The following is a 57142-nucleotide window of genomic DNA, read 5'->3' on the forward strand; positions in this document are numbered from 1 at the left end:
GGCCGGACGAACTCCCACTCAGCATCGGACAGTTCATGGCGACGTATCACCCGACCATGATCCACCACCCGAGATCATTTGAAGACACTCCCTAGCGGCGCCGGTCGCGGCCGTACGCGGAGAGCTGCCCCAGCAGCCCGGCCAGCACCAGCCCGCTCGCGAGGAGCAGGCCGTGGGCCAGCACGACACCGGCGGCCAGTATGCCCGCCGCTGCGGCCGGGGCCAGCCAGGCGAAGCGGTGGTGCGGACGGGGTCGGGCCGGCCCGCGTAAGACCGGGCGGGGGCGGTGGGCGGCATCGTGCCGGAAGGATTCGGTGAGCTCGGCGAAAGCGCGGTCGTGATGCGGGGACAGGGGCGTCCCTCCTCTCCCGGTCGTACGGACGGCCGAGCCGTGGAGGCAGGGCGAAGGGCCTGGGGCATCGCTCCGGTGAGCGCGTCAGGGCTGCCTGAGCAAGGCGTCAAGGGCGCGGTGCCGCCTGCGTTGTTGTGCCCTCTCGCGCTCTGCCCGTAACGCCGTTGAGTGGAGAGGTCGGTGACGGCGATCGGACCGCGGACGAACGGGCGGCGCAGTGCGCAGTCCGGTCGCTTCGGTGCCGTCGAGGCCGCGCCGGTGGCAAGGCGGCAGCAGGGCGCCCGCGGGTGGTTCCCGGTGGGCGCCCGCACGCATGCGACAACCCGGCACATTGGGTTAAATCGGTGGCATGGGTCTTCCGACTGTGGCCCGCCGCCCCGGAGAGGTAGCGCCCCGTGACCGCTGTACCCGTGGATGACCACGAAGACTTCGCCGACGCCGACCGTGGCTTCATCGCCGCGCTCGACCCGCCCCAGGTCACCGCGGACGACGGCCGGGTGATCTGGGACGCCGAGGGCTATGCCTTCCTGGCCGGAAACTGCCCCGACACCGCGCACGAGGGCCTGTGGCGGCAGGGCCGGCTGGTGAGCCGGCAGGGCCTGTACGAGGTCACCGACGGGATCTACCAGGCACGTGGTCTGGACCTCTCCCATATGACGCTGGTCGAAGGTGACCACGGCGTCATCGTCATCGACCCGCTGCTCTCCACCGAGACCGCCGCCGCGGCCCTGGAGCTCTACCGCAAATACCGCGGCGACCGGCCCGTCACCGGCCTGATCTACACCCACTCGCACCGCGCGCACTTCGGCGGCGGCCGCGGTGTGCTGCCGCCGAACCATCACCCCGTGCCGGTGCTCGCCCCGGCCGGCTTCCTGGAGCACGCGGTCAGCGAGGGCGTCTACGCCCGCACGGCGATGACCCGGCGCGCCGTCTACATGTACGGCGCGGAGCTCCCCAAGGGGCCGGACGGCCAGATCGGCTGCGGCCTGGGCGCCGCCCGCTCCACCGGCACCACCAGCCTCATTCCGCCGACCGTCGACATCACCCGCACCGGACAGGAGGAGATCGTCGACGGCATCCGCCTCGTCTTCCAGCTCACCCCGGGCACCGAGGCCCCCGCGGAGATGAACTTCTGCTTCCCGGTGCACAAAGCGCTCTGCCTGGCCGAGAACGTCACCCACACCATGCACAGCATCCTGACCCTGCGCGGCGGTGCCGTCCGCGACGCCCGGGCCTGGTCCCACCACCTGGGCGAGGCGCTCGCGCTCTTCGGCGACGAGGCCGAGGTCGCCTTCGCCTCCCACCACTGGCCGACCTGGGGCAAGGACCGCGTCAAGACCCTGCTGGCCGACCAGCGTGACCTGTACGCCTATCTGCACGACCAGACGGTCCGGATGCTCAACGAGGGGCTCTCCGGCGCCGAGATCGCCGAGGAGCTGCGGCTGCCGCCGGGCCTGGAGCAGGGCTGGGCCCACCACGGCTACTACGGCTCGCTCAGCGACAACGTCAAAGCGGTCTACCAGCGTTACCTGGGCTGGTTCGACGGCAACCCCGCCCATCTGTGGGAGCATCCGCCGGCCGAACAGGCCCGGCGCTACGTGGACACCATGGGCGGCGTCGAGGCGACGGTGGACGCGGGCAAGCGCTACGCCGCCGACGGCGATCTGCGGTTCGCCGCCACCCTCCTCAACCATGCCGTCTTCGCCGCCCCCAAGAACCTCCGTGCCCGCCGCGAACTGGCCCTCGTCTACGAACGGCTGGGCTACGGCTGCGAGAACGGCACCTGGCGCAACTTCTACCTCACCGGCGCCATGGAACTGCGCGGCAGCCTCGCCGAGGCCGCGCCGGACACCGTCCACCCCGACCTCGCGACGGCCCTGCCCGTAGACCACCTCATCGACTCGCTCGCCATCCGTATCGACGGCCCCCGCGCCTGGTCCACCGCCCTCGCCCTCGACCTCTACCTCCCCGACGAGGACCGCACCTGGCAGCTGACGCTCTCCCACGGGGCCCTCACCTACGTCAGTACGCCCGGTGCCCCCACCCCGTCCGAGGAACGCACCCCGGATCTCACCCTCACCCTCACCAAACCCCAGCTGCTCGGCCTGCTCACCGGAGAGGGGCCGGGAGAGGCCGCACAACACGGTGAGACGGGGGCACTGCACGAGTTCCTGGGCCTGCTCAGCACGCCGCATCCCACCTTTCCCGTCGTCACGCCCTGACGGAGCAGCCGCCGTCCGGCCGGCCGCCGTCAACCTCGCGCCCCGGCCCGCTGCCACCACCGGACCGCAGGAGGCCGCGGCTGGGGCAAACTGGGCCGGTGGCGAGCAACATTCCCGAGGAATCGACCAGCTTCGTCGGCCGGCAGGCCGAACTGCGGCGGATCGATGACGAGTTGACGGAGCACCGGCTGATCACGCTGACCGGGCCCGGTGGTGTGGGCAAGACCCGGATCGCGATGCGGGCCGCGCGTGCGGCGGCGGCCCGGTTTCCCGACGGGGTCTGCTGGGCCGATCTGTGGCCCTTGCAGGGGGACGGGCTGCTGGTGGCCAGCGTCTGCGATGCCGTCGGCCTGGCCGACCACACGGCGCGGACCCCGGTGGCCGCGCTGTGCGAATGGCTCGCCGACAAGCGGCTGCTGCTGGTGCTGGACTCCTGCGAACACCTCGTCGACGCCTGCCGCGACCTCCTCGGCGATCTGCTGACCGCCGCCCCCGGCGTGACCGTGCTGGTCACCAGCAGACAGCCGCTGGACATCGTCGGTGAGTGGACCACCGAGATCGGCCCGCTGCCGTACACCGGTGACAACGACGCGCTGGCCCTGTTCACCCAACGGGCCGGTACCGCGGCCCCCGGACTGCGGCTCACCACTCCGCTGCATGCCCAGGCCGCCGCCGTCATCTGCCGCCGCCTCGAAGGCATCCCGCTGGCCCTGGAGCTGGCCGGTGCCCAGCTGGCGCACAGCTCCGTCGAGAGCATCGCCGAGCGGCTCACCTCCCGCTTCGACACCCTCGACCCCGCCGACGGCCCGGTGCGGCTGCCGCGGCACCGGACCCTGCGCTGCGCCATCGGCTGGAGCCACGAGCTGTGCGCACCGCTGGAACGGCTGCTGTGGGCCCGGCTGTCCGTCTTCCGCGGGACCTTCGACGAGGAGTCCGCCAGTGCCGTGTGCGCCGGGGGGCCGCTCACCGGACCGGAAGTACGCAGCACACTGGCCGCCCTGGCCGCCAAGTCGGTGCTCACCCGCGAGGGCACCCGCTTCCGCATGCTCGACACCCTGCGCGAGTACGGCCGGATGTGGCTGGCCGAACTGGACGAGGTGACCGCCCTCGCCGACCGGCACGCCGCGCACTTCGCCGACTTCGGCCGCCGCGCCGAACTGGGCTGGCTGGGCCCCGAACAGGTCAGCTGGTACCGCCGGGTCGCCGACGCCCATGTCGACCTGTGCACCGCACTGGACCACCTCCTGGTCACCGACCCGGAACGCGCCCAGCAGCTCAGCGCCTCGATCGGCCTCTTCTGGAGCTGCTGCGGCCATCTGCACGAGGCCCGCGAATACGTGGCCCGGTCCCTCGCCGCCCAGCCGGAGCCGAGCCCGGCCCGCACCCGGGCGCTGTGGGCGCTCGGCGTCGCCGTACTGCTCCAGGGCGATCTGGCGCTGGCCGACGCCCTGGGTCTGGAGTGCGCCCGTGCGGCGCGGGCGTCCGACGACGGGGAGGCGGTACTGGCGGCCGGCTACCTCATCGGCCTCACCCATCTGATCGCCGGCCGCCCGATGTCCGCGCACACCGTCGCGCAACAGGTGCTGGGCCCGCCGCCCTACGACCCGTTCGACTCTCCCGGGCGGCTGCGCTGCCAGCTCGTACAGATCTTCGCGCTCACCGGACTGGGAGAGCTCTCCCGGGCCCGTGCCGAGGCGACCGCACTGCGCCGCGGCTGTGTGGAGCGCGGCGAATACTGGACCCGCTCCTACACCGACTACCAGCTCTCGCTGATCTCGCTGCTCCAGGGCCGCCCCGAGGAATCGGCGGAGCACGCCCGCGCGATGCTCTCGGCCAAGCAGGGCATCGGCGACAAATTCGGGATCGCGCTCGGTCTGGATCTGCTCGCGGCCGCAGTCGCCGCCCAGGGCGACGGTGCCGCGGCCGCCCGCGTCTACGGAAGCGGCCAGGCCATCTGGCGCACCGTCGGGCATCCGCAGCGCGGCACCCCGGAACTGCGGGCGGTCCGCGAGGAGTGCGAGCAGCGGGCCCGTGCGGCGATCGGCGACGCGGCGTACGCGGAGCTCTTCCACCGGGCCAGCGAGGAGCGCCCGGGGACCTCGCTCGCCCGGATTCTGGCGGGCGACCTCTGACCGGCGGCGTTCCCCGCTTCAGGGCGCGGGGGCGGCGGCCAGCGCGTACAGCAGCTCGTAGCCGGTGCTGATCATGTGGCAGGTGCGGCCGCGGCGGGTGGCCAGCGCGACCAGGCCGGTCCGCGTGGCCGGGTGGTAGCCGAGGAACGCCTGCTGGCCGAAGGTCGCCCCGACATGGAAGAGCAGCGGGCCGCGGGCGGCCGGATGCTGGTACCACGTCAGGGTATGGGTGTCGCGCTTCCGCAGGCCGCGGCGCAGCAGCGGCACCTGCACGTCGCGCAGCGGCCCGGCCAGCGGGGTGTCCTCGGGGGAGAGGTGCGCTTCGAGGTAGCTGAGCAGATCGCCGGGGGTGGCACGGACCGATCCTGCGGCGATGAAGGCTCCCATGTCGGCGCTGCGCACCGGCGTCACCCCGTTCGTCCGGTGGCCGATGGCGTCGGTTCCGGTGGTGCCGGGGCCCAGGGTCGTGTCCTTGAGACCGAGCGGTTTCAGCACCCGGTCGGTGAGCAGGGTGGCGTAGCCGGCGCCCGCGGCATGGGACATGGCCGGGCCGAGCAGTGCCAGCCCGAAGTTGGAGTAGCGCCAGCGGGTGCCCGGCCGGTGCCGCGGCCGGGTCCGGGCGAAGGTGTGCAGCAGCCGCTCCGTGTCGTAGCGGGCATAGCCATTGGCGTACGGGTGCACCAGCGCCCCGGCGATCAGATCGGCGGGGATCCGCGGCAGTCCCGAGGTGTGGGTGGCCAGATGCCGCAGGGTGATCCGGCGGGAGTTCGGATGCGGCAGCGGCAGCTCCGGCAGATGCGCGGCGAGCGGATCGTCCAGCGACAGCACACCGGACCGGGCCAGATCGGCCAGCAGCAGCACGGTGAAGGTCTTGGACAGCGACCCCAGCTCGTAGCGCAGGGCATGCCGGGGGGTGGGCGGTGCCATGGCCGAACCGCCGGTCATCACGGTCCGCCGGCCGCGCCGGGTCACGGCCACCACGATGTCCGGGGCGTCGATCAGGGAGACCGCGTCCGCGAGACGGTCGGCGAGCCCGGCTCCGGGGCGCTCGGGGCTCATCCGACGGCGGACAGGGCCCGGGACGTGGCCATCGCGGAGGCGAACGCGGCGACCAGGGTGGGGTGGTGGACCAGGTCGAAGACCCGCGCCGCGTCGCCCTGCGGCATCCGGCGCTGGATGGGCATCGCGCCGGTGGCGGACTGCGCGGCGGCGTAGCGCTCCCACAGCTCCGCGTCCAGGGTCGGCCGCGGCAGACAGGCGTCGACGACCAGGAGTTCGCCGAGCAGATCCCAGTGTTCGAGGTCCGCCCAGTCCTCCATCCAGGCCGGCAGATACCGCATCAGATAGTCGGCGATGGCCGGCGGGATCTGCTCGGGGGACTCGCCCCAGTTGGTGAGGTGGAAGACGGTGTGGGTGAGGTCGTAGGCGATGTGCAGCTGCACCGTCCACGGCTCCGGCAGCTGTCCCAGCCAGGTGCGCGCCACCGCCTGGTCGAAGTCGCTGCTGGGCGGCAGGCCGAGCTTGCGTTCCGCATTGAGCACGCCGAGCCGCCGGTTGGGCATCATCTCCAGCGCCGTCCAGGTGGTGGTGCGCCGGCACACCTCCAGCGCGGATTCCAGCCCCGGATGACGGTGGCCCAGTTCGTGGAAGGTCGCATAGACCTCCAGGGGCACCGGGGAGAGCGGCTCGTCGTGCTGGAGCCGGGCCAGTACGTTGCCGCCGTCCAGCAGCTCCCGCCAGGTGAAGTCCAGCAGCTTCCCGGCCCGCTCCTTCTGCCGGGAGCCGGCCACGCCCTCGCGGAACAGCACATGCATATTGAGTGCCAGCTCCCCGATGGGCTTGAGCCGCTCGACGACCGCACCGTTGTTGGCGAAGTCCTCAGGGGTCAGCCGGAAGTGCTCACGATGGTCGTCGAGCCAGGTCAGGGCCCGGTCGCCGACGCGGTGCAGCAGGGCGGGGGATGCGGCCGTCACGGTCACGGGGCAGTCTCGCTTTCGCAGGGGGTCCGCCCGCCCGCCGTCGCCGCGTTCCCGGCCGGGGGACCGGCCTCGGCCTCGTCGGAGGCGATACGCGCGAGGGTGGCGGCGAACGCGGTCACCAGGGTGGAGTGGTAGCAGGCCGTGAACGCCTCGGCCCGGTCGCCCGAGGACGGGGCGGCACCCAGCTCGGGCACGCTCCCGTCGGCCGCCTGTGCGCCGGCCAGCCGCTGCCAGGCAGCCGCATCGTAGGGGGCCGCGGGCAGACAGGCCGTCACGGCCAGCAACTCACCGACCAGATCCCACAGTTGCTCCGCCAGCCAGTTCTCCAGCCAGGAGGGGACCCACAGCCGCAGGTAGTCGGCGAGTTCGGGGGACAGCCGCTGCCGGTTGCGCCCCCAGTCGGTGAGGTGGAAGACGTCATGGGTGATGCCGTACGCCGCCTTGCGGTCCAGCGCCCAGGGCTCCGGGAGCCGGCCGAGGCCGGTCAGGGCGAGCACGGCGCCGAAGTCGGCGTGCTGGCGCAGCCCGATCCGCCGCTCCGCGTTGAGCACGCCGAGCGTGCGGGTGTGGTCCTCGCGGGCCACCCGCCAGCCGCGCAGCCGCGTCGTGGTCTCGGTCAGCGCATCGGCCTCGGCATGGCGCAGCCCGGCCTGGGCGAAGACGCCGTAGAGCTCCACCGGATAGGTCGCGAACGGCTCACCGCGGATCAGCTCGGCGAACAGCTCACCGTCGCGGGTCTCGTTCCAGGCGAACGCGAAGAGCCCGCGGGCCGTCTGCCGGATGTCGTCCCGCGGGTGCAGCACCCCGATCAGCTGAGTGAGTTCGGCCAGCTCACCCAGGGGTTTGAGGGTCAGATTGGGATCGGCGTCCGTGGTCACGTTCGAGGGCAGGCGGAAGAACGGGCGTGCCTCGTCCAGCCACCCCAGGCTGTCGCGGACCATCCGGTCCAACAGCCCGGGGTCGCCGCCCCGGTCCCCGGTCACCAACCCCGTCCGTAGAAACGCTGGGCGGCCGCGACATGCAGCGCCACCCGGGGGTCACCGCCACCCATCTGGCGGACGAACGCCAGCCCGCTGTCGAGCCCCAGGCTCTGTGGTGCCGCGGGCAGCCGTGCCAGCCAGCGGCCCAGGCCGGCCGCCTGCAGCCAGTCCCGGCGGCGGACCGCCCGGACGAAGCCGCGGGCCAGATCGTCGGTACGGGTGGCCAGCTGCTCGGTGAGACCGGGCGCCAGCCCGGGCAGTGCGAGCGCCGCGACCTGGGACACCCGGTGCGAAAGCTTGGGCCAAGGATCGTGGTCGACCCAGCCGGCGGCGGCCTCGGGCGGCGACGGCCACTGCTGTGCGCCTCCGGGGAGAAACGCATGCGAGGCCTCGACCAGGCCCCGGTAGCTCCACACCGAGACCTCCGAGGCATCCGCTCCCGGCGGATAGGCCGCCAGCGCCTGCCGGACCACCGCTTCGTCGTCCGCGCCGACGGCCGCGCCGATCTGGTCCATGGCGTACGGCGCGAGCGCGTCGGCACCGAGTACCCGGATGGCGGCCGGAGTCAGCACATCGCTCTGCCGAAGAATGCCGGACAACGCATAAGGGTCGCCCTCACCCCGCAGGGCGAGGGCGACCCCGGTTGCGGCATCGGCAATCACAGCGCTCAGCGGGACTGCTCCCTGCGTCTGTTCAGCCAACGCTTTCCCCTCAGCCTTAGCGAACGTCAGTCTTCGGCCGGGGGGTGGGGGGCGAGATCAGGAGCAGCGCGGCCAGCAGCAGCGCACCTCCACACTCGCGGGTATCGCGGAAAACACCGTCGGCCTCGGCGGGTTCAAGCAGTCCCTCGACCTCGGCGGCCAGGGCGGCCGTCTCGACCGGCGCTGTGCGATCCGTAACCATGCGATCAACTCCTTCGACGAATGGGATACCAGATTCACATCGGCATAATTCGGGCGCAAGAGGAGAAATGGTGCAAATCGTAATCTTTCGGGTTGGTGTGATGGGTGTTCAGTGAGTCCCGCGCTCACCAACTTCCTTGATCCGCACCGCAGATGGCGACTTATCGGGCTCGGCAGCCGGGGGTATGGCGCGCTGGCGCCCAGAGTGCGGAAGACCCGCTGATGGCGGATCGGACTGCTCTGTTCGGATGTCCTCACGCGACACGGATGGCCCCCGGGGGCGGCCCCGGGGGCGGGCCCGGACGGGCGGGCCCGTCGCTCCGGTTGCCGGACGGCGCCGCCTCCCCCTCGCGCCCCCTGCGTCTGATGCAGACCGCCTTCCTCCGCACGGGTGACCCGGCCCCGTCCTGCGAGGGATGCCCCGGGCCAGGGGCGGCAGCGACCTTGGGAGAGCACCGGCACCGACCGCTCCCGGATCGGCGGAAGCACAGCCACCGCCGGCCCGCACGAGAACGAGGAGATTCCCCATGCCCGCTCGCACCATGCTCACCAAGCTGCACGGCCGGACGATGCCGGGCGTGCCCCGCTGGGCGGAGCGGACCGCCTACGCCATCACCCTGCTCGCACTGCCCTCCTGCGTCTGGCGCATCGCGGCAATCAACCTCAACGCACCACTGCTGGACCACGACGCGACGGCCCCGGCCGGCCCGGAGCCGTTCGACGGCGAGTGGTGGTACCTCATCGGGCTCAGCGTGTTCAGCGAGGCGCTGGCGTTCCTGGCGGTCGGGCTGGTCGCCCGGTGGGGCGAGGTGTGGCCGCGCTGGATCCCCGTCCTGCGCGGGCGCCCCGTGCCGGTCCTGGCAGCCGTCCTCCCCGCGGGTCTCGGCTCGGTGGCGCTGCTGGTCTTCCCCTACGCCATGGTCATGTCCGCCCTCGGCCTGAAGATCACCGGCGAACCCGAGGGGATGGCCGCCCACGGCTGGCAGGTCGTCGCCTTCTGGATCGCCTATGCGCCGCTCACCGCCTGGGGCCCGCTGCTCGGCATCCTGACGGTGCACTATTACCGGCGCCGCCGCTCCGCCCCCGGCGGGCAGGTGGATGCCGCGACAAGGACGCCCCTGCGCCCGGTCAGCCGTCGCGCGGGCACTGCGGGGCCGGCCCGGCCGCTGCCCTAGAGTGCGGGGGTGCCCACGTACAGCATTGGTCAGGCAGCGGGGCTGCTGGGTGTGAGTTCGGAGACGGTCCGGCGCTGGGCCGATGGCGGTCAGCTGCGGATGGAACGGGACGGTGCCGGAAACCGTGTGCTCGACGGGGTGAGCCTGGCGGCGTTCGCCAAGGAGCGAGCCGCGGGCCTGCATGCGGTGCCCGGCGAGGTGCTGACCTCCGTGCGGAACGCGTTCGCGGGGATCGTCACCCGGGTGACCCTCGACGATGTGATCGCCCAGGTCGAGATCCAGTCCGGACCGCACCGGGTGGTGTCCGTGGTCAGCCGGGAGGCGGTCGAGGATCTGGGGATCGAGGTCGGGGTGACGGCCACCGCCCGGGTGAAGTCCACCCATGTGCATATCGACCTGACGGACCACCGGCGCTGAGCCGTCCATCCGTGCGTCGACCGGCCCGCCTGGCCCACCGCGCGGCGCTCAGCGGCAGAGCAGCGCCGCCTGTAGATCCAGCTTGTGCTCCAGCCGGGACAGGTCGCGGCCCGTGAGCGACTCGATGCGCTGAATGCGGTAGTGCACCGAGTTCACATGCAGCTGGAGCGCCGTGGCCGTCCGCGCCCAGGACCCGTGATGCGCGAGGAAGATCTCCAGCGTCTCCAGCAGCATCCGGTGCGAGCCGTCGCGCGCCAGCGGCCCCAGCACCCGGCTCCTGAAGGCCGTACGGACCTCCTCCGGAACTCCCGCGAGCAGGGCGCCCAGGGTGCTGAGGTCCTCGACAGCGGTCACCCGGGCCTCCTCCGGGGCCTGCGCGCGCGCCGCCGCCAGCGCGTAACGCGCCTGTCCCAGCGCGGAGTTGAGGCCCTCCGGGGTGCGCACCGGGCCGCTGACCCCGGCGTGCAGCGGTATCTGCGGCCGACGGGCAAACAGCGCCGGCCAAAGCTCGGCGAGCGACCGCCGCGGCTCGGTGTCGGGCTCCACCGGGACGATGGCCACCGCCTCACCGTTCGGGAGCCGCCCGGTCGCACCCGGCTCACCGGGGGAGTGCCGTAGCGCCTCCGCCAGCGCCTTCACCGCCCGGTCGCGCTCCTCGTCGACCGTCGTGGCCACCACGACCCGGTACGGGCCGGAGGCGGGCAGCCCGCAGGCGCGCAGCGCGGCATCGAGCGCCGCGCCATCGGCCGGGTCTGCCGCGGCGAGCGCCCCGAACGAGTCGAGCTGGAGGAGGTCGTGGACGTGCATGTGCGGGCTCCTTGGGCGGCTGCCGGGCACGGTCCCGGCACCTCACATTCACCAGGCGAAGGCGAGTTCCCACATGGTAAATGCCAGACGATCAAGGTCATAGTCCTGCTTGGTGATCACCCGGAGTGGGGTGGGGGGTGAGGTGCTTCCGGCAGGGGCGGCGGCCGGCCCCGACGGCGGCGTGGGCCCGGCTCGGCCCGGTCCTGCTCGCCCTGCGCCGTCCCGACGGCTGTCCCGTCCCGATGGTCCGCCGTCCTGCCCCGTTAGATGCCTCCCTCTCCCCCCATCGCGCCTCGCGCCAGCGAGGAAAAGTGTGCAACAGCCTCGCATCCGTGGTTCAGAGATGCGCCGGTCGCCGTCCTGGGCGGAGCTCGACGCGGACTTCGGCGATGCGCCGGTCCTGCTGGCTCAGGAGGCAGCGAGTGCGATCTCGGTCGACTTGATCAGTGCGATGACCTCGGAGCCGGCGGCGAGGCCGAGGTCCTCGGCGGCGTCCCTGGTGATGGCCGCGGTCAGCTCGCCGCCCGCGACGGCCACCTTGACGCCGGCCATCGCGCCGCCGGTGGCCACCTCGGTGACGGTGCCGGGGATCTGGTTGCGGATGCTGAGGCCCTCGACCGGCCCGGTGGCGAGCGCGACCTCGGTGGACTTGATCAGCGTGCGCACCGCGGAACCCGCCTCGATGCCCAGCTCTCGCACCGCCTCCCGGGTGATGGCGGCGGTGATCTCCTGGCCGCCGGCCAGCCGGACCCTGACGGTCGCCATGACCTCGCCGGGGGTGACGGCGGCGACGGTGCCGGGAATCTGGTTACGGATGCTCAGGCTCATGGCCATGCCTCACCGGGAGTGGGGAAGGTGAACGTAGTGGGGGGAGACGTGGGCGTAACTCCCGCTCCGGTCCGCACTGTAGTCACGGTTCGCCCGGCCGCCGGGATGCCTTGCGGTGCCGGACGGGTGTCCGTGGGTGGCGGCCGGAACGGAGCAAGGTCGCGCCCCCAACCGGGGGCCGGGCCCGGCTGCCGGGCCTCGTCCTTTCCTCTAAGGTGACTGGCATTTGCTACAGAGCTACGCACTATTGGTTGCAGATGCGAGCCGATGTTGCCTACCTTGTCGCACATGCAGTCCTATACGATCGGCCAGGCGGCGCGGCTGCTGGGCGTCAGCCCCGACACCGCGCGCCGCTGGGCGGACGCCGGCAAGGTCGCGACCCATCGCGACGACGGCGGCCGCCGCCTCATCGACGGCCGTGATCTGGCCGCCTTCTCCATCGAGGTGGCGCAGAGCGGCACGGGTGAGGACGACGCCTCGTACACCTCCGCGCGCAATGCCTTCCCGGGCATCGTCACCGCCGTCACCCTCGGCGATGTCGCCGCCCAGGTCGAGATCCAGGCCGGTCCGCACCGGCTGGTCTCCCTGCTGACCCGGGAAGCGGTGGAGGAACTGGGCCTGGAGGTCGGCATGCAGGCCACCGCCCGCGTGAAGTCCACCAGCGTGCACATCGACCGCACCTGACACACCGCGGTAGCACCACAGCCGATCCGCGACCACCGTCCCCCACCGGCCGGCTGCCTCATCTCAGCGGCGCCGCCCGTCCACGGCGCGGCTTTTCCCATCCGCTAGGACGACCCCCGTCGTCCTGGGTTCCAAGGAGTCCCGCCTCATGTCCCAGCTCTTCACCGCGCGCCGCGCCACCGCCGGGCTCGTCACCGCCGCCCTGCTCTTTCCCCTCACCGCCTGCGGTGGCGACGACGACGGCACGAAGGACAAGGACGCCGAGAAGTCCGGCAGCGCCGTCCCCAAGGCGGAGCTCACCGTGCTCGCCGCGTCCTCGCTGACCGATGTCTTCAAGAAGGCCGGTGCGGTGTACGAGAAGGAACACGCCGGCACCAAGGTGAACTTCTCGTTCGCCGGTTCCCAGGAGTTGGCCGCCCAGGTCCGGGAGGGGGCCCCCGCCGACGCGGTGGTCACCGCCGACACCAAGACCATGGACGGGATCAAGGTGGATGTCGGCAAGCCCACCGTCATCGCCAAGAACCGCCTGGTCATCGTCACCGGTGAGGGCAACCCCAAGAAGATCGCAAACCTCAGGGACCTCACCAACAGCAAGCTGAAGGTCGTACTCGCCGCCTCTCAGGTGCCGGTCGGCCGCTACAGCCAGCAGGTCCTGGACGCGCAGAAGCTGCACGTGAAGCCGGTCTCCCAGGAGCCCAACGTACGGGCGGTGCTCAGCAAGGTCGAACTCGGCGAGGCCGACGCCGGGCTCGTCTACAAGACGGACGCCGCCATCGCACCGAAGAAGGTCGATGCCGTCGACCTCCCCGACGCGCAGAACGCCGTCGCCTCCTACCCGGCCGCGCCCCTGAAGGCGTCCCAGCACGCCGCTGCCGCCGCCGCGTTCGTGAAGTGGCTGAGCACGCCCGAGGCGCAGCAGATCCTTCAGCGGGCGGGCTTCCAGAAGCCGTAATCCGGCCGGGCGCGCACGGGACTGTCCAGCTCGGGGGAGTGGACAGCCCCGGGCGCGAGCCGCCGGGCCCGCCCCGAGCGAGGAACCCCGATGAGACGCACCCTCACCCCGCCCCCGGCAGGCAGGTTTCGCGCGCCCGGTGCCCGCACCCCCGTCGTGCTGGCCGTGCCCGCGCTGGTCGCCGTCGCCTTTCTGCTGCTGCCGCTCCTCGGCATCCTCGCCCGCGCCAACTGGAGCGACCTCGGCACCCACCTCACCAGCCCGGGTGTCCTCGAAGCGCTCCGGCTGTCGCTGCTGGTGTCCTTCTGGGCGCTCGGGCTCGCGCTGCTGCTGGGAGTTCCGCTGGCCTGGCTGCTGGCGCGGGTCAGCTTCCGCGGCAAGGCGCTGGTCCGCTCGCTGGTGCTGCTGCCGATGGTGCTGCCGCCGACCGTCGGCGGTGTCGCGCTGCTGCTCGGCTTCGGCCGCCGTGGCCTGCTCGGCCCGTGGCTGGAGGGCACCTTCGGCATCGTGCTGCCGTTCCACACCTCCGGCGCGGTAATCGCGGCCACCTTCGTCGCGATGCCGTTCCTCGTCATCAGCCTGGAGGGCACGCTCGCCGGACTCCGCCCGAGTTACGAGGAGACCGCGGCCTCCCTCGGCGCCTCCCCCGTACGGGTCTTCTGCACCGTCACCCTCCCCATGGTCGCCCCCGGCCTCGCCGCCGGCGCCGCGCTGACCTGGGCCCGTGCGCTCGGCGAATTCGGCGCGACGATCACCTTCGCCGGGAATCTGCCCGGCACCACCCAGACCCTGCCGCTCCAGGTCTATCTGCTGCTCCAGGACTCCCCGGAAGCCGCCACCTCGGTCTCGTTGCTGCTGCTGGTCATCGCGATGGCCGTGCTGGTCTGTCTGCGCGGCCGCTGGACCGGCGCCACCCGCACCGACCGCACGGCCCGCCGGGTACCCGCCGCCGACGACACCGGCGCCCCGGCCCCGCCCGCCGCAGACGCCGAGGAGTCCGCCGCACCGTCCGCGGCGCACCGGGAGCGCTGGCCGCTGCACGCCGAGGTCACCGGCTTCAACCGGCTGACCCTCGACGCCGACCCGGGCACCACCATCGCCGTCGTCGGCCCCAACGGCGCCGGCAAGACCACCCTGCTGCGCGCCCTGCTCGGCCTCACCCCGCGCGCCCGCGCCGCGCTCCGCCTCGGCGACACGGACGTCACCGCGCTGCCCCCGCACCGCCGCGGCGTCGCCTGGGTGCCCCAGGACGGTGCGCTCTTTCCGCATCTGAACGCCCTGCACAACACCGCTTACGGGCTGCGCGCCCACGGCACCCCGCGCGGTGACGCCCGCCGCACGGCACAGCAGTGGCTCGACCGGCTCGGCGTCGGCCACCTCGCGCACCGCAAGCCCGCCCAGCTCTCCGGAGGACAGGCCCAACGCGTCGCCCTGGCACGGGCGTTGGCCGCCCGCCCCCGTCTGCTGCTGCTCGACGAGCCGCTCGCGGCGCTCGACCAGACGACCCGTGCCCGGGTCAGGCACACCCTGCGCAGCCATCTCGCGGAGTTCGGCGGCGTCTGTCTGATCGTCACCCATGACCCCGTCGAAGCGGTCTCCCTCGCCGACCGGGTCCTGGTCCTCGACGACGGGCGCGCCCTCCAGGACGCCCCGCCCGCCGAGGTCACCCGGCACCCGCGCTCGCCCTGGGTCGCCCGGATGCTCGGCCGTAACGCCTGGCCGGGCACCGTCACCGGCGACGCCCTCGCCCTGACCGACGGCGGTCGGCTGGTCATCGCCGACCCGCTCCCCGACGGCGCCCGAGCGCTGGCGATCATCGCCCCCGAGGCCGTGTCCGTACACCTCGACCGGCCCACGGGCAGCCCCCGCAACGTCTGGCCGGGCACCGTCCGCGAACTGACCTCAGCGGGCAGCCGGCTGCGGGTCCTGATCACCTCGACCGAGGCGCCCGACCTGGTGGCCGAGATCACCCCCTCGGCGGCACTGGAACTCGGCCTGGCCGACGGTGTGTCCGTATGGGCCAGCGTCAAGGCCACCGAGGTCTCCCTGGTGACCCTCTGAGCGTGCGGGCGGCAGGTCAGTGTGCCGTAGCCGCCGGTTCCAGCACGAAGACCGGGATCTCCCGCTCCGTCTTCTTCTGGTAGTCGTCGTAATCGGGGAAGGCCTCGACGGCCCGCCCCCACCACAGCGCCTTCTCCGCGCCGGTGACCTCACGGGCCGTCATGTCCTGGCGCACCGGGCCGTCCTGGAGCTCCACCCGCGGATCGGCCACGAGGTTGTGGTACCAGACGGGGTGCCGGGGCGCACCGCCCATGGAGGCCACCGCCGCATACGCCCCGTCATGCTCCACCCGCATCAGCGGGCTCTTGCGGATCTTGCCGCTTTTGGCGCCCCGGGTGGTGAGGACGACGACCGGCATCCCGCGCAGCGTCGTGCCTTCCCGGCCTCCGGAGGTCTCGTACTGCTCGACCTGATCGCGTACCCACTGCGCCGGGCTCGGCTCGTACTCACCCTGAAGAGGCATGCGGTCCGTCCCATCTCCGTAGACAACGTGACATCGCCGGCGTCCGGGGGCGTCGGCGCCACCCGGCACGGTCCTGACAATCACTCAACAACCGGGGCGGGTGCAATATTCCGGGCTCCGCCGTCGTGTCCGTGCGAGCCCCTGGTGTGCCTCTCGCGCGGTCTTCCGTACGAGCCGGCGCCACGCCTACGTTCTCGCGCATGAGCACCCGGTCGGCCGCTGCCGACGCCCCCGCACCAGACACCGCACACACCCTCGGACGGAACGTCGTCGGCGCCGGTGACCTGGTCTTCTTCGTGGTGGCCGCGGCCGCCCCGCTGACCGTGACGGCCGGCGCGGCGCCGGTGGCGATCGGGATGGCCGGCCAGGCGGCACCGCTCGGCTATCTCCTCTCCGGGCTGCTGATGATCGTCTTCGCCGCGGGCTTCACCGCGATGAGCCGTCACGTCCGCAACGCCGGTGCGTTCGCTGCCTACATCGGGCGCGGGCTCGGCCGGGCGACGGGGGCCGGCTCGGCGTATGTGGCCGTGCTCTCGTACAACGCCATCGAAGTCGGGCTGCTGGCGGTCTTCGGCTGGTTCACCGAGTCCGGCTTCCGGAACCTCACCGGGGTCCATGTGCCCTGGGGGGCCTGGGCGACGGCAGGGCTCGTCGCCATCGGTGTCCTCGGATGTCTCAAAGTAGCCCTCAGCGCCAAGGTGCTCGCCCTCGCGCTCGCCTCGAAGTGCTGATCCTGCTGGTGTTCGAGGCCGCGGTGTACGCGCACGGGGGCGGGCCGGAGGGACCGCAGTTCGGCGCGCTCTCCCCGGCGCACCTCGGCACCGCGGGCGCCGGCGGTATGTTCGTGCTCGCGGTCGGCGCGTTCATCGGCTTCGAGGCCACCGCGGTCTACGCGGAGGAGGTGCGGCGGCCGGAGCACTCGGTGCCGCGCGCGACCTGCACCGCCGTCGGCTTTCTCGCGCTCTTCTACACCTTCACGGTCTGGACGGTGCTCAATGCCTACGGGGCGGACCGCGCGCAGACGGTCGCGCAGGGCCCCGTCGGCAACGGAATGGTCTTCGCCGCCACCGCACGGTTCGCCGGGGCCTGGGCCGCCGACGCCATGCACCTCCTCATCACCACCAGCGCCTTCGCCGCCACCCTCGCCTTTCACAACGGCGCCACCCGCTACTTCTACGCCCTCGGCCGGGAACGCCTGCTGCCGCACCGCCTCGGCACCGTCACCGCCCGGCACCGCTCCCCGGTCGCCGCCGTCGCCCTCCAGTCGGGCATCGCCCTCGCCGTCGTGCTCGCCACGAGCCTCTCCGGCCGGGACCCGTACGCCGTCACCTTCCTGTGGAGCAACGGCACCGGCATCGTCGGCATCATGCTGCTCCAGGCGCTCGCCGCCCTCGCCGTCCACAGGTTCTTCCGGCGCGACCGCCGGGGGCTGCCCGCCTGGCGGGTGGTGGCCGCACCGCTGACGGCCTGCGCCGGCCTGGCCGTCCTCCTTGTGCTGGTCTGCCGCGACTTCGGCCTGCTGACCGGGGCACCGACGGGTATCAACCTCGCACTGCTGGCACCCCTGCCGCTCGCCTTCGCCCTCGGGGTCGCCGTGGCACTGCGCCTGCGCCACCGCGCACCGCGGACATACGCACGGCTGCCCACGGTGGACGCGGAACGCGACTGAGCCCCGGCCGCTCGGGGACAGCACGGCGCCGGCCACCGGCGGCTGCCCCGGGACGCCTCATCGGCGGGTACGGGGACAGCCGGACCGGCGGCCGGCGTAGGGGGCCAAGGCTGCCCGACCGCCGGACGGCGGTCGGGCAGACCGGTGGTCAGGACACCAGTTCCACCTCACGGGCGCTCCGGCGGTGCTGCTCGGCCCAGTTCGTGAGCGCGGCGCCACAGGCGTGGTCGAGATGGCGCAGCCCGCTCAGATCGAGCTCCACGTCCCGGTCCGCGGGCAGCGCGTCGAGCTGGTCGAGGATCTTCGGCAGCCGCAGGAAGGTGGCGTTACCGACGGCCCGCACCTGCACCGGCTCCGCCGTGTCCTCCGGCGTCTGGACCTCCAGGTGGACATGGGAGGTCTCCCAGGCCGTCTTCGCGACGGCCAGCAGCAGACCGATGAGCACGCCCTCGAACATATTGACCGTCACGATCGCGACCGCGGTGACCAGGAGGACCACGGCCTCGCCGCGGTGCTCACGCCACAGCGGCCCCAGCGCACGCACCGGGATGAGCTTGCAGCCCGCATGCACCAGGACACCCGCCAGCGCGGCCACCGGAACGACACCCAGCGCGGCCGGGAACGCCGCGGCGAACACCAGCAGCCAGACACCGTGCAGCACCCGCGAGGCCTTGGTCTTCGCGCCCGCCTGCACATTGGCGGCGCTACGGACGATGACGGCGGTCATCGGCAGGGCACCCAGGACACCGCAGACGGCGTTGCCCGCACCCTGAGCCATCAGCTCCTTGTCGTAGTCGGTCTTCGGCCCGTCGTGCAGCCGGTCGACCGCGGCGGCGCTGAACAGGGACTCGGCGGAGGCGATCAACGCGAAGGCGAGGACCGTACCGAGCACACCGAAGCTGCCGAGCCGGCCGAGGTCGTCGAGGCCGGGGGGCTGAATCGCGTCCAGCAGCCCGCTGACCTGGACCCGGGCGACGGGCATGTCCAGTGCCCACACCGCGGTGGTGGCGAGTGCCACCGCGGCCAGCGGCGCGGGGAGGACCCGTGCGGCCGGCCGCCAGCGCGGCCACAGCACCAGGACGGCGATGGTGCCGGCACCGATGGCGAGCGCGGCCAGCGCGTCCGGCGACCCCGCGGTGGAGGTGACCAGGCCGGGGAACCCGCCGATGTTGGCGAGCCCGCTGCCCGGTGCCTTGGCGTCCGTGAGGGCGTAGAGCTGCCCGGCGATCAGGACCAGGCCGATGCCGGCCAGCATGCCCTGGACCACGGCGACCGAGATCGCCCGGAACCAGCGCCCCAACTTCAGTGCACCCATGACCAGTTGGAGGAGACCGGCGGCCAGTACCAGCGCACCGAGCGTGCCGAGGCCGTACTCCTTGACGGCTTCGAAGACCAGCACCGTCAGACCGGCGGCGGGCCCGCTGACCTGGAGGCTGCTGCCCGGGAGCAGACCGGTGAGCAGGCCGCCGACGACACCGGTGACCAGACCCAGCTCAGCCGGGACACCCGAGGCGACCGCCACCCCCACACACAACGGGACGGCTACGAGAAAGACGACGAGAGAGGCGGTGAAGTCCGCCCGGAAGGAGGTGAAACGCTTCATGAGATCCGACCCCGCCATCAGAGGGGGAGGAACAGGTCGGTGGCCGGGTGATGCGCCGCCACCATGCCGGTGTGCACTTCGTAGAACCAGCCGTGCAGATTCACCTCTCCGGCGGCCAGTCGCTCCTGTACACAGGGGTAGTCGCGCAGCCGGCTGACCTGCTGGCGTACATGCTGCTGGACCGCGGCGGCGACCGTCGGCTCCTCGTCGCTGGGCAGTTCGTCGGACAGCGCCTGCGCCAGCCAGTCCCTTACGGCCGGAGCGCCGGTCAGGTCCTCGCCGCGGGCCTTGGCGCCGACCGCGCCGCAGTGCGAGTGACCGCAGACCACGATGTCGGCCACGCGGAGCACGCGCATCGCGTACTCGATGGTCGCGGCTTCCGCGCAGGCCGCCATGCCTTCCTGGTACACGGGCACGGCGTTGCCGGCGGTCCGCAGCTCGAAGAGTTCACCGGGCCGTGCTCCGGTGATCAGGGACGGTACGACCCGGGAGTCGGAGCAGGTGATGAACAGGGCGAGGGGCGACTGGCCGGCCGCGAGGCGGCCATAAGTCTCTTGTTCGTCGCGGCCCTCGGCGATACGGGCCATCAGGCCCCGGGCATGCTGGATGAAGGTCTCCACGAGGAGGTCTCCTGCTGATGAGTGGTGCCACTGTGGGGGTGGTGGCGCGGGAATGTGCGAGGCGCGGCTGGTGGGGCAGGCCACCACGGCGCCCTCAGCAGCGGAAGACGCAGTGGAGAAGCGGGAGTTCGGCCGGTCTGGAGGCGGCCTTGGTGGTGCTGCCGGCCTTGGGGTGGCCCGATGCCGGGAGGGTGTGCGGTGCCGCGATGCCGCTGAGCGGTGGCAGCGGACGGCCGGTGTGGTGCGGGACGCCGGCGGCGGTCCGGACGGTGCGCCGGGGCTGGCCGCGCTCGGCCGCGCGCTTGGACTTTTCCTCGGTGCTGTCGTAGCTCGGCTTGACGGCCGGCAGGGCGCTCGCGGACTTCGCGGTGGGCGAGCCGGAGAACGTGGCCCGGTCCATGTCGGGATCCGCCGTACTGCCCAGCAGGAAGGTCAGGATCACCATGACGGCGAGCAGCGGCATGCGGAACCGACGCAGCGCCGATGTGCCCTGCATGCAGGTGTCCTTCCGCATCGTTGCCCCCCGTGGCTCGTCCACACGGTCCACCCTGCCGCTACAGTGCAGCATCCAGGTTTCCGGCGTGATAACGAGAAATGACGCCAAGTTTCAAGATGCCCCCAATTTCGATTCGGGCACATCTGTGTGACGAACGGACGTTCATTTAGGTTCCGGCTCCGCGGGGGAAGTTGCCGGAGCGGGTTCGGTGTGCGGGGGCCGGCGGACCGCCCAGGCGACCATGGGGACGACCGCCAGCGCGAGCACCGCACCCGTCAGAGCCAGTGCCGGATAGCCGCCCAGGACGACGACCAGCCCCGAGGACATGCCCCCGGCCGCGCCCGCGAGAGCGATACCGACATCCACCAGGCCCTGGGCCGATGCGCGCCGGGCGGGCGGCAGCGCGTCGGTGACGATGGCGGTGCCGCTGACCAGCCCGAAGTTCCAGCCGAGCCCGAGCAGTACGAGTGCCGTGGCGAGGGCGGGAACGGAGTGCGGCGGGGCCGCGGCGGCCAGGATCCCGGCGGCTGCCAGGGTCAGACCGGAGGCACCGGCGATCCACAGCCGGCCGACGCGGTCGACCAGCAGCCCGGTGAGCGGGGACGGCAGGAACATCGCCCCCACGTGCAGGGCGATGACCAGCCCGGCCGCCTGGGTGTCATGGCCGTGCGCCTGCATATGGACCGGCGTCATCGTCATGACCGCGATCATCACGAGCTGGGTGAGGATCATGACCGTGGTGCCGATGACCACCTCGCGCCGTCGCGGAGGGGCGTCCGGCTGGTCGCCGGTGTCCTCGGCGGTGCGCTCGCCGGTCTCCGTGGCCTGAGAAGCCGCCAACTTCTCGGCCAGACGCAGCGGATCGGGGCGCAGTAGAGCGGCCAGGGCCACCGCCGCCGACCCGAACGCGGCGACGGCCAGCAGGAACGGCCCGGCGAGACGGGGGATGCCCCAGGAGTGCGCGACCTCTCCCGTCAGGGTCACCAGGTTGGGGCCGACCACCGCGCCGAGCGTGGTGGCGAACAGCACCGTGCTCACCGCCCGGCCTCGCCGCTCGGGCGAGGCCAGATCCGCCCCGGCGTAGCGTGCCATCAGGTTCGTTGCGGTGCCCGCCCCATAGACCAGCAGGGACGTGAACAGCAGCAGGGCGCTGCCGAGGGTGGCCGCCACGACGACCCCGAGGCTGCCGAGCGCTCCGACGGCGTACCCGAGCGCCAGCCCGGGGCGGCGGCCGTAGCGCCGGCAGATCTGGCCGATGCCGAGGGCGCCCAGCGCGGCCCCGGCGGTGAACAGCGCACTGGGCACGCCGGCCAGCCCGGTCGAGCCGAGCATCTCCTCGGCGAGCAGCGCTCCGACGGTGATGCCGGCGGCGAGGCCCGCGCCGCTGAGGATCTGCGAGAACACCAGGACGGACAGAATCCGCCGCTGTTCGGGTACCTCGTGGCCGGCCGTGACGTCGTTGCGGTCCCTCATGATTCCTTTCGGTTCCTGTGGGTGCGGGAGCGCCCTTAGGTGGTCGCCGCCATCGGTTCCAGCGCCGCGATGGCCGCGAGCGACAGGCCCATCTGCTCGTGGAGGAAGCGCACGATCGTCCAGTGCGGCAGTGCCCCCTCGTCGAACGGGCCGAACTCCTGGCAGTACAGCGGAATCCAGCGCAGGGCCTCTTCGAGGGCCTGCTCGCGGCCCGGCTCCTGCTGGTAGTCCTCGTAGGCGATGCTGCGGTGCTCGATGAAGAACTGCCCCGGCAGCCGCTCCTCACACAGCGCCCGGTATTCGCGGGTCTGCAGGATGAGGTAGTGCCAGATCTCGTCGATGTCCTGCTCGACCGGCAGGAAGAGACCGCCGAGCCGGTCGTGGTGCCGGGAGACGAGGTAGAGGTAGCGCAGACACTCGGTGACCTGGCGCTCCACGAACTCCCGCGGTGCGGCGGTCTTCTCGTCGAAATACGTCACCACTTCGGCGTGCAGCGCCGCACCGAGCAGTTCCTTCAGGTCATCGGCGGATATCCGCGGCTGGCTGGTCATGCTTCTCCTGTCCGAGGGGCGCGGTCGTCCGGGAACGCAGACGTCCGGTGGGTCAGCTGCCGGTCGTGAGCCAGGCGTACTTCCCTGACTTCCCGATGGGGAGGTGCGTACGGTGGGCGAGCCGGCAGCGCCGCCCGGTCAGCTCACTTATGCCCTGTTCCAGCGCCGAGGTCTGGGGGAGTTCGACGGGCGCGCCGTGGAACGTCGTATACCTCAGCTGCGCTTCGGCATCGCCGGTCAGCCGCAACTGGTACCCGAAGATGTCCGGGGAGGTCTCAGCGATGCACCGGTCGAGGTCGCCCTGGGCGACCGGCCCGTGCGGAGTGCTGAGCAATTCCTTTTCCCGGCCGCAGAATTGGGCGATCTTTCCCGGATCGGGCGAACCGTCCAGGGTCCGTACGCAATCGCCCGAGCGGTAGCGGATCAGCGGCATATAGGGATTGCGCACGCTCGACACGATGAGCTGGTAGATGGTGCTTCCGGCGGCGACCGGCTGGAGCTCGACACTCATCTTGTCGAGATGTGGCCAGTAGGTGCCACGGCGGTCGCTGTAGTAGAGGTATCCGAGCTCGGTGCTGCCGAAGAGGTCGATGACGGGGCAGTCGAAGTGCTGGTGCAGAAAACGCCGGACGTTCTCCGGGGTGTATTCGTAGGCGTGGATGATGCTCGCGGGTGGCGGGAAATCGTCCCACAGCCCCCACTCTCCGACCTTTCGCACCAGATGCGCCAGGTGATAGCCGGAGCAGTCGAGGTGGTACCAGCCGCGCGGGTGCGCCTGCCGGGCGGCCCGGATCTCCGCGAGCATCCGCACCACCTCGTCCCGCTCCCACAGTGCCGGGTCCAGCCGCAGATTGACGTAGCAGGTCCGCTCGTCGAGCCGGCGGTCATCGAGGGCGGGCACCGGCTCCGGCGTGGTACCGCGCCGGGCGGCATTGACCCGCGCCACATGTTCCGTCGCCAGCACCGTGGTCAGCGACACCCGCCGGCAGCCGGCTTCCCAGGTCTCGGCGATATCGGGGTGTTCGCTCCAGAGCTGGTAGTAGGAGCGCAGCAGGAAATACGGGGGCCGGATGATCTGCATCCGGGCGTGGTGGGTGCCGGTGGAGAGGACGAACTCCGCCTCTCCGGACTCCAGCGCCGCGGCCAGCCGGGGCGTCATCCAGTTGTCGGGAAAGCCGCGCGCGATCTCCGGCTTGTCGAGTACAGGGAAGTAGCCCTTCGCCAGCGACTCACGGTAGATCGGTATGTCGCGGATCTGCTCGATGACCTCGGCGGTCGGCTGACCATCCATGGAAATCCTCGTCGTTGCTCGGGAAGCGGTGCCACACGGGGAATTCGGGGCGCGAGGCCCGGGAGCGGGCGGCGGCGGCAGGGATGCTCGCCGCCACCGGCCCGCTCCCGGGCTTCTGGGTGGCGCCAGGGTCAGGAGATGCAGCCGGCCTTGGGCGTGGCGCTGATGCAGCCCGCCTTCGGAGCGGCGCTGATGCAGCCGTTCTTCGCCGCCTGCTGAGCGGAGTTGGCGGCGAGCCAGTTCTGCCAGACGTTGTCCTGGGCCATCTTCTTGATGAGCTGCTCCATGGGAACCTCCGAGAGAGAGTGCGGAAGACGGACGGGGCACACGGCGCTGACCTGCGCTGATGCCACGCAATGAAAGTAAAAGTATGACCAAGCGAATGTCAATTAAAGGCAATCTTCTGGGCTGGGGTTGGGTGGCCGGTGCGCCAACTTTGGCGGGATCCCGACGAGATGATCACTAGCGGAACTACTTGACGCTCCATCAGTTGACGGCATGCCCCGCGCCGGCGCCCCGGCGGTTCGGGTGCCGTATCGCAGCCGCATTGCGCCGCACGGCGGCCGTCGATCGGGTGACCCGTAGCGCGGCTCCGGAGCCCGGCGGCCACCGGTGCGGGACGATCCAGCCATCCGCCCATCGGTCCCAGCTCCAGGGGAGTCTGCTGTGCGCATTCTGCTCATCGCCGGCGCGTTCAACAGTCTGACGCAGCGCGTGTACGCCGAACTCGGTGACCACGGACACCAGGTGAGCGTGGAACTGGTGACACGGGACACCCCGCTCCCCGAGGTCGTACGCCGCCATGCGCCGGATCTGATCGTGGCACCGATGCTCAAGACGGCCATTCCCCGGGAGGTGTGGTCCGCCCATACCTGTCTGATCGTGCACCCCGGGCCGGTAGGCGACCGGGGGCCCTCCTCCATGGACTGGGCGGTGCATCTGGGCGCGGACCGGTGGGGCGTCACGGTGCTCCAGGCCAACGACGAGATGGACGGCGGCGACATCTGGGCCGCGGCGCACTGCCCCGTCCCCGACGTGGGCAAGAGCGACCTCTACCGCAACGAGATCGCCGATGCCGCGGTCGAGGCCGTCCTGACGGCCGTCGCCCGTGTGGCGTCCGGAACCCACCGCCCGCAACCACAGGCCGAGCTGTCCGAGGCCGCGAAACACGGCCGTCCCCGGCCGCCCTTCCGTCAGGACCTGCGCCGGATCGACTGGCGCTCCGACTCCACCGACACCGTCGTACGCAAGCTGCGCGCCGCCGACTCCCAGCCCGGCGTACGGGACGAACTGCTCGGCGACATCTGGCATTTGCACGGCGGTCACCCTGAGGACACCCTGACCGGCCCGCCGGGCGAACTGCTCGCCACCCGAGATGGCGCGATCTGCCGGGCGACGGCCGACGGCGCCGTATGGATTCCGGAACTGCGGCCGCCCCGCACGCTGGGGGAGCCCGGCACCCTCAAACTGCCCGCCACCCTGGCGCTGGGCGACCGCCTCCCACCGCTCCCCGAGGTCCCCGCCCCGCTCGACCCCGGTGACGGCCCCCGGACCTGGAGCGATATCCGCTACCGCGAGGACGGCCCGGCCGGCTTCCTGGAGTTCTCCTTCCCCGGCGGTGCGATGAGCACCGACCACTGCAAGCGGCTGCTCGCCGCCTACCGCCACGCCTGCGCCCGGCCGACCTCCGTGCTGGTCCTCGGGGGCCGCCGGGACTTCTTCTCCAACGGCATCCATCTGCACGTCATCGAGGCCACCGCCGACCCCGCCGAGGAGTCCTGGGCCAATATCAACGCCATGGACGATCTGGTGCACGCCGTCCTGACCACCACCGACCGGCTGGTGGTCGCCGCGCTCGGCGGCAATGCCGCGGCCGGCGGGGCGATGCTGGCCCTCGCCGCCGACGAGGTGTGGTGCCGCGCGGCCGTGGTACTCAACCCCCACTACCGGCTGATGGGGCTCTACGGCTCCGAATACTGGACCTATACCCTCCCCGGCCGGGTGGGTCCCGAGGTGGCCGGGCAGCTCACCGCACGCGCCCTGCCGATCACCGCCGCGACCGGGGCGCGGCTCGGCCTGGTGGACCGGATCCTCGACTGCCCCGCGCAGGACTTCGCCGCACGGACGGCGGGGCTCGCCGCCCGGCTGGCCTCGGCGTCGTCGACGCAGGCCCGTATCGCCGCGAAGAAGGCCGACCGGGAACGCGACGAGGCGCACCGTCCGCTCGCCGCCTACCGCGAGCTCGAACTGGCGCAGATGCACCGCATCTTCTTCGACCCGGATCAGCCGTACCACGCCCTGCGCCGGGCCTTCGTCCGCAAGGAACCCGCGGCGGCGACCCCCGCGCACCTCGGCTTTGCACCTGCCGGGACCTGAGGACGCACGGCAGCGGGCCGGCGACCGACCGGTGTATGCCGGTCACCGGCCCGCTGCCGCGTGAGCGCCGATCGTGGCGACCGGCCTACGGGACGGGCTGGTACTTGTATCCGATCCCGAAGACCGTGCTGATGCAGTCGCGCAGGCCGGGGCCCAGACGCCGGCGCAGCCGGGCGATGTGGACATCGACGGTGCGGTTGCTGGACTGGCAGCTGGGCCAGACGGCGGCCATCAGCTGCTCCCGGGTGAAGGCGCGCCGGGGATGCAGCACGAGATGGGCCAGCAGGTCGAATTCCAGGCGTGGCAGGTCGAGTTGGCGGCCCCTGACGAAGACGGTCCGGGCCGCGGTGTCGATCCGGACCGGCTCCGGACGCGGCCGGCCGGCCGGTGGTTCATCGGCCGGTTCCGCGCGCGGGGGCGCCAGGATGATGTGGACCTCGTCCGACGGCAGCCGGTGTACCGATACGGGTTCCAGGTCGTGCAGGGTCAGTTGCCACTTGCCGTCAGGGAGCCGGTCGACCGCCAGGGGTGGCCCTTCGCCGGGCCCGGCCGTGGGCGGCCGGCCGAAGTCGGCGTCCGGTCGCAGCGCAAGCGGGGTCGTCGAGGAGTTCATTAACATGATCTGGGCCCATTCCTCTTGCAAAGCAGGCGTGTACGGACAGACATGGCGGTGCTCGACGTGCACGGGCGCTGAGGTGCTTCCGCGGTGCTCGCGGCGTGGTCCGGTGTGCGGCGGGTGGCCGACCCAGGCACTTGTGGTGCAGGTCCGCCCAGCGGGGTCGATCGCTCCGTTCGCGCCGCAAGAACGCTCGCGCCCATGCCCGTACCCAGCCATGACGTGGTGTGAAGTCACGGCCTCCGGTCCAGACGAACGCTACATGTGATCGCGCGCTTCCGGAAAGTAGCATCCGCTAATTCAGTTGCTCTTGAGCCGAATTTGTGATGCGCGGCCCCAACGCGGGTGGCGGGCCCGAGGGTTGGGGCCGGGGGTGCTCTTCCGTTCAACAAGTGCACGGTCCCCAGGGGAGTGTGGACGGGGCCGGGCCGGGGGCCCGCCCTCCGGGACTTCATGGTCTCCGCGGCCCCCTTCGGCTCGCGCGAGGCCGTGGCCATGGAAGCAGGGGATACGGAGGGGTAATCAACAGCGAGGTGCACTTGTGGAGGACCTGTAAACCTGTGAATATGCCAAATAAATGGCCGGTGGTGAACGTACCGGCAAAGTGGAGGGCTTCCGAAGGCCGGTCGAGAAGTTGTTTCCTTTTCAATCTCATCGAGACTAAAAGGTGCGGAACCAGATATTCCAGGCGGCTTGTTTTCGCAATGAGTTGAGGATGAGTAGGGTGTGGCCGCTGTCACTTGACCGGTGGCAGGGGTCCAGCTGAATTCGGCGCAGCTGGAATGCCGTGTGGGGGAAGACGCCTTCGTGACCGGGAGGGGACCATGGCGGCCGGCTCATTCGAGGGGCAGTACGTGTGGAGTCCAGCGGCCGATGACCGGGCGCTGGCGCGCGCGTGTATGGACGTTCGGGCCGGGCGGTACTTGAGCGCGCACGAGGTTCTCCGGGAAGCCCGGGAGGATTTCGAGGTGCGCGCCCACCGGTCGCTGGTGCTGGCGTCCGTGGCCGCCGATTCGGACCTGGCCGAGCGCTGGCTGGCCGAAGAGCCGGGGCCGGACGCGGCGCTGCTCTGGGCCCGGGTGGCGATGCTCCGGGCCCTGCGCATGGCCGACGCCGGTGACCGCCGGCAGGGCGCCCTGGCCCGGATAGCGCAGTCGGCGTGCGAGCGGGCCGCCAAGCTGCTTCCCGACGACCCCACCCCGTGGGTGGCCCAGCTGGCGCTGACGCGCCTCGACCGCCCCCAGGACCCGGCCCCGCAGGGGCTGCTGACCGCGCCGGCCGGCCCCTGGTACCTCCTCGCGCACATCCTCCGGCTCGACCCGTGGCACCGCGAGGCGCACCACCGCTTTCTGTCGTTCTTCTTCACCCGCTACGGCGGCTCGTCCGGCGCGAGCTGGGACGTGGCCGCATTCCTGAGCCAACGGGCCCCGGCCACCTCACCGCTGCGACTGCTGCCGCTGGTGGCGCTGGTCGAGGACTACAACCCGTCCGCGCTGCTCGCGGACCACACATGGGAGCAACCCCAGTGGATCAGCGCCGCGTTGAGCATCTACCACCACTGGTTCCCGCGGGTGGCGGGTTACCGCTTCACCCCGGTGCTGGATCTGGCGTATCTGGCACATGCGCTGTTCATGGCGAAACATGAATTCGAGGCGCGGGAAGTCTTCACCGCCATGGGGCCCTATGCCTCGCGTATGCCCTGGAGTGCATTCGGCGACCCGGAGGAGCAATTGACGAAAGCCAGGCGCTCGTGCGGACTCCCCGTTCCGCATGGCGGCTGATTCGCTGGTGCGCATGGTGTGGCATGAATTTCCTGCCGCAAGAGGCGCTCCATTCTGCACCACCTGTGCGAACAACTCAGCCCGATCCATTCACCTCCCCGCTTCCCCCCAGAAAGGTTTCGGTTGTGTCCGAGCGTACGTCTCCAGCTCGCTCGCAAAACCCCCACACGGCAGATCCCGTCACTCTTGATGACGATGCCACGCTCCACGCCATGGGCTATCCGCGGAAACTCACCCGCAGGTTCCGCGCGTTCGACAACTTCGCCATTTCCTTCACCATCATCAACATTATTTCCGGCATCTTCTCCTCCTTCGGATTCGGGATGAACGCCGGCGGCCCGCGGATCCTGATCTTCGGCTGGATCGGCGTATCGATCATGGTGCTGTTCGTCGGTGCCGCGATGGGTGAGATCGCCTCCGCCTACCCGACCAGCGGCGCGCTCTACTTCTCGGCCGGCAAGCTGGCCAAGCGCCACCAGGGCGCCTGGTCCTGGTACACGGGCTGGCTGAACTTCGTCGGCCAGGTCGGCGGCACCGCCGCCACCAACTTCGCCGCCGCCACCTTCATCCAGGCGTTCCTCACCATGCAGTGGCCGTCCTACGAGGCGACACCGCAGCAGACGGTCGCCATCACCGCGGCCATCCTTCTCCTCCAGGCGCTGGCTAACACGTATACGGTGCGCCTGGTCGCGGTGGTGAACCGGATTTCCGTGTGGTGGCTGCTGATCGGCATGGTGGTGATCGTCGGCGCGCTGACCCTGATACCCGACCACCACCAGTCGCCCTCGTTCGCGCTGCACTTCGTCAACAACACCGGCTTCACACAAGCGATTTACGGCGGAATGCTGGGTCTGCTCGTCACCAGCTGGACCTTCACCGGTTTCGACGGCAGTTTCCACATGTCCGAGGAAACGGTGAAGGCAACGGTCAACGCGCCCAAGGGCATCATGCGGGCGATCAGCTACTCCGCGATCACCGGGCTGATCCTCATGCTCGCGCTGGTGTATGCGATCCGTGACTACGGGCATGCGGTGAGTGCCGAGGCGCCGCCGGTGCAGATTCTCATCGACGCGCTCGGCCAAAGCACCGCCAAGTTCCTGCTGTTGATCGTTATCGGCGCCATGCTGTTCTGCGGCCTCGCCAACATGACCAGCAATACCCGGCAGATCTTCGCCTTCTCCCGGGACGGCGCGATGCCCGGCTCCCGTTGGTGGCATTCGGTCTCCGCGCGCACCCGTACCCCCGTCAAGGCCGTCTGGCTCGCCGCGGCCTGCCCCCTGGTGCTGGTGCTGCCCGGCTGGTGGTCGCACACCGCCTTCACCGCGGTGGTGAGCGTCAATGTCGTCGGGCTGTTCCTCGCCTACGCCGTGCCCATCTTCCTGCGGCTGCGGCTCAACGACTTCCAGGCCGGGCCGTGGAACCTCGGGCGCTACGGCAAGCCCGTCGCGGCGATCGCGGTGACCTGGATCCTGATCAGCAATGTGCTGTTCATGCTGCCGCAGGCGTACCCGATCACCCCGGCCTCGTTCAACTATGCGCCGATCGCGCTGGCAGTGGTGCTGATCATCGCCACCGTGTGGTGGTTCGCCACCGCCCGGCAGCGCTTCCAGGGGCCGATCAGCTACGGCCGCCCCGACGAGGTCGCCGCCATGGACCTGATCTGACGCCGGCCGCGGCGGCACCCGGGCCCGGACCCGCCGGAGGAGCTGCTCCGGCGGGCCCGCCCCGCCCACCACCCGGCACCGGCTCCACACGCTTCCCGTTCACCGCCCCCTGACCCCACCAGAAGGGACGAACACCCGGCATGCCCACTCTCGGCAACGCTCCGGATCCACAGCCCGTCACCGACGAACTCACCGTCCGTACCGCCTCGTTGGACGACTGGCACGAGGTGGCCCAATGGGCCGCCGACGAGGAGTGGAACCCCGGACGCGGCGACACCGCCTGCTTCCACCCCCTCGACCCCGCCGGCTTCTTCATCGGACGCCGCGCCGGACGGACCGTCTCCGCGGTCTCCGTCGTCAACTACTCGGACGCCTATGCGTTCCTGGGCTACTACCTCGTCCACCCCGACCACCGCGGACAGGGCCTGGGCCTCGCCACCTGGCGGGCCGCCCTCCCGCACGCCGGTGCCCGGACCGTGGGTCTCGACGCGGTCCCCGCCCAGCTGGAGACGTACCGGCGCGCCGGGTTCGCCCCCGCCCACGAGACCCTTCGTTACGCCGGACGCCCCCTCGGCCCCGGCACTCCCACGCCGGACGTCGTCCCCGTCACCGGGGCGCATCTCGACGCCGTCGCCGACTACGACCGGCGCTGCTTCCCCGCCGACCGCCGTGCCTTCGTCACCCGCTGGCTGACGGCCCCCGGCCACACCGCCCGCGTCTTTCTGCACGACGGTGCGATCGCGGGCTACGGCGTGCTCCGCCCGGCCCACACGGGTCACCGCATCGGCCCGCTCTTCGCCGACACCACCGCGGGAGCCGAAGCGCTCTTCGACGCCCTCGCGGCGTCCGTCGACCCGGCCGACGAGATCTCTCTCGACGTCCCCGGCCCCCGGCATGCCGCGCACACCCTGGCGACCTCCCGCGGGCTGACCCCGCGGTCGCACACCGTGCGGATGTACACCGGCCCGGTGCCCCCGGCGGAGCAGGAGCGCACCTTCGGCGTCACCAGTCTCGAACTCGGCTGAGGGACGGCGTCCGGCGTACCCCGCGACGGCCGTCACCGGCTCCCGCCCGGCAAGCACCGGGCGGGAGCCGGTGTGGCCGGCTCAGGCGCCGACCGTGCCGTCGATGGCCTCGCGGAGGAAGTCCGCATGGCCGTTGTGGCGGGCGTACTCATGGATCAGGTGCAGCATCACCAGACGCAGGGAGACATGCTCGCCCCAGCGCGGTTGGTAGCCCGTCACATCGAGCGAGGCGGCCTCCCGCTCGATGCGGCGGGCGTGCGCCACCTCCGTCTGCCAGGCGTCGAACGCCTCCGCGCCATCGGCCTGGCTCGCGTCGTACGCCGCCTGGAAGTCGCCCTCGGCCGACCAGACGAGCGGGATGTCCTCGCCGTTGATCACCCGGCGGAACCAGGTGCGTTCCACCTCGGCCATGTGCCGCACCAGCCCGAGCAGGGAGAGCGTGGAGGGCGGGCTCGACTGTCGTCTGAGGTCCTCGTCGGACAGGCCCTCGGTCTTCATGGCGAGTGTGGCCCGGTGGAAGTCGAGACAGGAGCGCAGGGTCTCCCGCTCGCCGGCGCGCATGGGTGGGGTGATGCGTTCGATGGTCACGGAGGGTGATCTTCCCGGGCGCCGCGGGGCGTCGCAAGGGGTTTTGCGGACGCGCGCCGGCACACCACGCGTGGAACAGGCCGTCCTCCGTGCGTCCGCCCGCCGCTCAGCCGGTGGTGCTCAGGGCAGATACCGCTCGATCGCGCCGGGCCCCTCCTCAGCGATCAGACGCCTGGCCCATTCCAGGCTCTCGGGGGTGGGTTCGCGCCCGGACACCTTCACCAGGTCCTCCGGGTCATAGGGCCGCTCGCTACCGGTGTACAGCTGAGTCGGCCGCCGCTCGGCCGCCTGCTCCCTGCCATTGCTCGTCACAGGGACCTCCTCTGTCCGCGCCCGCCGGGTCGCCGGGACCTCGCTTGGTTCCATCATGGGACCCGCTCCGAACACCCGCACGGTGTGCGCCGGACCGGCCCCGGCCACCGCGCCCGCCGGCCGGTCACCGGGCCGGCCGCGGAGCCCCGGAATAGCGCGGCGGAAACGCCTGCTCCGTCCAGATCGTCTTGCCGTACGGCGTGTAACGGGTACCCCAGCGCGGCACCAGCTGCGCGACGATGAAGAGCCCCCGCCCGCCCTCGTCGTCGCTGGCGCTGTGCCGGAGGTGGGGCGAGGTATGAGCGGTGTCGGACACCTCGGTCAGCAGGGTCCGGTCGCGCAGCAGCCGCAGATGCAGCGGCCCCGAGGCATGCCGTACGGCATTGGTGAACAGCTCGCTGACCACGAGTTCGGTCGCGTACGACAGCTCCGCGAGGCCCCACTCCCGCAGCTGCTGGGTGGCCAGCTCACGGGCCTTGGCCACCGCGGCCGGCTCCGCGGGCAGCTCCCAGGCCGCCACCTGCCGGGCATCCAGCTCGCGGGTGCGCACCAGCAGCAGCGCCGAGTCATCGGTGGCCGGACCGTCCGGCAGCAGCTCGGCCAGGGCGTGGTCACACAGGTCGTCCAGCGGACGGCGGTGCTCGCCCAGCACCCCGCCGAGGATCCGCAGCCCCTCGTCCACATCCCGGTGACGGGCCTCGACCAGCCCGTTCGTGAACAGGGCCAGCAGACTGCCGACCGGCAGTTCCAGCTCCAGGGACTCGAACGGCAGGCCCCCCAGACCCAGGGGCGGGCCCGCCGGCAGATCCGGAAAGGAGACACCGCCCTCCGGGTCGACGACGGCCGGCGGCAGATGCCCGGCCCGCGCCATGGTGCACCGCCGCGACACCGGATCGTAGACCGCGTAGAGGCAGGTCACACCGGTCGCCACATCGTCCGTGCCGAGATCCGTGCCGACCGTAGCGGCCTCCTCGGCGGTCTGTTCCACCAGGTCGTCCAGCCGGCCCAGCAGCTCGTCGGGAGCCAGGTCCAGCCGGGCCAGGGCGCGTACGGTCGTCCGCAGCCGCCCCATGGTCGCCGCGGCCTGGAGGCCGTGGCCCACCACGTCCCCGACGACCAGACCCACCCGGGTACCCGAGAGGCCGATGACGTCGAACCAGTCGCCGCCCACCCCGGCCCGGTCGTCGCTGGGCAGATAGCGGTAGGCCAGATCGACCGCGGACGGGGACGCCAGATGCTGGGGCAGCAGATCGCGCTGGAGGGTCAGCGCGGCGGTGTGCTCCCGGGCGAAGCGGCGGGCGTTGTCCAGGCACACCGCCGTCCGGGTGACCAGCTCGTCGGCGAGTTCGATCTCGCCCTTGTCGAAGGGCGTCATGGGGGCGCTACGGCGGAAGGTGACCAGTCCCATGGGGGTGCCGCCGGCCCGCAGCGGCACCACGATGGTGTTCTCCTCGCGCACCATCCCGCCCGAGGAGAGGCTGCGGTACTGGAGCGAGCCGGGCGGGTACTCGACGCGGTGCGGGCTGTACGGGGCGCCGTCCGGCCCCTCCTCGGCGGAGCGGGTGGCGACCCGCACCAGCGTGGGCAGCACACCGCCGGCCGGGTCGGGCTCGTCGCCGTTGAGTACGGACTGCATCAGATCGACGGTGACCGCGGTCGCGAACTCCGGCACCGCCACCTCGCTGACCTCCCGGGCGGTGGCGGTCATATCGAGGGTGGTGCCGATCCGGGCACCGGCCTCCACCAGCAGGTTCAGCCGCCGCTGCGCCTGGTAGCGGCCGGTGATGTCGAAGGCGTCCTCGCACACCCCGAGCACCTGCCCGTGGGTGTCCTGGAGCCGGTAATAGGAGCAGGACCAGACGTGGTCGGGCCCCGGGTCGGAGGGCTGCTGGCCGACGAAGTGCAGATCGAGGATCGGTTCGCCGGTGTCGATGACATGGTGCATCACCGCGTCGAGCGTGCGCGGATACCCCTCGGTCACGAACGTGCCGCCCGGATACAGCTCATCGGCGCGGGCACCGAGGAACTCCCGCAGCGGCAGCCCGACCTCCCGGATATACGCGCTGTTCGCCCAGGTCAGCCGGAGATCGGTGTCATAGATGCCCAGGCCCACCGGGGACTGGGTGGCCAGCCCGTGCAGCATCGCCTGGCGGGCCTCCCACATCCGGTGGGCCTCCAGTTCGGCCGCCACCAGGACCCGGGCCGGCTGGGGGCCGGGGCCTGCGGACACCTTGGCGAGCGGGCAGAAGGCGGCCGCCATCCGCACCAGTCGGCCGTTCCGGTGCCGCAACGTGAGCTCCCGGCCGCCGCCCAGCGCGTCGTCCGGTACGTCTTTGGTCCTGACAGCGGGCGGAATCAGCCGCTCCAGGGGCTGCCCGACGATCTCCTCCGGCAGATAGCCGAGGAGCCGCTGGGCCGCCGGGCTCCAGCCGATGATCAGGTCCTGGGCGTCCAGCACCGCGGTGGCCGCCCTGGCGACGTCGAGGGGACCACGGAAGTCGGCGCTCTCCGCCGCGTTCCATGCGTTCATGGCATCAGCCCAGCCCGGTTTGGTATCTACAGCATCGAGCCTGATCAAGACCGGCACAACCGCGCTGCCGCAGGGGGACGCGCCCTTGGTGCGGCCCCGCTCCGTCGCTGGCAGAGTGGGAAGGGGCGCTGAGCAACAGGAGGCAGATGTCATGTCGGCCCATGGCCCCGTCCCCGCGGTACGTGGCGCTCCGTGCTGGGTCAGCCTGATGGCCCGCGACCTGGAGGCCGCGCAGGAGTTCTACTCCGCGGTCCTGGGGTGGCGGTTCCGCCCGGCCAGCCTCGGTGAGGAGTTCTGCATCGCGTTGGCCGGCGGCCAGCCGGTCGCCAGCATCGGGGCCCTTGCCCAGAGTTTCCAGGTCGCGGTGGCCTGGACCTCTTATTTCGCGGTGGAGAACGCCGACGAGACCGCCGACCGGATCCGCGAGCGCGGGGCGACCGTCGCCGTCGGCCCGCTCAAGCTCGGCCCCGGACGCGCCGCCCTCGCCGCCGACCCCGACGGCGCCACTTTCGGCTTCTGGGAGGGCCAGACCCTGGCCTGGTCGGTCGGGCAGGGCAATGCTCCCGCCAGTCTCGAACTGCGCACCCGTGACGCCTTCGCGGCCGCCATCTTCTACGCCGAGGTCCTCGGCTGGGCCTCCGGGGAGCCGGGCGGCTGCGATGTGACCTACGAACACGACCAGGTGATCGTCAGCGACGGTACGCACGCCGTCGCCAGCCTGCGCGGCGGCGGCGTCGAGTCCGCCCCCGATCCGCGGGTGCGCCCCCGCTGGCACGTCCACTTCCCGGTCCGTGAGATCGAGAAGGTGACGGCCACCGCGGTGGCCGCCGGCGGAACCGTCACCCCCATCACCCCGACCGCGGACGGCGAGGGCTGCCAGGCCGTCATCCGCGACCCCGACGGCGGGCTGTTCACGGTCACCTCGACCTGACGCCGATGGCCGGGACTCCGAGCCGACACCGGTCCGGACCCCGCCGCCGCGTCGCCCCCGTCAGCGGTCCTTCTCCGCCTCCAGCGGCGGACACCACGACGACTGCTTCTGCCCGCCGACCCGGCCGCAGAAGCCCGCCTGGGTGGGCTTGCCCGCACCGTCGATGTGCTGCACGGACAGCAGTTTGTCCAACGGGACCTGGCGGTCCACATCGCCGCCGAAGCTGATGATGCCGCTCTCCCCGTCGAGCGCCTCGTCCCCGTGGACACCGCTGATCGCATGCCAGACGGCGGGCGGGGTCAACGGCATCTGCGCGGCGTCCTCGCGCAGTTGCTTGACCGCGTTGATGTACAGCTTGACGGCGTCAAAACCGAGCGCCGCATGGCCGTCCAGGGAGGAGCTCGCGACCTGGGCGCACTCCTCGGGGAACAGCCTGCTCAGCTCCGCGTACAGCTCGCTGGTGTCATCGCAGCGCGCCGAACCCAGCGTGAAGTCCAGGAAGTCGTACGGAATCCCGGGGTAGTGCTGCCGGCGTTCCGCGTCGGCGGCCAGCCGGGCCACATCGTCGCCGCCGAGGAGGGTGGGCGGATCCGAGTTGCAGGACTCGTTGATGCCGCCGAGCAGCGACTCGAAGTCCTCCGAGCGCCCCGCGAAGAACACCACGCCCGGGTAGGAGCAGCTCCGTTGGCCGACCGTCCCGGGCCCGGGGGCGTCCGACGAGGGGTCCGCGCCCGGGGGCGGGGGCGGGGTGAAGGAGGTCTTCTCGACCGTGAAGCCGCGGGCCCGGAAGCGCTGGGCGACATCGTCGCTGAGGGTCCTGCTGTAGGTGTCGCTGGGATCGGCGGAGCTGATGATCCGCACCTGCCGGGGCGGCTTCTTCCCGCCGTGGCCCACGACATGAGCGGCGTAGGCGGCCGCGACCTCCGCCTCCCGGGTGTTCTGCGGCGACACCTGGAAATACATCGGCGACTGCCGCACGAGCGAGTCCGCGGACAGCGTGGTGGCCACCATGGGCAGCCCCACCGCGGTCAGCTTCCGGATCGTCCGGTTGGTGGCCTCCCGGCTCTGGTCGAGTCCGGTGACCCCGACGAGCGACGGATCCTGCTGCCGGAGCCCGTCCAGGATCTCCACCACCCGCGTGCCGAAGCGCATCCCCGACCCGGCGTTGGCCGGGAAGATCCGCAGAATCGGCTCCGCGGCGCCGGTGCTGCGCAGCTGCCGGGACTGGGCGCTCGCCGCGCCCTGGAGCGCCTCGCGCCCGTAGGCGAGCTGTCCGGTGGACTTCCCCGAGACGCTGAGCAGCGCCGACAGATGGACGAGGGTGACGAACGGGCGTTCCGGCGCCGCGCGATGGGCCTCCTCGGCGCGGGCGTTCTGGGCGTGGATGGTGCGGAGGGTCTTGTTGAGCAGCGGGTCGGGGGAGTGGAAGGTGAAGCCGTTCCGTGCCACCCCGATGCACTCGCCGGTCTCCGCGGTGCGCAGGGTCTCGGCGTCGCCCTCGAAACGGTGCAGACCGCAGTGCGCCTGCCGGTAGTTGCTCTCCCGGCTCAGCACCAGCCCGCCCGCTCCCAGCAGCGCGACGAGCACACCGCACGCCGCCACCACCGACACCACCCGGCGGGCCCACAGCGGCGGTTCGGGAATCCGCAGCCGGGCGTCCTGGGCGACCTCCAGCCGCCGCGTCAGCTCATAGCTCTCGTCGGACGGCGGCAGCAGCCGCGGCACGGTGACCGGCAGATACCAGGGCGCGCGGTTACGGGCCCGGCCCTGGTGCAGAAAGGTGTCCCGCCAGCCGCCGTAGAGCCGGTCGGCGAGCTCCCACAGCGAGCTGTGACCCCAGTCCGCACGGATCCCGGTGCCTTCGGCGGGCGGCTCGGCGCCGCAGCTGATGACCAGCAGCGGATCGAAGGCACCCGTCTCGTTGCGTACGTCGATGATGGTCTGCAACAGCGGATAGCCACAGTTGTCGGCGTTCGCCCCGTCGAGCAGCGCCACACAGTACGCGGTGCGCCGGGCCGTACGGGGCCGCCAGATGCGGCGGCGGAAGGCGACCCGCAGATCCTCCAGAAAGGCGTTGACCATCAACTTGCGTAATTGTTCCGGGTCTTCGACCTGGTGGTGCGGTGCGGTCAGCCGCTCGGCGAACCCGATGAAGGTGCCCGGGTCGCGCGGCGCCAGATAGGGCTGATTGAGCAGCCAGCGGTACTCCCGGCCCAGCCCGCGGCGCACCCGGAACCAGGCGAGCGGAAAGACATGGACCGCGAACAGCCATACCCACCACGGCACGGTGCCGTCGACCGCGAGCTCGGTCTCCGGGGAGCGCAGCAGTCCGAAGAGCCGGCGGCGCCGGAACTCCCGCTCGCGCAGGCCCTGAAGCAGGGTGTGGTCGTTGCCCTCCATACCGCCCGAGTACGGCGCGGCGCCGGTTGCTCCGGCCTGCGTCAGCCAGTTGACCAGGCCGAACCTGCGGAAGCGGACCCGTCCGTCGCTGCCGTGGACGCTGCGGGCGAAGCCCTGCGCCAGCCGCTCCAGCGTGCGGCGCACCGCCTCGACGGATTCCGGGGGCGGGGGCGGTGCGCCGTCCTGGAGATCGTGCAGACAGTGCGGGACCCGCCGGGGATCGGCGTGGCTGAGGAAGTAGCTGATGCCCTTGGCGAGTTGGGTGTGGTCCGCCCCGCTCACCAGACAGAGCACCGGCAGACCTTCACGTCCCTGAGCCACTCCGCGGTGCCGCACCGGCTCCGGACACTCCCGGCGCCGTGGCCTGCGCACCAGATCGGCTATCAGACGCAGGAGATGCCCGGCGCCGCGGAAGACGGGGATATTGGAATCGAGTTCGTTCGACGCCATGACGCCCCTGAGGAAGGGTCGGAGTAGGGCCGGTATTCTGACACCGCTCCGGAGGCGGTCGCTATGGTTCCGCCACACTCAGGGGCCGGCACGCTCACCGGCCCCGCTCTCCTTCGTCGTGAAGGGGCGGGGCCGGTCGCGCAGTGGGTTCCCGTCCGTCAGTTCAGGGCGTCACCGCCGCCCGCGCCGGGGTCCTGGGCACCCGCTCCCGGGTCCTGCGCGCCGGTACCGGGGTCCTCGGCGCCCGCACCCGGGTCGCCCGCTCCCGCACCGGCGCTGCCGGCTCCGGCGTTTCCGGCCCCCGCGTTGCCGGCACCGGCGTTTCCCGCACCGCCGCTCGCCGCATTGCCGCCACCCGCGGCATTGCCACCGCCCGCACCGTTGCCGCCGGCCGCGCCGTCGTCGCCGCCGCCCGCACCGGCGTCACCGCCCCCGGCGCCGATCTCCGCACCCGTGGCCTTGAGGGCGTCGGTGACCGGCTGGAAGAAGGTCTCACCGCCCGCGGTGCAGTCGCCGCTGCCGCCGGAGGTCAGCCCGACCGCCGAGTCGTCGGAGAACATCGCGCCGCCGCTGTCACCGGGCTCCGCGCAGACGTCCGTCTGTATGAGGCCGTTGACGATATCGCCGTTGCCGTAGTTCACCGTCGCGTCCAGGCCGGTGACGGTGCCGTCGTGCAGCCCGGTGGTGCTGCCCGAGCGCTGCACCTTCATGCCGACGGCCGCCTCCGCGGCCTTGGTGATCTCCTGGGTGCTGCCGTTGCCCAGGTCGACCGCGCTCTGCGGCTTCGCGGCGGTGTCGTCGTAGGTGACCAGCGCGAAGTCGGTCTTCGGGAACTTGGAGTCGGCCACCGTGCCCAGCGGCTGGCTGCCGCCCTGGTCCGCCGTCCAGGTCTTGGAGTCGTTGCCGCAGTGACCGGCCGTCAGGAAGGCCGGTGCGCCCTTGACCGTGACGTTGAAGCCCAGCGAGCAGCGTGCGTTGCCGCCGAAGATGGCACTGCCGCCGATCGGCCCGGCGGCCTGCCCGCCGTCTCCGGCACCGCCACCGTCGTCTCCCGCGCCACCGGCCGCGTCTCCGGCACCACCTGCGGCGTCTCCCGCGCCACCGGCGGCGTCTCCGGCACCCCCCGCGGCGTCTCCGGCGCCACCCGCGCCGCTGCCCGCCGCGCCTCCCGCCGCACTTCCCGCGTCCCCGCCGTCGTACCGCTTGAACTCACCCTGCGACCGCTTGACGGTCACCATGCCCTCGCCCATGCCGTTCGTGGCCTTGCTGAGGGTGGCCATCTTTGCGCCGGTGACGGTTCTGTCGGCGGTCACCACGATCTTGTTGGTCTTCGGGTCGATCGCCCAGGCGGTGCCGGGCACCGCCGCGGTCTCGCGCAGCGTCTTCGCACCGGACTTCAGCGCGGTCATGCTGTTGTGCACGACCTTGGCGACGGCGCCCTTGTCCCGGACGCTCGCGGCGTCGTCCTCCGACAGGACGTTCATGACCAGGTGGCCGTTCGAGCTGTCCAGGTACCAGCCCGCGCTCTTGTCCCCGAGGTCCGCCTTCAGGGACGTCGCCAGCTGCGTGGCCGAGTGGGCGCTGAGCGTCTTGGGGGCCGCCGGCTGGTCCGTGCTCGCGTTGGCGTTGGGGAGCAGGATCGCTGCGGCCGCGACGGCGGCCACACCGGCGGTGGCGATGGCGCCGGTCCGCAGGCGCTTGTTCACATGTCGGTGGCTCAATTCACTGACCTCCAGGGACGCACAGGAACGGGGCACACGGGAGGCCGCGGTGCGTCGCGCCGGCACCCGTGTGTGGTGCTCACCCAGTCCTACGTAGCCCCGGGCACCCCGGTCTCACGGCCACTCAAGCTGTGATGAATTCCGACGCTTGCGGTGGCGAACGTTTACACTCCCGGGCCCCGCCGGAGCATGACCAGCCTCACGTCCCGGCGGGAGCGGGCGGCCGGAAGCCCGGTGCCCAGGGGGCGTAAAGGGCAGCTGTGACCGCGCTTAAGAAAACCTCGATGGACCGCGCGGCCGAGGTACGGAAGATTTCCCTGACGAAGATCGGGTGGCCGGGGCGGGCCCCCGGCAGGTCACGTACGTACGGGAGCCGCTGCGGTGAAGGCACTGGTCAAGGAGAAGACGGAGCCGGGTCTCTGGCTCATGGACGTGCCGGAGCCGGCCATCGGCCCGGGGGATGTGCTGATCAAGGTGCTGCGCACCGGCATCTGCGGCACGGATCTGCACATCCGGGCCTGGGACGGCTGGGCCCAGAAGACCCTGACCACCCCGCTGACCATCGGCCATGAATTCGTCGGCGAGGTCGTGGAGACCGGCCGCGACGTGGCCGACATCAAGGCCGGTGACCTGGTCAGCGGCGAGGGCCACCTGGTCTGCGGCAAGTGCCGCAACTGTCTGGCCGGCCGCCGCCATCTGTGCCGCGCCACGGTCGGCCTCGGCGTCGGCCGGGACGGTGCCTTCGCCGAGTACGTGGCGCTGCCCGCCTCCAACGTCTGGGTGCACCGGGTCCCCGTGGACCTCGATATCGCCGCGGTCTTCGACCCGTTCGGCAACGCCGTGCACACCGCGCTGTCGTTCCCGCTGGTCGGCGAGGACGTGCTGATCACCGGCGCGGGACCGATCGGCATCATGGCCGCGGCCGTCGCCCGGCACGCCGGAGCCCGCAATGTCATGATCACGGACGTCAGCGAGGAGCGCCTCGCCCTGGCCCGCAAGGTCGGCGTCAGCCTCGCCCTCAACGTCGCCGAGGCGACGATCGCCGACGGCCAGCGCGAACTGGGCCTGCGCGAGGGCTTCGACATCGGGCTGGAGATGTCCGGCCGGCCCGAGGCGATGCGCGACATGATCACCAACATGACGCACGGCGGCCGGATCGCGGTGCTCGGTCTGCCGTCCGAGCAGTTCCCCGTCGACTGGTCCCGGATCGTCACCTCCATGATCACGATCAAGGGCATCTACGGCCGGGAGATGTTCGAGACCTGGTACGCGATGTCCGTGCTGCTCGAAGGCGGCCTCGACCTCTCGCCCGTGATCACCGGCCGCTACTCCTACCAGGACTTCGACGCCGCCTTCGACGACGCCGCCAGCGGCCGCAGCGGCAAGATCATCCTCGACTGGACCGTTTGATTTCTGGCTCGGTTCGCCTCCGGGGCACGCCGGCCTCACTCGTCTCACGCATCTCAAGGAGCCCCCATGCTCGATTCCGTACGCAACGAACTGCGCGGCACCCTCGACGAGATCCGCGCCGCCGGGCTGCACAAGCCCGAGCGCGTCATCGGCACCCCGCAGTCCGCGACGGTCGCGGTCACCGCCGGAGGCAACCCCGGTGAGGTCCTCAACTTCTGCGCCAACAACTACCTCGGTCTCGCCGACCACCCCGAGGTCGTCGCGGCCGCCCACGAGGCGCTCGACCGCTGGGGCTACGGCCTCGCCTCGGTCCGCTTCATCTGCGGCACCCAGGAGGTCCACAAGGAGCTGGAGCAGCGGATCTCCGGCTTCCTGGGCCAGGAGGACACCATCCTCTACTCCTCGTGCTTCGACGCCAACGGCGGAGTCTTCGAGACCCTGCTCGGGCCGGACGACGCGGTGATCTCCGACGCCCTCAACCACGCGTCCATCATCGACGGCATCCGCCTGTGCAAGGCCCGCCGCTACCGCTACGCCAACCGCGACCTGGCCGATCTGGAACGCCAGTTGAAGGAGGCGACCGCGGGCGGCACCGGCCGCACCCTGATCGTCACCGACGGCGTCTTCTCCATGGACGGCTATGTGGCGCCGCTGCGCGAGATCTGCGACCTGGCCGACCGCTACGGCGCCATGGTGATGGTCGACGACTCGCACGCCGTCGGCTTCGTCGGCCCCGGCGGCCGCGGCACCCCCGAGCTGCACGGGGTCATGGACCGCGTCGACATCATCACCGGCACCCTCGGCAAGGCCCTCGGCGGCGCCTCCGGCGGCTATGTCGCGGCCCGGGCCGAGATCGTCGCCCTGCTGCGCCAGCGCTCGCGCCCGTACCTCTTCTCCAACTCGCTCGCCCCGGTGATCGCGGCCGCCTCGCTGAAGGTGCTCGACCTGCTGGAGTCGGCCGGTGACCTGCGCGAGCGGCTCAACGCCAACACCGCGCTGTTCCGCTCGCGGATGACCGAGGAGGGCTTTGACATCCTCCCCGGCGACCACGCCATCGCCCCCGTCATGATCGGTGACGCGGCCGAGGCGGCCCGGATGGCGGAGCTGCTCCTGGAGCGCGGCGTCTACGTCATCGGCTTCTCCTACCCCGTGGTCCCGCAGGGCCAGGCGCGGATCCGCGTCCAGCTCTCCGCCGCCCACTCCACCGAGGACGTCAACCGCGCGGTCGACGCCTTCATCGGTGCGAGGGCCGCCCTCGGGGGCTGACACCGCCCGCGGGCCGCTCCTGCGAGACTGGAAGCATGATCGAAGCACGACGGCTGCACATCCTCCGTGCGGTGGCCGACCACCGCACGGTCACCGCCGCGGCCGCCGCGCTCTATCTCACGCCCTCGGCGGTCTCCCAGCAGCTGGCCGCCCTGGAACAGGAGACCGGCCACCGTCTGGTGGAGCGCAGCGCCCGCGGCGTCCGGCTGACCGCCGCGGGCGACATCCTGCTCACCCACGCCAACGCCGTCCTGGCCCAGCTGGAGCGCGCCGAGTCCGAGCTCGCCGCCTACGGCTCGGGCGAGGCGGGCACGGTGACCGTCGCGGCCTTCGCCACCGGCATCGGCCTGGTCGTCGCGCCCGCGCTCACCGCCCTCGCCCGCACCGCCCCCGGCATCCGGGTCCATGTCCAGGACGCCGAGGGCGATGCCAGCCTGCTGATGGTCCTCGACCGGCAGGTCGATGTGGCGGTGGCCGTCGAATACCGCGGCGCACCGGGCGCCGACGACCCACGGCTGACCCGGGTCCCGCTCTACGCCGAGCCGTTCGATGCGGTCCTGCCGCCCGGACACCGCCTCGCCGAGACGGACCGGCTGGCCGTGGCCGATCTCGCCGGCGACCCCTGGATCGGCCCCTACCCCGGCAACCCCTGCCATGACGTGGTGGTCCTGGCCTGCGAATACGCCGGTTTCCAGCCGCGCCTGGAGCACACCTCCGACGACTTCCGCGCCGTCGTCGCGCTTGCCTCGGCCGCGGCGGGCGTGGCCCTCGTCCCCCGCTCGGCGCTGCGCGACATGGACCTCACGGGGGTGGTGGTCCGCCCCGTCGACGATGTGGCCCCCACCCGCAGGGTCTTCGCCGCGGTACGCCGGGGAGCCGAGGAGCACCCGCTGTTCCGCCCGGTGCTCGCCGCCCTCCGGGAGGCGGCGGCCTCGCAGGGGTGAGGCAACTGCCGCGACGGAGGGCCGGATCGCCGTGCCCCGCCCGGCGGCGCCCGAGCTGCCGGCCCGGACCGGTCGTGGCAGGCTCATCACCGCGGCGGCCCGGGCGGGCGCCGGGGCAGCCCCGGTTCCGAGGAGGCGAGGCGCATGTCGGTCGGCCCGGCCGGACCGGTGGGCGGAGCAGAGAACACCGCGCCGCAGGACCCCTACGCGCTGGTGCGCACCCGCGGATATCTCAAGCTGCTGCTGGTGGCGGGCGCGATCGGCGTCCCGGTCTGCGCCGTCGCGTTCGGCTTTCTCGCCCTGGTCCACGAGCTGGAACCGCTGATCTACGAGGACCTGCCGCGGGCGCTCGGCTTCGCCGGCCCGCCCCTCTGGTGGCCCATCCCGATGCTGCTGGTCGCCGGGCTGCTGGTCGGGCTGACCGTCCGTTACCTCCCCGGCGGCGGGGGCCATGAGCCGGCCGACGGGCTGGCGCTCAGGGGTGCGCCCCCGCTCTCCGCGCTCCCCGGTGTGTTCCTGGCGGCCCTGGCCTCCCTCAGCTTCGGCGTGGTGCTCGGCCCCGAGGCACCGCTGATCGCCCTCGGCGGCGGCCTGGGCGCGGGCGCCGTACGGCTGCTGAACCGTAACCTGCCGGCCCAGGCCGCCGCCGCGGTGGGCGCGGCCGGCAGCTTCGCGGCGATCAGTGCCCTGCTCGGTTCCCCGCTGCTGGGCGCGTTCCTGCTGATGGAGGTGTCGGGGCTGGGCGGCCCGATGCTGGGAATCGTCCTGGTGCCCGGCCTGCTGGCGTCCGGACTGGGGGCGCTGATCTTCACCGGGCTGGGGGACTGGACCGGGCTCGGCACCTACTCGCTCGCGCTGCACGACATCCCCGCGGCCTCCGTGCCCAGCATCCCGGAGTTCGGCTGGGCCCTGGTCATCGGGCTGGCCGCCGGCTTCGCCGCGACCGGCGTACGGCGCTTGGCGCGGTACCTCAAGGGGCATGTGGTCCGGCACCGGGTACCGGCCACCCTCGTGATGGGCCTCGTGGTGGGCGCGCTGGCGACGGCGTTCGCCGCGGCCACCGGCAAGCCCGCCTCCGAGATGCTCTATTCGGGCCAGTCGGCGCTGGGATCGCTGTTCCGGGACAGCGCCGGCTACACGGTGGGCGCGCTGCTGCTCCTCATCCTGTGCAAGGGCCTGGCGTACTGCGCGTCGCTCAGCGCCTTCCGGGGCGGCCCGATCTTCCCCGCGCTGTTCCTCGGTGCGGCGGGCGGTGTCGTGCTGTCCCACCTGCCCGGACTGTCGCTCACCGCGGCCTTCGCGATGGGGGTGGGCGCGATGTGTGTGGCCATGCTCCGGCTGCCGATGACCTCGGTGCTGCTGGCCACGCTGCTGCTGGGCAAGAGTGGTCTGACGGTGATGCCGCTGGTGATCGTCGCCGTGGTCGTCGCCTACGTGGTGGTGCTGCGCCTCACTCCGGCCACCGCGCCGGACCTGCCGTCCGCCGCACCCCACCCCGCCTGACGGCGGCGCCGGAGCCCCGCCCGTCAGAGGGAACGCGCGATACGGAAGCCCACGTCATCGATCCGGAAGGTCGGGTGGCTGCGGCGCCGTACCGAGGCCCGGCAGCTCCAGCGCTCGTCGAACCATCCGCCGCCGCGCAGCACCCGGTAGCTGCCGTAGACCTCGGCGTCGTAGACGTCCCAGCACCACTCCCACACATTGCCCAACATGTCGGACAGACCCCATGCGTTGGGCTGCCGGCCGCCGACCTCGTGGCTGCGTTCCTGCGAGTTGCCGCGGTGCCAGGCGATGTCGTCGAGCCGCCCGTACCGCGCCGCCGTCGTGCCGGCCCGGCAGGCGTGCTCCCACTCGGCCTCGGTCGGCAGCCGGTAGCCCTCGGCGGAGCTGTCCCACTCGATCCGCTCGGCGCCGGGGTCCAGACGATATGCGGGCGCCAACCCCTCCTGCGCGGACAGGGCGTTGCAGAACCGGACCGCGTCCCACCACGAGACGCCCTCGACGGGGAGCCGGTCGCCCTGCGCGCTGCTCGGGCGCTCGCCGGTGACCTGCGCATACCGTTCCTGGGTGACCGGGCACGGGGCGAGCCGGTAGGGCGCCAGCTCGACCGGCCAACTGCGCCGCGTCCGCCGGTCCGACAGCGTCACCCGGCCCGGTGGGACGGCGACCATCTCGTACTCCGTGCGCATGTCCATGAGGAGGCGAGCGTACCGTCCCCGCGGCGGCCGGGAGCGGGTTCAGCGGCGCGGGGTCCGGCCCGTCCGGGTCCAGGTGGCCAACTGGCGCTCCGTCCAGGTGTTGATGACCCGCTCCGGCGGGACGCCGCACTCCTCGGCACGGGCACAGCCGTAGATCTGCCAGTCCAGTTGGCCCGGTGCGTGGGCGTCGCTGTCGATGGAGAAGAGGGTCCCGGTCTCCAGCGCCAGGCGGAGCAGCCGGCGCGGGGGATCGAAGCGGTCGGGCCGGCAGTTGATCTCCACCGCGGTGTGGTGCTCGGCGCAGGCCGCGAACACCGCTTCGGCGTCGAACTGCGATTCCGGGCGCGGTCTGCCGGTGATCTGCCGCCCGGTGCAGTGACCGAGCACGTCCACCAGCGGATTGCGGACCGCGGCCAGCAGCCGCCCGGTCATCGGCCCCTTGTCCATCCGCAGTTTGGAGTGCACCGAGGCGACCACCACATCGAGCTGTTCCAGCAGCTCCGGCTCCTGGTCGAGGGAGCCGTCGTCGAGGATGTCGCACTCGATCCCGGTCAGCAGCCGGAACGGTGCCAGCCGCTCGTTCACCTCCGCCACCAGCGACAACTGCTGCCGCAGCCGCTCGGCGGTCAGTCCGCGGGCGACGGTGAGCCTGGGGGAGTGGTCGGTCAGCACGCACCAGGAGTGGCCGAGGTCCCGGGCGGCCCGCGCCATCGTCTCGACCGGGCTGCCGCCGTCCGACCAGTCCGAGTGCAGATGGCAGTCGCCGCGCAGCGCCTGACGGAGCCGCTGTCCCTGGTCCCCCTCGACCAGCGGGCCGCCCGCCTCCTCCTCAAGGTGCGTCAGATACTCCGGCCGCGTGCCCGAGAGCGCTTCCTCGATCACCCGGGTGGTCTTGGGTCCCAGTCCTTTGAGCCGCGCCAGCGAGCCGCTCCGGGCACGGGTGCGCAGTTCGTCGGCGGACAGCGCACCGATCACCGTCGCGGCCGTACGGAACGCCTGGACGCGGTAGGTCACCGCCCCTTGCCGCTCCAGCAGAAAGGCGATCCGCTCCAGCGCCTCCACGGGCTCCACGTACGGCTCCTTCCCGGGGCGCGGCCCCGCAGCGTCGTTTCTCACGGTGCCCCACCCGGTGGGCGGCTGCCACCGGGCCGGCGGCGCGGGGTGCCAATCGCCCATTACCGACGGGTCCGAAGGCGCTCCGTTATGCGGTTATGTCCGTTGTCCGGTCACTCGATCCGTTCCTGATCCGTTTCCATGGAAATGGCATATGGATAGCGCCGATGCGTTCATTCCATGCGTTCGGCACCGTCGATAAGGTCCATTAACTCCGGGCGAATCGGGCGCACTTAATGCCCGTGCAACATTCGGCGCGGCCCCGCCGGAAGCGCGCGTCGGAGGTGTCTGCCCGTATCGCGCCGAGGTGCCGTAAAAATTGGCGCCCTTCAAAGAATCTGCACACCGAATGTGCAGTCGGCACACGCTCCGTCGTCCCGAATTTCCACGCTGACCTGCGGCTCAGCGGTTTGGTGACGGAATGTCCAGTTCGCCGAACGGGTGCTTGCCGAGTTCCTGGAAAAGAAACCGGAGGAGATGTGAAGAAGCTGCCACCAAGTCATGGACGGGCGTGCACGTCAGGTATTTCGACGGGGCGATATCGCCCGGATCAGCGGCTACCCGATTAGCAGCACAACGCGCCTGCATGCTTTGATCCTTCGCACTGCGGGAGTCACCCCCCGGTTCCCGATTTCGGGAACCCGACTGCCGCTGCCGCGACCGGGCCGACCCACCGGACGGTTCGGGCGCGGGTTTTTCGAGATATTCATCCGAAGGGAATCATCATGAACTCCACCCCCCAGGTTCAGACGCAGGAAATCTCCGACAGCGACCTGGACAACGTGTCCGGTGGCCTCGTCGGCGGCGTGGTCGGCACCGCCACCAGCACCGTTGACTCCATCGCCCCGGTCTCGGGCACCGTTGGCACCGCCACCGGCCTGGTCGACGGTGTCGCCGGCACCGACACCGCGGGCGTCGTCGGCACCGCCACGGGCCTGGTCGCCGGTCTCTGAGCCCCTTCTGTGCCGCTGAGCGGCACAGCCGGCTTTGAACGGTGACAACGGCAGGTCGGCGCCCCCTCCTTGCCGATATGCCGGGCCGGCTGCCCCGGTGCGCCCGGACTCCATCCGGGCCCCGGGGCACCGGCCACCACCCGTCCGAACCAGAACGTTGCAGTTGAGGGAAGAGTGTCGTGCAGTTCCGCCAACAGGCCCTTTCCAAACTGCAGTCGCCCGAGGAAATCGATCTTCCGGTGCGGTTCGCCCGCCCCCAGGGCTGGCTCGTGCTGACCGTCACGGTCCTCTTCGTGATCGCCGCCTCCGTATGGGCGGTGACCGGCACCGTGTCGTCCACCCTGAACGCACCCGGCATCCTCACCCACGGCCAGGGCAGCTACGTCCTCCAGAGCCCCGTCGCGGGCCAGGTCACCGCGGTACTCGCGGAAGAGGGCAAGCGAGTGGCCGCCCACACCCCCGTGCTGAGGGTCCGTACCGAGCGGGGCACCGCCGTCGTCCGTACGCTCGCCGCCGGCCGGCTGACCACGATGGTCGCCACCATCGGCTCCGTCGTCACGACGGGAGCGGATGTGGCCTCCGTGGAACGCATCGCCCGGGCCGACGACCCCCTGACGGCGACGCTGTACGTACCGGCCGAGAGCGGCGCCACGGTGCCCGTCGGCGCCTCCGTCGACCTCACCGTCCAGTCCGTGCCGACCCAGCAGTACGGCGTCCTGCGCGGACGGGTCAAAGCGGTCGGCAGGACCGCGCAGTCCCGCCAGCGGATCAGCACTTTCCTGGGCAGCAGCCAGCTCGGCGAGGAGTTCTCGCAGCACGGCCAGCCCGTCGCGGTCCTGGTACAGCTCGACGCCGCCCCGCACAGCAAATCCGGCTACGCCTGGTCGACCTCTGACGGCCCGCCGTACGCCGTCGACTCCATGACGCCGGCCAGTGGCGCCGTCCACCTGGCCGCGCAGCACCCGATCGATTGGCTGCTGCCGTGACCGCCCCGCACGACTCCGCCGCCCCGCAGCAGCAGTTGCCACCGCCGGTCCGCGGCCGCCGCCGCTCGGAACCCGCGCCCGGCGCCCGCCGCAATCGCCGGGCCGCGCCCGCCCCGAAGCCCAAGAAGACGAAGACCGTCCGCACCCCCACCGTCCTCCAGATGGAGGCCGTGGAGTGCGGCGCCGCCTCGCTGGCCATGGTGCTGGCCCACTACGGACGGCATGTGCCGCTCGAAGAGCTGCGGATCGCCTGTGGTGTCTCCCGCGACGGCTCACGCGCCAGCAATCTGCTCAAGGCCGCCCGCAGCTACGGCCTCCAGGCCAAGGGCATGCAGATGGAACCGGCCGCGCTCGCCGAGGTGCAGGCGCCCGCCATCCTGTTCTGGGAGTTCAACCACTACGTCGTCTACGACGGCACGGGCCGCCGCATGGGCCGCCGCGGCGTCCACATCAACGACCCCGACAAGGGCCGCCGCTTCGTGGCGACGGAGGACTTCGACACCAGCTTCACCGGCGTCGCCCTGGTCCTCGAACCCGGCGAATCCTTCCGCAAGGGCGGCCGTAAGCCCGGCGTCCTCGGCGCCGTGCCCGCCCGGATGCGCGGCACGACCGGCACCCTGCTGGCCGCGCTGCTCGCCAGCCTGCTGCTGGTCGCGGTCGGCGCGGCGGTGCCCGCGCTCAGCCGGACGTATATCGACATGTTCCTGATCGGCAACCAGACCTCGCTGCTGGGGCCGCTCTTCGCGTCGATGGCCGCCATGGTCGCGCTGACCGCCGTACTGACCGGTCTGCAACAGGCCAACCTGCTGCGCGGCCGCATCATCTCCTCCACCCTCACCAGCGCCCGCTTCCTGCGCCATCTGCTCAGACTCCCGGTCACCTTCTTCGCCCAGCGCAGCCCGGCCGACCTGGTCCAGCGGCTCCAGTCCAACGACGCGGTCGCCGAGACGCTGGCCCGTGACCTCGCCGCCGCGGGCGTGGACGGCATCGTCGTCGTCCTCTACGCCTTCCTGCTGTGGACCTACGACCCCCAACTGACCGTCATCGGCGTGGGTATCGCGCTGCTCAATGTCGTCGCCATGCGGATCGTGATCCGGCTGCGGGCCACCCACACCCAGAAGCTGCGCGCCGATACCGCGCGGCTGACCAACACCTCCTACACCGGCCTCCAGCTCATCGAGACGATGAAGGCCACCGGCGGGGAGAACGGCTACTTCCGCCGCTGGGCCGGCCAGCACGCCACCACCCTGGAGGTACAGCAGCGGCTGGGCGTGCCGAGCGCCGCGCTGGCCGTGGTCGCCCCCACCCTCGCCACGCTCAACAGCGCGCTGATCCTGTGGATCGGCGGACTTCGGGCGGTCGAGGGCCATATCTCCATCGGTCTGCTCGTCGCCTTCCAGGCCCTGGTCACCCGTTTCACCGCGCCCATCACCCGGCTCAATGGAGTGGCGGGCCGGATCCAGGACTTCGCCGCCGACGTGGCCCGCCTCAAGGACGTCGAGAGCTTCCCCGTCGACACCCTCTACTCACGCCCCGAGCCGGAGGCCGACACCCGCCGGCTCAAGGGCCATGTGACGCTGGAGGACATCACCTTCGGATACAGCCCGCTGGACAAACCGCTGCTGACCGGCTTCTCCCTGGCCGTCGGCCCCGGCCGGCAGGTCGCTCTCGTCGGCGGCTCCGGCAGCGGCAAGTCCACCGTCTCCCGGCTGATCTCCGGCCTCTACAGCCCCTGGGAAGGCACCATCCGCATCGACGGACAGCGGCTGGAGGACCTCTCCCGCAGTGCGCTGGCCGCCTCCGTCTCCTTCGTCGACCAGGACATCTTCCTTTTCGAGGGCACGGTCCGCGACAACGTGGCGCTGTGGGACCCGTCCATCCCGGACGACGCGGTGATCACCGCCCTACGGGACGCCGCGCTCTACGACGAGGTGATCGCCCCCCGCCCCGACGGCATCCACAGCCGGGTCGAGCAGGACGGCCGCAACTTCTCCGGCGGACAGCGGCAGCGGCTGGAGATCGCCCGCGCACTGGTCCGGCGCCCCAGCATCCTGGTCCTCGACGAGGTCACCAGCGCACTGGACGCCCGGACCGAACAGATCATCATGGACAACCTGCGGCGGCGCGGCTGCGCCTGCGTCGTCATCGCCCACCGGCTGAGCACGGTCCGCGACAGCGACGAGATCGTCGTCCTCGACCACGGGGTGGTCGTCGAACGCGGCCGGCACGAGGACCTGGTCGCCGCCGGGGGCCCGTACGCCGAGCTGGTCAAGGAGCACTGACGTGTCCGTACCCCCGTCCGCGGTCGTGGGACCGGGCGACACCGATGCCGTCACCTATGCGCTGGGCGGCCTCGGCACGCCGGTCGACTGCACCGGGCTGCGCAGCGTTCCCCTGGAGGGCCCGCATGTGCTGTGGCTCGTCACGGGCGGCTCGCTGGATCTCTTCGCGGTCGACGCCGCACAGGAGGGGCACTGGCACTTCCTCGGCCGCCTCGAAGCGGGCACCCTGCTGCTCGGCCCGGTCGCGGGCCCGCAGCACACCCTGCTCGGCCGGCCCTCCCAGGACTGCCTGCTGCGCCGTATACCGCTGCGCGAACTGCCCCGCTACGAATACGGGGAGTACGGCGACACCGGGGCGTTTCCGCAATACGGCGCGCAGGGCTACGGCAACGACCCCGCGTACGGCGGCCAGGGCGAGGCGCCCTCCGCGCTGGAGCACGCCTTCGCGCTGGGCACCGCCCGCAGCCTGGGCGTGCTGTTCGAGGCACCGCTCGACGGCCGCCCCGGCGACGAGGCGGTGGCCGACGACGACATCCTGTGGATGCCGGTCCCGCCCGGCAGCGTGCAGTACGGCGCCTCCTACGGCGCGGACGCGGCCGGCGATCTGCTGGTGGACCCCGAGCTGTGGCAGCAGATGGTCAATCAGCAGTACCGGCTGCTGTCCGCCGTCGACCGCTGGATCGAGCAGCTGGAGCGCGCCCACGAGGACCGCACGGCGGCCGGCATCAAGGCGGGGGAAACCGTCCGCGAGCGCGCCGACCAGGCGCTGGTGGCATCCATCGGCCGGGCCGGGCGGGGCGGTACCACGAAGGACCGGACCAGCGACGACACCACCTTCGCGGTCTGCCGCACGGTCGCGGAGGCGGCCGGCATCACCCTCACCGAGCCACCGAAGGGCGGTGCCGTCAACGACCGGATCACCCCGGTCGAACGGATCGCGGTCAGCTCGCGGATCCGGACCCGCGCGGTCCGGCTCCAGGGACCCTGGTGGCGGACCAACACCGGGCCCCTGGTGGGCCATCGCGCCAAGTCCGGTGCACCCGTGGCGCTGCTGTGGCGCCGCGGCCGGTACGAGGCGGTCAACCCGGTCTCCGGGCTGCGGATGCGCCTCGGCAAGGACAACGCCGACGAACTCGAACCGCGCGCCGTCATGTTCTACCGCCCGCTGCCGGAACGGCCCATGAGCCTGTCGCGGCTGATGCTCTTCAGCCTGCGCGGGACCCGGATGGACCTCCGCAATCTGGCCCTCAGCGGACTGGTGACCGTCGGCCTCGGCGCCCTCGTCCCCATTGCGACCGGCAAGGTGCTCGGGGAGTACGTACCGAGCGCCGACAAGAGCCTGATCGTGCAGGTCTCCCTGGCCGTCATGATCACCAGTGTGGTCTCCGCCGCCTTCATGCTGCTGCAGAACCTCACCGTCCTGCGGATGGAGGGCCGCATCGAGAGCACCCTCCAGCCGGCCGTGTGGGACCGGCTGCTGCGGCTGCCGACGAAGTTCTTCACCGAACGCTCCACCGGCGAGCTGGCCAGCGCCGCGATGGGCATCAGCGCCATCCGCCGGGTGCTGTCCGGCCTCGGCCCGGTGGCCGTGCAGTCCAGCACGATCGGCGCGATGAACCTGGTGCTGCTGCTCGTCTACAGCGTGCCGCTGGCGCTGGCGGCGATCGCCATGCTGCTCGTCATCGGTGCGGTGTTCCTCGCCATGGGCCTGTGGGAGCTGCGCTGGCAGCGACGGCTGGTCAAGCTCGGCAACAAGCTCAACAACCAGGCGTTCCAGACCCTGCGCGGGCTGCCCAAACTGCGGGTCGCCGCGGCCGAGAGCTTCGCGTACGCGGCCTGGGCCCGGGAGTTCGCCCGCTCCCGGGAACTCCAGCAGAAGGCCGGCCGGATCAAGAATCTGACCACCGTCCTCAACGCGGTCTATCTGCCGGTCTGCTCGCTCACCCTCTTCATCCTGCTGGCCGGCCCGGCCCGCGGCACCATGTCGGCCGCCTCCTTCCTCACCTTCAACACCTCGGTGACCATGCTGCTGACCGCGGTCACCCAGATCACCGGCGCGTTCGTCTCGGCCGCCGCCGCGCTGCCGATGTTCGAGCAGATCAAGCCGGTGCTGGACGAGAAGCCGGAAGTACGCGGGGCCAGCGCCCAGCCCGGCACCCTGTCCGGCGGCATCGAGGCCAAGAAGCTCTCGTTCCGCTACACCGACGACGGCCCGCTGGTCCTCGACGATGTCTCGCTGCGGGTCGAACCGGGGGAGTTCGTGGCCGTCGTCGGCCCGAGCGGCTGCGGCAAGTCGACCCTGCTGCGGCTCCTCATCGGCTTCGACAAGCCGTCCTCGGGCAGTGTGCTCTACGACGGCCAGGACCTGGCCGCCCTGGACCAGGCGGCGGTCCGCCGGCAGTGCGGGGTGGTGCTCCAGAACGCCCAGCCGCTCACCGGATCGATCCTGGACTGCATCTGCGGCGCCGAGGCCTTCACCCAGGAAGAGGCCTGGGCGGCCGCCGAGATGGCGGGCCTGGCCGAGGACATCAAGCGGATGCCGATGGGCCTGCACACCATGATCTCCGGTGGTGGCGCGATCTCCGGCGGCCAGCGGCAGCGCCTGATGATCGCCCAGGCGCTGGTCCGCCGCCCGCGGATCCTGTTCTTCGACGAGGCCACCAGCGCCCTGGACAACGAGACCCAGCGCATCGTCAGCGACAGCACCAGCCGGCTCAGCGCCAGCCGGCTGGTGATCGCCCACCGGCTGTCGACGGTCATGGACGCCGACCGTGTGATCGTGATGGCGGAGGGCCGGATCGTCGAGCAGGGGGCCCCGGCCGCCCTGCTCGCCGACACCGGTGGCCGGCTGCACGATCTGGTGCGGCGTCAGCTGACCTGACCGGGACCGGGCTGCGGCCCGCCGGTGCCCGGCGGGCCGAGCCATTCCCCCGATCCCCGCGAAGCTCCGCATATCGTGCAGGGAGCGAGCGGAGGACGCATGACCATGATCGAAAATATGCTCGACGAGTTGCCGCCCGACCGGCGCCGACAGCTGACCGATATGGCCGTCGAGGTGTCGCTGCCGCGCGCCACCCGGCTCTTCGAGGAGGGCCGGCGGGCGGACCGGTTCTGGATCATCCGCAGTGGACAGGTGGTGCTCGACCAGCACGTTCCCGGGCGTCGGGCGGCGGTGGTGGAAACCCTCGGCCGTGGCGAACTGCTCGGCTGGTCCTGGCTGTTCCCGCCCTATCTGTGGCACCTGGGAGCGGAGACCGTCGGCCCGGTGGAGGCCGTGGAGTTCGACGCCAGGGCGATCCGTGAGCTGTGCGAATCCGACCCCGTCCTCGGCCGGGCGATGTACCGCTACGTCGCCAAGACAGTGGCCGACCGGCTGCACGGCACCCGCACCCGGCTGCTCGATCTGTACGGGCCCCAGGGCAGCGGCCTCGACCCCTGAGGGCTGTCCCGTACTCCCTGGCGGGCGCACGACGACGGCTACTGCCGGAGGGTGGTGGCCCCGCCGCCGAGCCGGACGTCCTGGCCCTGCGCGGCCTCCCGCGCCCGTTCGAGAGCGGTGGCCGGGCCGCCGCCGAGCTCAGCGCCGTATCCGTGGCGGTCACCGCACCGGGGCGTGTCGCTCCCGGCCCCCCTCCGCGCAGGGCCGCCCCGGACCACCGGGTAGCTTTTGGCTTGCGCAGGGCTTCCGCCGCCCTCGTCCCGGGAGGAAGGTTCCGTGCGGCCCTGGCGCACCGACAACCCCCGACCCACCGGGCTCGCCGTCGTCCCGGATCGCGTACCGTTCCTTCCTCACCCCGAGCGCAGCAACAGCTGTAGGAGTATCCGTTCATGTGGTGGCCCCGTCGTCATGGTCCAGCGCGGCAGGCGAAAGCGCCGCAGCCCACCCGCCACCGGCCGCCCAGTTCCCCGTGGACCTCGCTCCGGGAGCAGTTGGCGGTCTTCTTCGCGACCTGGTCCGTCACCCGGCTCGTCCACCGCGACCTCGGGCTGTCCGGTGTACGGGACATGCAGGGACTGGTCGACGCCGTGGCCGTGCGGCGCAACAAGCCGATCACGATCACGGAAGTGCCGCTGCCGCAGCAGGTGTCCGGGTTCTGCGCCCGCGGCAAGGACCGTGACTTCATCGTGGTGGATTCCACCGCGAACGAACTGACCCGCCTGCACGTCAGCCTGCACGAGCTGTTCCACCTGTGGGAGGAGCACCCGGCCGAGGACGGCTCCGCCGGCCAGCTCATGACCGAGGAGACCGTGCGCCAGCTCCTTCCCGGACTGAAGGCGGGCCCGGTGCTGAAGGTCCTCAACCGTTCGCACTACGACAGCGCGCATGAGCGGCGGGCAGAGGCCTTCGCCACCGTGATGCTCCAGCGCCACCTGGAACTGCGGCGCGATCAGCGCACCAACGGGTTCCTCTCCTCGGCGCTCTCCCACAGGAGGTCCGGTGTCTGAGAGCGCCTCGAACGTCGTCTACCTGGTCATCGCGGTCATCGACTTCGTGATCGCCGGGTGGAAGTGCCTGGCACTGCTGCGCGATCCCACTCCGACGCTGTCCCTGATCACGGTGAACTTCGTGGCGTCCGGCCTGGTGTTCGCGATGGCCGCACCCGCCGGGTACCGGATGCTCGGGGAACTCACCGGCGTCCCCAGCTTCGCCACCCTCCCCGTCTACATCGGCATCCTGAGCTGCTTCTCCCTCCTCCACCTGCTCACGATGCTGTGGGATCCCCGGCTGCGGCAGCGCCCGGCGGTGCTGCGCCGCCGGGTCACGGTGTGGTCCGCGGCGTATCTCGCGGCACCGGCCGTCATGGTCGCCGCCTTCTGCTCCGCCGATCTGTCCGGGCCGACGGACCCGCTCAAGTTCAACACCAACTTCGCGGGTGATCCGCCGATCCAGGTGTTCCTGGCGGTCTTCCTCACCACCTTGGCCTGCGGAACCCTGAACACCTACCGGCGGTGCCGCAAGCTGAACCCGGCGGACCCCCGGTTCCGGCGCGCGCTGCGCTCCTTCGGCACCGCCATGCTGTTCGTCTTCGGCTATGTGGTCTGCTCCGTCCCGGCCATCACGCTGGCCGCCCTCGGCAACCACGCCCTGGACACGGTCGGGGTGCTCGGCTCCACCTTCGGCTCGATCGGCGCCCTGATCACCAGCTACGGCCTCTCCGGAGCCGCGGTCGGCGCCTGGCTGCGCGAACGCCGGGACATCAAGTCCCTCCAGCCGTTGTGGGACCTCGTCGTCGAAGGGGTCGACGAGGACCTCGCCTTCAGCGTGGACAGCGCACGGAGCCATCGCCTGGCCTGGAACGTGGGGTTCAACCTGCACCGCCGGGTGATCGAGATCCTCGACGGGATGCGCGCGCTGCGCCCCTGGGTGTCGCCCCTGCCCGCGGCCGCCGTCTACGCCGCGCAGGAACAACAGGCATCCCGGGGCGCCGCCGACGCCCGACCGCTCTCGGAGCAGGAGTTGCAGGCGGCGGCCACCGCCGCTGTCCTGCGGGACGCGGCGCAGCGCCTCCAGGCCGCCCGGCTGGCGGCGGCGGCACAGGGGCATTCCGGCCATCCGCAGCCGCCTGACGGACCGCAGGTGGCGCTGCCCGGCGAGGACACCCCGGCCTCCGACGAACGCCAACGGCTGCTGCGCGTCGCCCAGGCGCTCACCGCCCCGCTGGTCACCACGGCGCTCCAGGCCGTGCGCGTACAGCGGTCCGCCACCGAGGTGCCCGAAGGGCAGTAGTCCCCGCCACGGCCGACGTGGCCCGCTCCCGGCCGGCCCGGGAGTCGCGACCATGCCTCCCGCACAGGGCGCCCCGGCCGGAAGGCGGTAACTCCCCTCGCGGCCGGGCGGCTTGGGGGTGCGTCCGCGGCCCGGTGCACCCCGTGAGCGGTGCCGCTGCCGGGACGGATCGGCCCCTCGGCCGCGATCACCTAAGGTGAAACCGCACTCT

General features: G+C 71.7%; 48 protein-coding genes. 25 read left to right on the plus strand and 23 right to left on the minus strand.

Annotation, left to right across the window (positions count from 1 at the left end; all coding sequences use genetic code 11):
- Window positions 1-747 precede the first annotated feature (747 nt).
- Both ACZ4XD_RS29815 and ACZ4XD_RS29820 read left to right on the plus strand, forming a co-directional pair.
- Window positions 748-2574 carry an alkyl/aryl-sulfatase gene (locus tag ACZ4XD_RS29815; RefSeq protein WP_468047099.1) on the plus strand — a complete coding sequence of 609 codons (1827 nt, stop codon included), beginning with the start codon at window positions 748-750 and terminating at the stop codon, window positions 2572-2574.
- A gap of 98 nt (window positions 2575-2672) precedes the next feature.
- Window positions 2673-4706, plus strand: coding sequence for an ATP-binding protein (locus ACZ4XD_RS29820; protein ID WP_468047101.1), 2034 nt, complete (start codon window positions 2673-2675; stop codon window positions 4704-4706).
- An 18-nt stretch (window positions 4707-4724) separates the two neighbouring features.
- On the opposite strand, the gene ACZ4XD_RS29825 is transcribed toward ACZ4XD_RS29820, so the two are convergent.
- From ACZ4XD_RS29825 to ACZ4XD_RS29845, 5 genes are all read right to left on the minus strand, one after another.
- Window positions 4725-5765, minus strand: a complete 1041-nt coding sequence (locus ACZ4XD_RS29825; protein WP_468047103.1) for a serine hydrolase domain-containing protein — start codon at window positions 5763-5765, stop codon at window positions 4725-4727.
- Window positions 5762-6685, minus strand: a complete 924-nt coding sequence (locus ACZ4XD_RS29830; RefSeq protein ID WP_468047105.1) for a DUF6895 family protein — start codon at window positions 6683-6685, stop codon at window positions 5762-5764. The genes ACZ4XD_RS29825 and ACZ4XD_RS29830 overlap by 4 nt, the downstream gene beginning before the upstream one ends.
- Window positions 6682-7668, minus strand: a complete 987-nt coding sequence (locus ACZ4XD_RS29835) for a DUF6895 family protein (protein WP_468047107.1) — start codon at window positions 7666-7668, stop codon at window positions 6682-6684. The genes ACZ4XD_RS29830 and ACZ4XD_RS29835 overlap by 4 nt, the downstream gene beginning before the upstream one ends.
- The gene (locus tag ACZ4XD_RS29840) at window positions 7665-8264 is read right to left on the minus strand and encodes a hypothetical protein (protein ID WP_468047109.1); all 600 of its coding nucleotides are present in this window, start codon (window positions 8262-8264) and stop codon (window positions 7665-7667) included. The genes ACZ4XD_RS29835 and ACZ4XD_RS29840 overlap by 4 nt, the downstream gene beginning before the upstream one ends.
- Window positions 8265-8382: 118 nt before the next feature.
- Window positions 8383-8568 carry a hypothetical protein gene (locus ACZ4XD_RS29845; RefSeq protein ID WP_018091704.1) on the minus strand — a complete coding sequence of 62 codons (186 nt, stop codon included), beginning with the start codon at window positions 8566-8568 and terminating at the stop codon, window positions 8383-8385.
- A 526-nt stretch (window positions 8569-9094) separates the two neighbouring features.
- Here ACZ4XD_RS29845 and ACZ4XD_RS29850 point away from each other — a divergent pair.
- Complete coding sequence (locus tag ACZ4XD_RS29850) at window positions 9095-9742, plus strand: hypothetical protein (RefSeq protein WP_468047112.1); 648 nt, start codon at window positions 9095-9097, stop codon at window positions 9740-9742.
- Window positions 9743-9751: 9 nt separating this feature from the next.
- Window positions 9752-10159 carry a TOBE domain-containing protein gene (locus ACZ4XD_RS29855; protein ID WP_468047114.1) on the plus strand — a complete coding sequence of 136 codons (408 nt, stop codon included), beginning with the start codon at window positions 9752-9754 and terminating at the stop codon, window positions 10157-10159.
- A gap of 48 nt (window positions 10160-10207) precedes the next feature.
- Here ACZ4XD_RS29855 and ACZ4XD_RS29860 read toward each other — a convergent pair whose 3' ends face one another.
- On the minus strand, window positions 10208-10966 hold the full coding sequence (locus ACZ4XD_RS29860; RefSeq protein WP_468047116.1) for a PucR family transcriptional regulator: 759 nt from the start codon (window positions 10964-10966) through the stop codon (window positions 10208-10210).
- A gap of 408 nt (window positions 10967-11374) precedes the next feature.
- Window positions 11375-11794, minus strand: a complete 420-nt coding sequence (locus ACZ4XD_RS29865) for a TOBE domain-containing protein (protein WP_468047118.1) — start codon at window positions 11792-11794, stop codon at window positions 11375-11377.
- 288 nt (window positions 11795-12082) lie between these two features.
- Here ACZ4XD_RS29865 and ACZ4XD_RS29870 point away from each other — a divergent pair, with 288 nt between their 5' ends.
- The 3 genes from ACZ4XD_RS29870 (at window position 12083) to ACZ4XD_RS29880 (ending at window position 15491) form a co-directional block, all read left to right on the plus strand.
- Window positions 12083-12478 carry a TOBE domain-containing protein gene (locus ACZ4XD_RS29870; RefSeq protein WP_388194014.1) on the plus strand — a complete coding sequence of 132 codons (396 nt, stop codon included), beginning with the start codon at window positions 12083-12085 and terminating at the stop codon, window positions 12476-12478.
- A gap of 148 nt (window positions 12479-12626) precedes the next feature.
- Entirely contained in the window at window positions 12627-13430 is an 804-nt protein-coding gene (gene modA, locus ACZ4XD_RS29875) for a molybdate ABC transporter substrate-binding protein (RefSeq protein WP_468047120.1), read from the plus strand.
- Window positions 13431-13520: 90 nt separating this feature from the next.
- Window positions 13521-15491: an ABC transporter permease gene (locus ACZ4XD_RS29880; RefSeq protein ID WP_468047122.1), complete on the plus strand. Its 1971-nt coding sequence runs from the start codon at window positions 13521-13523 to the stop codon at window positions 15489-15491.
- A 16-nt stretch (window positions 15492-15507) separates the two neighbouring features.
- Here ACZ4XD_RS29880 and ACZ4XD_RS29885 read toward each other — a convergent pair whose 3' ends face one another.
- Window positions 15508-15954 (minus strand): nitroreductase family deazaflavin-dependent oxidoreductase, encoded by a 447-nt coding sequence (locus ACZ4XD_RS29885; RefSeq protein ID WP_468047124.1) that lies wholly within the window; start codon window positions 15952-15954, stop codon window positions 15508-15510.
- Window positions 15955-16154: 200 nt separating this feature from the next.
- Between ACZ4XD_RS29885 and ACZ4XD_RS29890 the strand changes: the two genes are divergently transcribed.
- A complete protein-coding gene (locus ACZ4XD_RS29890; protein ID WP_468047126.1) occupies window positions 16155-16685 on the plus strand; it encodes a hypothetical protein in 531 nt (176 codons plus the stop codon).
- Window positions 16679-17623, plus strand: a complete 945-nt coding sequence (locus ACZ4XD_RS29895; RefSeq protein ID WP_468047128.1) for an APC family permease — start codon at window positions 16679-16681, stop codon at window positions 17621-17623. The genes ACZ4XD_RS29890 and ACZ4XD_RS29895 overlap by 7 nt, the downstream gene beginning before the upstream one ends.
- 148 nt (window positions 17624-17771) lie before the next feature.
- Here ACZ4XD_RS29895 and ACZ4XD_RS29900 read toward each other — a convergent pair whose 3' ends face one another.
- The 7 genes from ACZ4XD_RS29900 to ACZ4XD_RS29930 form a co-directional block, all read right to left on the minus strand.
- On the minus strand, window positions 17772-19226 hold the full coding sequence (locus ACZ4XD_RS29900; RefSeq protein WP_468047130.1) for a SulP family inorganic anion transporter: 1455 nt from the start codon (window positions 19224-19226) through the stop codon (window positions 17772-17774).
- 17 nt (window positions 19227-19243) lie between these two features.
- Window positions 19244-19846 (minus strand): carbonic anhydrase, encoded by a 603-nt coding sequence (locus ACZ4XD_RS29905; protein ID WP_468047132.1) that lies wholly within the window; start codon window positions 19844-19846, stop codon window positions 19244-19246.
- A 94-nt stretch (window positions 19847-19940) separates the two neighbouring features.
- Window positions 19941-20342: a hypothetical protein gene (locus ACZ4XD_RS29910; protein WP_468047134.1), complete on the minus strand. Its 402-nt coding sequence runs from the start codon at window positions 20340-20342 to the stop codon at window positions 19941-19943.
- A gap of 162 nt (window positions 20343-20504) precedes the next feature.
- Entirely contained in the window at window positions 20505-21815 is a 1311-nt protein-coding gene (locus ACZ4XD_RS29915; protein WP_468047135.1) for an MFS transporter, read from the minus strand.
- A gap of 35 nt (window positions 21816-21850) precedes the next feature.
- Complete coding sequence (locus ACZ4XD_RS29920; RefSeq protein ID WP_042152451.1) at window positions 21851-22366, minus strand: glycine-rich domain-containing protein; 516 nt, start codon at window positions 22364-22366, stop codon at window positions 21851-21853.
- Between the two features lie 52 nt (window positions 22367-22418).
- Window positions 22419-23657, minus strand: coding sequence for a hypothetical protein (locus ACZ4XD_RS29925; protein WP_468047137.1), 1239 nt, complete (start codon window positions 23655-23657; stop codon window positions 22419-22421).
- Window positions 23658-23788: 131 nt separating this feature from the next.
- Window positions 23789-23944, minus strand: a complete 156-nt coding sequence (locus ACZ4XD_RS29930) for a hypothetical protein (RefSeq protein ID WP_018091721.1) — start codon at window positions 23942-23944, stop codon at window positions 23789-23791.
- 379 nt (window positions 23945-24323) lie between these two features.
- On the opposite strand from ACZ4XD_RS29930, the gene ACZ4XD_RS29935 reads away from it, so the two are divergent.
- Entirely contained in the window at window positions 24324-26033 is a 1710-nt protein-coding gene (locus ACZ4XD_RS29935) for an enoyl-CoA hydratase-related protein (RefSeq protein WP_468047139.1), read from the plus strand.
- 85 nt (window positions 26034-26118) lie between these two features.
- Here the strand turns inward: ACZ4XD_RS29935 and ACZ4XD_RS29940 are convergent, their stop codons facing one another.
- Entirely contained in the window at window positions 26119-26646 is a 528-nt protein-coding gene (locus tag ACZ4XD_RS29940) for a winged helix-turn-helix domain-containing protein (protein WP_468047141.1), read from the minus strand.
- A gap of 827 nt (window positions 26647-27473) precedes the next feature.
- Here ACZ4XD_RS29940 and ACZ4XD_RS29945 point away from each other — a divergent pair.
- From ACZ4XD_RS29945 to ACZ4XD_RS29955, 3 genes are all read left to right on the plus strand, one after another.
- Window positions 27474-28430, plus strand: a complete 957-nt coding sequence (locus tag ACZ4XD_RS29945; RefSeq protein ID WP_468047142.1) for a hypothetical protein — start codon at window positions 27474-27476, stop codon at window positions 28428-28430.
- A 212-nt stretch (window positions 28431-28642) separates the two neighbouring features.
- Entirely contained in the window at window positions 28643-30094 is a 1452-nt protein-coding gene (locus tag ACZ4XD_RS29950; protein ID WP_468047144.1) for an amino acid permease, read from the plus strand.
- A gap of 140 nt (window positions 30095-30234) precedes the next feature.
- Window positions 30235-31119 carry a GNAT family N-acetyltransferase gene (locus ACZ4XD_RS29955; protein ID WP_468047145.1) on the plus strand — a complete coding sequence of 295 codons (885 nt, stop codon included), beginning with the start codon at window positions 30235-30237 and terminating at the stop codon, window positions 31117-31119.
- An 81-nt stretch (window positions 31120-31200) separates the two neighbouring features.
- Here the strand turns inward: ACZ4XD_RS29955 and ACZ4XD_RS29960 are convergent, their stop codons facing one another.
- The 3 genes from ACZ4XD_RS29960 to ACZ4XD_RS29970 all read right to left on the minus strand — a co-directional run bounded on the left by ACZ4XD_RS29960 (window position 31201) and on the right by ACZ4XD_RS29970 (window position 34549).
- A complete protein-coding gene (locus ACZ4XD_RS29960) occupies window positions 31201-31707 on the minus strand; it encodes a DinB family protein (protein WP_468047147.1) in 507 nt (168 codons plus the stop codon).
- 120 nt (window positions 31708-31827) lie between these two features.
- Entirely contained in the window at window positions 31828-32019 is a 192-nt protein-coding gene (locus ACZ4XD_RS29965) for a hypothetical protein (RefSeq protein ID WP_468047148.1), read from the minus strand.
- Between the two features lie 124 nt (window positions 32020-32143).
- Window positions 32144-34549 (minus strand): SpoIIE family protein phosphatase, encoded by a 2406-nt coding sequence (locus ACZ4XD_RS29970; protein WP_468047150.1) that lies wholly within the window; start codon window positions 34547-34549, stop codon window positions 32144-32146.
- A gap of 151 nt (window positions 34550-34700) precedes the next feature.
- On the opposite strand from ACZ4XD_RS29970, the gene ACZ4XD_RS29975 reads away from it, so the two are divergent.
- Entirely contained in the window at window positions 34701-35480 is a 780-nt protein-coding gene (locus tag ACZ4XD_RS29975; RefSeq protein ID WP_468047151.1) for a VOC family protein, read from the plus strand.
- Window positions 35481-35540: 60 nt separating this feature from the next.
- Here ACZ4XD_RS29975 and ACZ4XD_RS29980 read toward each other — a convergent pair whose 3' ends face one another.
- Window positions 35541-38330, minus strand: coding sequence for a hypothetical protein (locus ACZ4XD_RS29980; protein WP_468047152.1), 2790 nt, complete (start codon window positions 38328-38330; stop codon window positions 35541-35543).
- A gap of 158 nt (window positions 38331-38488) precedes the next feature.
- Entirely contained in the window at window positions 38489-40036 is a 1548-nt protein-coding gene (locus ACZ4XD_RS29985) for a S1 family peptidase (protein ID WP_468047154.1), read from the minus strand.
- A 396-nt stretch (window positions 40037-40432) separates the two neighbouring features.
- On the opposite strand from ACZ4XD_RS29985, the gene tdh reads away from it, so the two are divergent.
- The 4 genes from tdh to ACZ4XD_RS30005 all read left to right on the plus strand — a co-directional run bounded on the left by tdh (window position 40433) and on the right by ACZ4XD_RS30005 (window position 45174).
- A complete protein-coding gene (gene tdh, locus ACZ4XD_RS29990; protein WP_468047155.1) occupies window positions 40433-41461 on the plus strand; it encodes an L-threonine 3-dehydrogenase in 1029 nt (342 codons plus the stop codon).
- A gap of 66 nt (window positions 41462-41527) precedes the next feature.
- The gene (locus ACZ4XD_RS29995; protein WP_468047157.1) at window positions 41528-42727 is read left to right on the plus strand and encodes a glycine C-acetyltransferase; all 1200 of its coding nucleotides are present in this window, start codon (window positions 41528-41530) and stop codon (window positions 42725-42727) included.
- A 35-nt stretch (window positions 42728-42762) separates the two neighbouring features.
- Complete coding sequence (locus tag ACZ4XD_RS30000; RefSeq protein WP_468047159.1) at window positions 42763-43671, plus strand: LysR family transcriptional regulator; 909 nt, start codon at window positions 42763-42765, stop codon at window positions 43669-43671.
- A gap of 144 nt (window positions 43672-43815) precedes the next feature.
- Window positions 43816-45174 carry a chloride channel protein gene (locus tag ACZ4XD_RS30005; RefSeq protein WP_468047161.1) on the plus strand — a complete coding sequence of 453 codons (1359 nt, stop codon included), beginning with the start codon at window positions 43816-43818 and terminating at the stop codon, window positions 45172-45174.
- A gap of 23 nt (window positions 45175-45197) precedes the next feature.
- On the opposite strand, the gene ACZ4XD_RS30010 is transcribed toward ACZ4XD_RS30005, so the two are convergent.
- Both ACZ4XD_RS30010 and ACZ4XD_RS30015 read right to left on the minus strand, forming a co-directional pair.
- A complete protein-coding gene (locus ACZ4XD_RS30010) occupies window positions 45198-45866 on the minus strand; it encodes a formylglycine-generating enzyme family protein (RefSeq protein WP_468047163.1) in 669 nt (222 codons plus the stop codon).
- Between the two features lie 42 nt (window positions 45867-45908).
- Window positions 45909-46940, minus strand: a complete 1032-nt coding sequence (locus tag ACZ4XD_RS30015) for a PHP domain-containing protein (protein WP_468047165.1) — start codon at window positions 46938-46940, stop codon at window positions 45909-45911.
- A gap of 767 nt (window positions 46941-47707) precedes the next feature.
- Here ACZ4XD_RS30015 and ACZ4XD_RS30020 point away from each other — a divergent pair.
- The 7 genes from ACZ4XD_RS30020 (at window position 47708) to ACZ4XD_RS30050 (ending at window position 56931) form a co-directional block, all read left to right on the plus strand.
- Window positions 47708-47935 carry a type A2 lantipeptide gene (locus tag ACZ4XD_RS30020; RefSeq protein ID WP_468047167.1) on the plus strand — a complete coding sequence of 76 codons (228 nt, stop codon included), beginning with the start codon at window positions 47708-47710 and terminating at the stop codon, window positions 47933-47935.
- Between the two features lie 179 nt (window positions 47936-48114).
- Entirely contained in the window at window positions 48115-48921 is an 807-nt protein-coding gene (locus ACZ4XD_RS30025; protein WP_468047169.1) for a hypothetical protein, read from the plus strand.
- Window positions 48918-51203 carry an NHLP family bacteriocin export ABC transporter peptidase/permease/ATPase subunit gene (locus ACZ4XD_RS30030; protein WP_468047171.1) on the plus strand — a complete coding sequence of 762 codons (2286 nt, stop codon included), beginning with the start codon at window positions 48918-48920 and terminating at the stop codon, window positions 51201-51203. Before ACZ4XD_RS30025 ends, ACZ4XD_RS30030 begins: the two co-directional genes overlap by 4 nt.
- 1 nt (window position 51204) lies before the next feature.
- Window positions 51205-54084 (plus strand): NHLP bacteriocin export ABC transporter permease/ATPase subunit, encoded by a 2880-nt coding sequence (locus ACZ4XD_RS30035; RefSeq protein ID WP_468047173.1) that lies wholly within the window; start codon window positions 51205-51207, stop codon window positions 54082-54084.
- Between the two features lie 99 nt (window positions 54085-54183).
- The gene (locus tag ACZ4XD_RS30040) at window positions 54184-54642 is read left to right on the plus strand and encodes a cyclic nucleotide-binding domain-containing protein (RefSeq protein ID WP_468047175.1); all 459 of its coding nucleotides are present in this window, start codon (window positions 54184-54186) and stop codon (window positions 54640-54642) included.
- A gap of 389 nt (window positions 54643-55031) precedes the next feature.
- Complete coding sequence (locus ACZ4XD_RS30045) at window positions 55032-55649, plus strand: ImmA/IrrE family metallo-endopeptidase (protein WP_468047177.1); 618 nt, start codon at window positions 55032-55034, stop codon at window positions 55647-55649.
- Window positions 55642-56931: an MAB_1171c family putative transporter gene (locus ACZ4XD_RS30050; RefSeq protein WP_468047179.1), complete on the plus strand. Its 1290-nt coding sequence runs from the start codon at window positions 55642-55644 to the stop codon at window positions 56929-56931. The genes ACZ4XD_RS30045 and ACZ4XD_RS30050 overlap by 8 nt, the downstream gene beginning before the upstream one ends.
- Window positions 56932-57142: the final 211 nt, after the last annotated feature.

Source organism: Streptomyces sp. NPDC029466, from assembly GCF_055574515.1.

Coding starts and splice junctions, on each gene's coding strand:
- ACZ4XD_RS29825 (WP_468047103.1), bottom strand. CDS start 5,765: ATGAGCCCCGAGCGCCCCGGAGCCGGGCTCGCCGACCGTCTCGCGGAC.
- ACZ4XD_RS29845 (WP_018091704.1), bottom strand. CDS start 8,568: ATGGTTACGGATCGCACAGCGCCGGTCGAGACGGCCGCCCTGGCCGCC.
- ACZ4XD_RS29850 (WP_468047112.1), top strand. CDS start 9,095: ATGCCCGCTCGCACCATGCTCACCAAGCTGCACGGCCGGACGATGCCG.
- ACZ4XD_RS29860 (WP_468047116.1), bottom strand. CDS start 10,966: ATGCACGTCCACGACCTCCTCCAGCTCGACTCGTTCGGGGCGCTCGCC.
- ACZ4XD_RS29865 (WP_468047118.1), bottom strand. CDS start 11,794: ATGAGCCTGAGCATCCGTAACCAGATTCCCGGCACCGTCGCCGCCGTC.
- ACZ4XD_RS29870 (WP_388194014.1), top strand. CDS start 12,083: ATGCAGTCCTATACGATCGGCCAGGCGGCGCGGCTGCTGGGCGTCAGC.
- modA (WP_468047120.1), top strand. CDS start 12,627: ATGTCCCAGCTCTTCACCGCGCGCCGCGCCACCGCCGGGCTCGTCACC.
- ACZ4XD_RS29880 (WP_468047122.1), top strand. CDS start 13,521: ATGAGACGCACCCTCACCCCGCCCCCGGCAGGCAGGTTTCGCGCGCCC.
- ACZ4XD_RS29885 (WP_468047124.1), bottom strand. CDS start 15,954: ATGCCTCTTCAGGGTGAGTACGAGCCGAGCCCGGCGCAGTGGGTACGC.
- ACZ4XD_RS29890 (WP_468047126.1), top strand. CDS start 16,155: ATGAGCACCCGGTCGGCCGCTGCCGACGCCCCCGCACCAGACACCGCA.
- ACZ4XD_RS29900 (WP_468047130.1), bottom strand. CDS start 19,226: ATGAAGCGTTTCACCTCCTTCCGGGCGGACTTCACCGCCTCTCTCGTC.
- ACZ4XD_RS29910 (WP_468047134.1), bottom strand. CDS start 20,342: ATGCAGGGCACATCGGCGCTGCGTCGGTTCCGCATGCCGCTGCTCGCC.
- ACZ4XD_RS29915 (WP_468047135.1), bottom strand. CDS start 21,815: ATGAGGGACCGCAACGACGTCACGGCCGGCCACGAGGTACCCGAACAG.
- ACZ4XD_RS29920 (WP_042152451.1), bottom strand. CDS start 22,366: ATGACCAGCCAGCCGCGGATATCCGCCGATGACCTGAAGGAACTGCTC.
- ACZ4XD_RS29925 (WP_468047137.1), bottom strand. CDS start 23,657: ATGGATGGTCAGCCGACCGCCGAGGTCATCGAGCAGATCCGCGACATA.
- ACZ4XD_RS29930 (WP_018091721.1), bottom strand. CDS start 23,944: ATGGAGCAGCTCATCAAGAAGATGGCCCAGGACAACGTCTGGCAGAAC.
- ACZ4XD_RS29940 (WP_468047141.1), bottom strand. CDS start 26,646: ATGAACTCCTCGACGACCCCGCTTGCGCTGCGACCGGACGCCGACTTC.
- ACZ4XD_RS29945 (WP_468047142.1), top strand. CDS start 27,474: ATGGCGGCCGGCTCATTCGAGGGGCAGTACGTGTGGAGTCCAGCGGCC.
- ACZ4XD_RS29950 (WP_468047144.1), top strand. CDS start 28,643: ATGGGCTATCCGCGGAAACTCACCCGCAGGTTCCGCGCGTTCGACAAC.
- ACZ4XD_RS29955 (WP_468047145.1), top strand. CDS start 30,235: ATGCCCACTCTCGGCAACGCTCCGGATCCACAGCCCGTCACCGACGAA.
- ACZ4XD_RS29970 (WP_468047150.1), bottom strand. CDS start 34,549: ATGAACGCATGGAACGCGGCGGAGAGCGCCGACTTCCGTGGTCCCCTC.
- ACZ4XD_RS29975 (WP_468047151.1), top strand. CDS start 34,701: ATGTCGGCCCATGGCCCCGTCCCCGCGGTACGTGGCGCTCCGTGCTGG.
- ACZ4XD_RS29980 (WP_468047152.1), bottom strand. CDS start 38,330: ATGGCGTCGAACGAACTCGATTCCAATATCCCCGTCTTCCGCGGCGCC.
- ACZ4XD_RS29995 (WP_468047157.1), top strand. CDS start 41,528: ATGCTCGATTCCGTACGCAACGAACTGCGCGGCACCCTCGACGAGATC.
- ACZ4XD_RS30000 (WP_468047159.1), top strand. CDS start 42,763: ATGATCGAAGCACGACGGCTGCACATCCTCCGTGCGGTGGCCGACCAC.
- ACZ4XD_RS30005 (WP_468047161.1), top strand. CDS start 43,816: ATGTCGGTCGGCCCGGCCGGACCGGTGGGCGGAGCAGAGAACACCGCG.
- ACZ4XD_RS30010 (WP_468047163.1), bottom strand. CDS start 45,866: ATGGACATGCGCACGGAGTACGAGATGGTCGCCGTCCCACCGGGCCGG.
- ACZ4XD_RS30020 (WP_468047167.1), top strand. CDS start 47,708: ATGAACTCCACCCCCCAGGTTCAGACGCAGGAAATCTCCGACAGCGAC.
- ACZ4XD_RS30040 (WP_468047175.1), top strand. CDS start 54,184: ATGACCATGATCGAAAATATGCTCGACGAGTTGCCGCCCGACCGGCGC.
- ACZ4XD_RS30045 (WP_468047177.1), top strand. CDS start 55,032: ATGTGGTGGCCCCGTCGTCATGGTCCAGCGCGGCAGGCGAAAGCGCCG.